The sequence below is a fragment of the Streptomyces sp. Root1304 genome, from assembly GCF_001426405.1.
Lineage (GTDB): Bacteria > Actinomycetota > Actinomycetes > Streptomycetales > Streptomycetaceae > Streptomyces.
The window spans coordinates 110,104-167,774 of sequence record NZ_LMEP01000006.1; the positions used below are offsets into that span (position 1 = coordinate 110,104).

General features: G+C 71.4%; 48 protein-coding genes (2 of these 48 only partly in view). 23 read left to right on the top strand and 25 right to left on the bottom strand.

The genetic code is table 11. The features are described 5' to 3' along the window. The 4 genes from msrB to ASD33_RS10945 form a co-directional block, all read right to left on the bottom strand. Window positions 1-125, bottom strand: partial view of a peptide-methionine (R)-S-oxide reductase MsrB gene (gene msrB, locus ASD33_RS10930; RefSeq protein WP_056557329.1) — the start only. 283 nt of this gene lie to the left of the window's left edge; 125 of the gene's 408 nt are visible here — the first part of the coding sequence; it begins with the start codon at window positions 123-125; its stop codon lies beyond the left edge, outside the window. A gap of 15 nt (window positions 126-140) precedes the next feature. Beyond that, a complete protein-coding gene (murC, locus tag ASD33_RS10935; RefSeq protein ID WP_056557332.1) occupies window positions 141-1,532 on the bottom strand; it encodes a UDP-N-acetylmuramate--L-alanine ligase in 1,392 nt (463 codons plus the stop codon). Window positions 1,533-1,688: 156 nt separating this feature from the next. Beyond that, entirely contained in the window at window positions 1,689-2,159 is a 471-nt protein-coding gene (locus ASD33_RS10940; RefSeq protein WP_056557333.1) for a hypothetical protein, read from the bottom strand. Window positions 2,160-2,264: 105 nt separating this feature from the next. Continuing rightward, a complete protein-coding gene (locus tag ASD33_RS10945) occupies window positions 2,265-3,047 on the bottom strand; it encodes a pyrimidine reductase family protein (RefSeq protein WP_056557335.1) in 783 nt (260 codons plus the stop codon). A 36-nt stretch (window positions 3,048-3,083) separates the two neighbouring features. Here ASD33_RS10945 and zapE point away from each other — a divergent pair, with 36 nt between their 5' ends. The 5 genes from zapE (at window position 3,084) to ASD33_RS10970 (ending at window position 8,019) form a co-directional block, all read left to right on the top strand. Beyond that, the gene (gene zapE / locus ASD33_RS10950) at window positions 3,084-4,169 is read left to right on the top strand and encodes a cell division protein ZapE (RefSeq protein WP_056557337.1); all 1,086 of its coding nucleotides are present in this window, start codon (window positions 3,084-3,086) and stop codon (window positions 4,167-4,169) included. A gap of 34 nt (window positions 4,170-4,203) precedes the next feature. Then, window positions 4,204-4,629: an OsmC family protein gene (locus ASD33_RS10955; RefSeq protein WP_056557339.1), complete on the top strand. Its 426-nt coding sequence runs from the start codon at window positions 4,204-4,206 to the stop codon at window positions 4,627-4,629. Window positions 4,630-4,768: 139 nt separating this feature from the next. Beyond that, a complete protein-coding gene (locus tag ASD33_RS10960; RefSeq protein ID WP_056557341.1) occupies window positions 4,769-6,145 on the top strand; it encodes an alkaline phosphatase PhoX in 1,377 nt (458 codons plus the stop codon). Continuing rightward, window positions 6,136-6,990: a PPK2 family polyphosphate kinase gene (locus ASD33_RS10965; protein WP_242426899.1), complete on the top strand. Its 855-nt coding sequence runs from the start codon at window positions 6,136-6,138 to the stop codon at window positions 6,988-6,990. Before ASD33_RS10960 ends, ASD33_RS10965 begins: the two co-directional genes overlap by 10 nt. A gap of 132 nt (window positions 6,991-7,122) precedes the next feature. Continuing rightward, a complete protein-coding gene (locus ASD33_RS10970; RefSeq protein ID WP_242426900.1) occupies window positions 7,123-8,019 on the top strand; it encodes a polysaccharide deacetylase family protein in 897 nt (298 codons plus the stop codon). A 10-nt stretch (window positions 8,020-8,029) separates the two neighbouring features. Here the strand turns inward: ASD33_RS10970 and ASD33_RS10975 are convergent, their stop codons facing one another. From ASD33_RS10975 to ASD33_RS10985, 3 genes are read right to left on the bottom strand one after another with little or no spacing between them, the layout of a single operon-like run. Then, window positions 8,030-8,680 carry a hypothetical protein gene (locus ASD33_RS10975; protein ID WP_056557344.1) on the bottom strand — a complete coding sequence of 217 codons (651 nt, stop codon included), beginning with the start codon at window positions 8,678-8,680 and terminating at the stop codon, window positions 8,030-8,032. Next, window positions 8,677-9,570 (bottom strand): ATP-binding cassette domain-containing protein, encoded by an 894-nt coding sequence (locus tag ASD33_RS10980; protein WP_056557346.1) that lies wholly within the window; start codon window positions 9,568-9,570, stop codon window positions 8,677-8,679. The genes ASD33_RS10975 and ASD33_RS10980 overlap by 4 nt, the downstream gene beginning before the upstream one ends. After that, the gene (locus ASD33_RS10985; RefSeq protein WP_056557348.1) at window positions 9,567-10,244 is read right to left on the bottom strand and encodes an AIM24 family protein; all 678 of its coding nucleotides are present in this window, start codon (window positions 10,242-10,244) and stop codon (window positions 9,567-9,569) included. The genes ASD33_RS10980 and ASD33_RS10985 overlap by 4 nt, the downstream gene beginning before the upstream one ends. Before the next feature lie 70 nt (window positions 10,245-10,314). Between ASD33_RS10985 and ASD33_RS10990 the strand changes: the two genes are divergently transcribed. Continuing rightward, complete coding sequence (locus ASD33_RS10990) at window positions 10,315-11,019, top strand: peptidyl-tRNA hydrolase (RefSeq protein WP_056557350.1); 705 nt, start codon at window positions 10,315-10,317, stop codon at window positions 11,017-11,019. Between the two features lie 39 nt (window positions 11,020-11,058). Here the strand turns inward: ASD33_RS10990 and ASD33_RS10995 are convergent, their stop codons facing one another. Both ASD33_RS10995 and ASD33_RS11000 read right to left on the bottom strand, forming a co-directional pair. Continuing rightward, window positions 11,059-12,252: a HAMP domain-containing sensor histidine kinase gene (locus ASD33_RS10995; RefSeq protein ID WP_056557353.1), complete on the bottom strand. Its 1,194-nt coding sequence runs from the start codon at window positions 12,250-12,252 to the stop codon at window positions 11,059-11,061. Beyond that, window positions 12,249-12,905: a response regulator transcription factor gene (locus ASD33_RS11000; RefSeq protein WP_056557355.1), complete on the bottom strand. Its 657-nt coding sequence runs from the start codon at window positions 12,903-12,905 to the stop codon at window positions 12,249-12,251. The genes ASD33_RS10995 and ASD33_RS11000 overlap by 4 nt, the downstream gene beginning before the upstream one ends. Before the next feature lie 165 nt (window positions 12,906-13,070). Between ASD33_RS11000 and ASD33_RS11005 the strand changes: the two genes are divergently transcribed. The 7 genes from ASD33_RS11005 to ASD33_RS11035 all read left to right on the top strand — a co-directional run bounded on the left by ASD33_RS11005 (window position 13,071) and on the right by ASD33_RS11035 (window position 20,064). Continuing rightward, the gene (locus ASD33_RS11005) at window positions 13,071-13,598 is read left to right on the top strand and encodes a hypothetical protein (protein WP_056557357.1); all 528 of its coding nucleotides are present in this window, start codon (window positions 13,071-13,073) and stop codon (window positions 13,596-13,598) included. 2 nt (window positions 13,599-13,600) lie between these two features. Next, entirely contained in the window at window positions 13,601-14,719 is a 1,119-nt protein-coding gene (locus ASD33_RS11010; protein ID WP_056557358.1) for a peptidoglycan-binding protein, read from the top strand. Then, complete coding sequence (locus tag ASD33_RS11015; RefSeq protein WP_056557360.1) at window positions 14,716-15,444, top strand: ABC transporter ATP-binding protein; 729 nt, start codon at window positions 14,716-14,718, stop codon at window positions 15,442-15,444. The genes ASD33_RS11010 and ASD33_RS11015 overlap by 4 nt, the downstream gene beginning before the upstream one ends. After that, window positions 15,441-16,634: an ABC transporter permease gene (locus ASD33_RS11020; RefSeq protein ID WP_056557362.1), complete on the top strand. Its 1,194-nt coding sequence runs from the start codon at window positions 15,441-15,443 to the stop codon at window positions 16,632-16,634. Before ASD33_RS11015 ends, ASD33_RS11020 begins: the two co-directional genes overlap by 4 nt. 156 nt (window positions 16,635-16,790) lie before the next feature. Next, on the top strand, window positions 16,791-18,200 hold the full coding sequence (locus ASD33_RS11025; protein ID WP_056557363.1) for a DUF692 domain-containing protein: 1,410 nt from the start codon (window positions 16,791-16,793) through the stop codon (window positions 18,198-18,200). 2 nt (window positions 18,201-18,202) lie between these two features. After that, window positions 18,203-19,243, top strand: coding sequence for a TIGR04222 domain-containing membrane protein (locus ASD33_RS11030; protein ID WP_056557364.1), 1,041 nt, complete (start codon window positions 18,203-18,205; stop codon window positions 19,241-19,243). Window positions 19,244-19,305: 62 nt separating this feature from the next. Beyond that, window positions 19,306-20,064, top strand: a complete 759-nt coding sequence (locus ASD33_RS11035; RefSeq protein ID WP_056557365.1) for a TIGR04222 domain-containing membrane protein — start codon at window positions 19,306-19,308, stop codon at window positions 20,062-20,064. A 157-nt stretch (window positions 20,065-20,221) separates the two neighbouring features. On the opposite strand, the gene hemQ is transcribed toward ASD33_RS11035, so the two are convergent. Next, complete coding sequence (gene hemQ / locus ASD33_RS11040; protein WP_056557366.1) at window positions 20,222-20,935, bottom strand: hydrogen peroxide-dependent heme synthase; 714 nt, start codon at window positions 20,933-20,935, stop codon at window positions 20,222-20,224. A gap of 17 nt (window positions 20,936-20,952) precedes the next feature. Continuing rightward, window positions 20,953-22,440: a protoporphyrinogen oxidase gene (gene hemG / locus ASD33_RS11045; protein ID WP_056557367.1), complete on the bottom strand. Its 1,488-nt coding sequence runs from the start codon at window positions 22,438-22,440 to the stop codon at window positions 20,953-20,955. A gap of 165 nt (window positions 22,441-22,605) precedes the next feature. Here hemG and ASD33_RS11050 point away from each other — a divergent pair, with 165 nt between their 5' ends. Both ASD33_RS11050 and ASD33_RS11055 read left to right on the top strand, forming a co-directional pair. Next, window positions 22,606-23,613 (top strand): DUF4349 domain-containing protein, encoded by a 1,008-nt coding sequence (locus ASD33_RS11050; RefSeq protein ID WP_056557371.1) that lies wholly within the window; start codon window positions 22,606-22,608, stop codon window positions 23,611-23,613. A gap of 129 nt (window positions 23,614-23,742) precedes the next feature. After that, entirely contained in the window at window positions 23,743-25,116 is a 1,374-nt protein-coding gene (locus ASD33_RS11055) for an FAD-dependent oxidoreductase (protein WP_056557373.1), read from the top strand. Between the two features lie 74 nt (window positions 25,117-25,190). On the opposite strand, the gene hemE is transcribed toward ASD33_RS11055, so the two are convergent. Then, on the bottom strand, window positions 25,191-26,258 hold the full coding sequence (gene hemE / locus ASD33_RS11060) for a uroporphyrinogen decarboxylase (RefSeq protein WP_242426902.1): 1,068 nt from the start codon (window positions 26,256-26,258) through the stop codon (window positions 25,191-25,193). 100 nt (window positions 26,259-26,358) lie between these two features. On the opposite strand from hemE, the gene ASD33_RS11065 reads away from it, so the two are divergent. The 5 genes from ASD33_RS11065 to ASD33_RS11085 all read left to right on the top strand — a co-directional run bounded on the left by ASD33_RS11065 (window position 26,359) and on the right by ASD33_RS11085 (window position 32,895). Beyond that, window positions 26,359-27,054, top strand: coding sequence for a DUF3000 domain-containing protein (locus ASD33_RS11065; protein WP_056557376.1), 696 nt, complete (start codon window positions 26,359-26,361; stop codon window positions 27,052-27,054). A 262-nt stretch (window positions 27,055-27,316) separates the two neighbouring features. Continuing rightward, the gene (locus ASD33_RS11070) at window positions 27,317-27,982 is read left to right on the top strand and encodes a response regulator transcription factor (RefSeq protein ID WP_015037008.1); all 666 of its coding nucleotides are present in this window, start codon (window positions 27,317-27,319) and stop codon (window positions 27,980-27,982) included. Window positions 27,983-28,062: 80 nt separating this feature from the next. After that, window positions 28,063-29,346, top strand: coding sequence for a ribonuclease D (locus ASD33_RS11075; RefSeq protein ID WP_056557377.1), 1,284 nt, complete (start codon window positions 28,063-28,065; stop codon window positions 29,344-29,346). A gap of 199 nt (window positions 29,347-29,545) precedes the next feature. Then, entirely contained in the window at window positions 29,546-30,760 is a 1,215-nt protein-coding gene (locus ASD33_RS11080) for an acetyl-CoA C-acyltransferase (protein WP_056557383.1), read from the top strand. Beyond that, on the top strand, window positions 30,757-32,895 hold the full coding sequence (locus tag ASD33_RS11085) for a 3-hydroxyacyl-CoA dehydrogenase NAD-binding domain-containing protein (protein ID WP_056557385.1): 2,139 nt from the start codon (window positions 30,757-30,759) through the stop codon (window positions 32,893-32,895). Before ASD33_RS11080 ends, ASD33_RS11085 begins: the two co-directional genes overlap by 4 nt. Window positions 32,896-33,025: 130 nt before the next feature. On the opposite strand, the gene ASD33_RS11090 is transcribed toward ASD33_RS11085, so the two are convergent. From ASD33_RS11090 to ngcE, 10 genes are all read right to left on the bottom strand, one after another. Beyond that, window positions 33,026-34,105, bottom strand: coding sequence for a hypothetical protein (locus ASD33_RS11090; RefSeq protein WP_056557386.1), 1,080 nt, complete (start codon window positions 34,103-34,105; stop codon window positions 33,026-33,028). A 99-nt stretch (window positions 34,106-34,204) separates the two neighbouring features. Continuing rightward, complete coding sequence (locus ASD33_RS11095) at window positions 34,205-35,683, bottom strand: amino acid permease (protein ID WP_056557388.1); 1,479 nt, start codon at window positions 35,681-35,683, stop codon at window positions 34,205-34,207. Between the two features lie 155 nt (window positions 35,684-35,838). Continuing rightward, window positions 35,839-37,758: a 1-deoxy-D-xylulose-5-phosphate synthase gene (dxs, locus tag ASD33_RS11100; RefSeq protein ID WP_056557390.1), complete on the bottom strand. Its 1,920-nt coding sequence runs from the start codon at window positions 37,756-37,758 to the stop codon at window positions 35,839-35,841. 233 nt (window positions 37,759-37,991) lie between these two features. Further along, on the bottom strand, window positions 37,992-39,293 hold the full coding sequence (locus ASD33_RS11105; RefSeq protein WP_056557391.1) for an ABC transporter permease: 1,302 nt from the start codon (window positions 39,291-39,293) through the stop codon (window positions 37,992-37,994). Continuing rightward, window positions 39,290-40,078: an ATP-binding cassette domain-containing protein gene (locus ASD33_RS11110; RefSeq protein ID WP_015037000.1), complete on the bottom strand. Its 789-nt coding sequence runs from the start codon at window positions 40,076-40,078 to the stop codon at window positions 39,290-39,292. Before ASD33_RS11110 ends, ASD33_RS11105 begins: the two co-directional genes overlap by 4 nt. Window positions 40,079-40,354: 276 nt before the next feature. Beyond that, window positions 40,355-41,419 (bottom strand): substrate-binding domain-containing protein, encoded by a 1,065-nt coding sequence (locus ASD33_RS11115; RefSeq protein WP_056557392.1) that lies wholly within the window; start codon window positions 41,417-41,419, stop codon window positions 40,355-40,357. A gap of 122 nt (window positions 41,420-41,541) precedes the next feature. Beyond that, complete coding sequence (locus ASD33_RS11120) at window positions 41,542-42,753, bottom strand: ROK family transcriptional regulator (protein ID WP_056557393.1); 1,212 nt, start codon at window positions 42,751-42,753, stop codon at window positions 41,542-41,544. Between the two features lie 192 nt (window positions 42,754-42,945). Further along, a complete protein-coding gene (locus ASD33_RS11125; RefSeq protein ID WP_056557394.1) occupies window positions 42,946-43,884 on the bottom strand; it encodes a carbohydrate ABC transporter permease in 939 nt (312 codons plus the stop codon). Then, window positions 43,884-44,813 (bottom strand): sugar ABC transporter permease, encoded by a 930-nt coding sequence (locus tag ASD33_RS11130; RefSeq protein WP_056557396.1) that lies wholly within the window; start codon window positions 44,811-44,813, stop codon window positions 43,884-43,886. Before ASD33_RS11130 ends, ASD33_RS11125 begins: the two co-directional genes overlap by 1 nt. Window positions 44,814-44,919: 106 nt before the next feature. Then, window positions 44,920-46,362, bottom strand: coding sequence for an N-acetylglucosamine/diacetylchitobiose ABC transporter substrate-binding protein (gene ngcE / locus ASD33_RS11135; protein WP_056557400.1), 1,443 nt, complete (start codon window positions 46,360-46,362; stop codon window positions 44,920-44,922). A 525-nt stretch (window positions 46,363-46,887) separates the two neighbouring features. Here ngcE and ASD33_RS11140 point away from each other — a divergent pair. After that, window positions 46,888-47,808, top strand: a complete 921-nt coding sequence (locus tag ASD33_RS11140) for a VCBS repeat-containing protein (protein WP_056557402.1) — start codon at window positions 46,888-46,890, stop codon at window positions 47,806-47,808. 95 nt (window positions 47,809-47,903) lie between these two features. On the opposite strand, the gene acnA is transcribed toward ASD33_RS11140, so the two are convergent. Together acnA and ASD33_RS11150 are read right to left on the bottom strand one after the other, a co-directional pair. Then, window positions 47,904-50,621, bottom strand: coding sequence for an aconitate hydratase AcnA (gene acnA / locus ASD33_RS11145; RefSeq protein ID WP_056557404.1), 2,718 nt, complete (start codon window positions 50,619-50,621; stop codon window positions 47,904-47,906). A gap of 268 nt (window positions 50,622-50,889) precedes the next feature. Beyond that, on the bottom strand, window positions 50,890-51,780 hold the full coding sequence (locus tag ASD33_RS11150; RefSeq protein ID WP_056557406.1) for an aminoglycoside phosphotransferase family protein: 891 nt from the start codon (window positions 51,778-51,780) through the stop codon (window positions 50,890-50,892). A 247-nt stretch (window positions 51,781-52,027) separates the two neighbouring features. Between ASD33_RS11150 and ASD33_RS11155 the strand changes: the two genes are divergently transcribed. Then, the gene (locus ASD33_RS11155; protein WP_056557408.1) at window positions 52,028-52,384 is read left to right on the top strand and encodes a VOC family protein; all 357 of its coding nucleotides are present in this window, start codon (window positions 52,028-52,030) and stop codon (window positions 52,382-52,384) included. A gap of 51 nt (window positions 52,385-52,435) precedes the next feature. Next, window positions 52,436-53,965, top strand: coding sequence for a UDP-N-acetylglucosamine 1-carboxyvinyltransferase (locus ASD33_RS11160; RefSeq protein ID WP_056557411.1), 1,530 nt, complete (start codon window positions 52,436-52,438; stop codon window positions 53,963-53,965). Window positions 53,966-54,686: 721 nt separating this feature from the next. Here the strand turns inward: ASD33_RS11160 and ASD33_RS36240 are convergent. Further along, on the bottom strand, window positions 54,687-57,671 hold the 3' portion of the coding sequence (locus ASD33_RS36240) for a hypothetical protein (protein ID WP_056557413.1). The gene runs 2,709 nt beyond the window's last position; 2,985 of the gene's 5,694 nt are visible here — the last part of the coding sequence; the start codon falls outside the window, past its right edge — the gene reads right to left on this strand; it ends in the stop codon at window positions 54,687-54,689.

A 57,671-nucleotide genomic window follows, 5' to 3' on the forward strand; every position in this document is an offset into this window, starting at 1 on the left:
GTGGTCGTGTCCGTGTACTCACCGCGGAAGGCGGGCTCGGTGCCCGCCTGGCGCAGCACCTGGTACTCCGCCGGGCTCAGCTCCGCACGCCACTGCTCGTCCGGCTTCTCGACGTCGTAGGCCATCGTTCGTCCACTCCCTCAGTTCGACAGGCGGGCGAGGATCCGCGGACCGAGATCCGTGACGTCGCCCGCACCCATGGTGAGAACGAGGTCGCCGGGCCCGGCCATTCCCGCGACGACGTCCGGGACCGTCTCCTTGTCGTGGACGGCCGTCACGTCGGCGCCGGCCTCGCGGGCGGCGGCGATGATCAGCTCGCTGGTGATGCCGGGGATCGGGTCCTCGCGGGCCGGGTAGATGTCGAGGACGACGGACGCGTCCGCGAGGGCCAGCGCGTCGCCCATCTCCTTGCCCAGCTCCTGGGTGCGGGAGAACAGGTGGGGCTGGAAGACGACCAGCAGGCGGGAGGCCCCGGCGGCGCCGCGCATGGCCTCCAGGTCGGCGGTCATCTCGGTCGGGTGGTGCGCGTACGAGTCGATGACCTGGACGCCCTTGGCCTCGCCCTTGAGCTGGAGGCGGCGGCCGACGCCGGTGTACGCGGTGAGGGCCTGGGCCAGCTCCGCCGGGTCGATGCCGACGCGGGCGCCGGCGGCGAGGGCCGCGGCGGCGTTGTGGGCGTAGTGGCGGCCGGGGACGGAGACGGTGAAGGTGTGCTCGACTCCGTCGAGGGAGACCGTCACCTCGCTCTTCATCCCGTTCGGGACGATCTTCAGGATGCGGGCGTCGGAGTCCTCGGACTCGCCGACCGTGACGATGTCCAGCCCCTCGCGGTCCGCGACCCGGCGGGCCAGCTCACGGGCGCCCGCGTGCTCGCCGACGACCAGGGTGCCGCCGGGGCGGATCTTGGCCGTGAAGGCCTCGAAGGACTCGTAGATCTCTTCGAGGGAGGCGTAGTTCGCGTGGTGGTCCAGCTCGACGTTGAGGACGATCGCGACCTGGGGGTCGTACTTCTGGAAGCTGCGGTCGCTTTCGTCGGCCTCGGCGACGAAGACGTCCCCTGTGCCGTGCAGCGCGTTGGTGCCGGGGCCCGCGAGGTCGCCGCCGATCGCGTACGAGGGGTCGAGGCCCAGCTCGGTGAGGGCGACGGCCAGCATGGAGGTGGTCGTCGTCTTGCCGTGCGTGCCGGCGACGGCGATGGCGCTCAGGCCGTCCATGAGGGAGGCGAGGGCGTCGGAGCGGTGGACCACGGGGATGCCGAGTTCGGCGGCGCGGGCCAGCTCCGGGTTGTCGGCGCGGATGGCGCTGGAGACGACGACGGCGGAGGCGTCGTCGGCCAGGTGCTCGGCGGCGTGGCCGATGTGCACGGTGGCGCCCAGGGCGCGCAGGGACTCGGCGGTCGCCGACTCCTTGGCGTCGCTGCCCGCGACCTTCGCGCCGCGCTGGGCGAGGATCTTCGCGATGCCCGACATTCCGGCACCGCCGATGCCGATGAAGTGCGGCCGTTCCATGGCGGCGGGAATGGCGGGTGCCATGCGGATCTCTCCCCGGGGGTGCGTCTGGTAGCTACCTGTTGCGCGTGCAACAGGTAGCTACCACCCTAATGGCTTGCGCCACGCCTACCCGGCGGCCGCCGGTCCGTGTCCGCACCCCCTGCACGGGGCGCGGACACGGACCGGCCGTCCTCTCCCCTACTCGCTGTGGGCGAAGAGCTTGAGCACCGGCACCCCCACCTTGTGGCGGGCCCGGGACGCCCAGTCGCGGTGGAAGAACTCCTCCACGTAGTGCGGGGCGGTGAGCACGATCACCTCGTCCGCCTCCGACTCGTCGACGACCGCCTTCATCTTGGTGAGCGGGTGGTCCTCGACGACCTGGCCGACCGCCTCGCAGCCGGCGTCTCTCAGGGCCTGGAGCGAGTGCTCCAGGGCCAGCTCGGCGGGACCCCTGGCCGCCTTCCCCTCCGGTTCCTCCCCCTCGCGGGTCGCCTCCTTCAGCTCGCCCATGGCGACGTCGTCGATGGCACGCAGCAGTACATCGGCCTGGTCACCACGCGGCTGCATCAGAACGATGAAGGACACGCCCTCGTCGCCGTGCAGGGTGGTGACGAATTCCACGTCGACGGACGTGAGGGGCTTCTCGATCATCAGAACGCTTGTGAACACCTCAGGAGCCCTTCTGCGGAAACCATCCTTCCCCGTGCCCGCACGGGGTCTGCGCAGTAAGTGTGCCCAGCGGACGGTAAGCGGAACGACAAATTCCGCCGATTGTCAGATCCGACGGTAGCGGGTGAAGAGGAAGCCGTCCTGCTCCAGCACGGAAGCCACCTGGAAGCGTGTCGGCACGGCCATCGCGGGGCCCCCTGCGATCCGCTGCGCGCCGCCCGCCGTCATGGTCGGCGAGATCGTCAGACACAGCTCGTCGAGGGCCTCCGCCGCGACGAACTGGCCCAGCAGCCGGGGACCGCCCTCGGTCAGCTGCCGCCGCAGCCCGCGCTCCGCGAGGGCCGCCACCGCGCGGGCCGGGTCCACCCCGGCGCCGTCGCCCGCCACCAGCACCACGACCCCCGCGTCCCGGGCGGCCCGCACCCGCTCGACCGGCGCCGCCGCCCCGGTGAGCAGCAGGGTCGGCACCAGCGGCTCGGTGAACAGGGGCAGCGAGAAGTCCAGGTCCAGGGAGGCGCTGACCACGGCCACGGCGGGGGCCGGACTCTGCCCGGCGGCGGTGCGGCGGGCGGCGAAGGCCTCGCGCGCGCGTGCGGGGCGGTACCCCTCCAGGCGTACCGTCTCCGCACCCACGACGACCACGTCGGCGAGACCCCGGAGGGTACCGAAGATCCGCATGTCCGCGTCGGAGGAGAGCGGCTGGGAACGCCCGTCGTGCTGGCCGGCCCCGTCGAGCGAGGAGACCATGTTGGCCCGCAGCCAGGCGTCCTTCCCGGCGGGAAGCTCCGGATAGGCGTAGGCGTCGGCCAGCTCGTCGAGGGACCACTCACGGCTTCCGGACGCGGTCTCGTCGGCTGTCATGTCCGTCACAGGGAGGAGTCGTCGCATCCTCGCAGTCTGACATGGCGCTTACAGTGGGGAACTGTGTCGACCCGTGCCCTCACCGAAGCCGCTTCCGCCTCAGCGGCCCCGCTCTCGCTGTGCTCCCGAGAGCCCCACGTCCCCGCCGACCGGCTCGTCGCGGAGATGGTGCCGCCGCCGCGCTTCGACTCCGTACGGTTCGACACGTACCTCCCCGACCCGAACCAGCCCAGCCAGACGGACGCCGTCAAGGCGCTGAGCACCTTCGCCGAGGGCCTGGGCGGGGCGCACGCCACCGGTGCCGGGAAGCGCCGCTGGTTCGCCAGGAAGCCCGCCGCCCCCACCGGCCCGCGCGGGATCTACCTGGACGGCGGATACGGCGTCGGCAAGACCCACCTGCTGGCCTCGCTCTGGCACGCCACCCCCGCCGAGCCCGCCCTGAAGGCCTTCGGCACCTTCGTCGAGCTGACCAATCTGGTCGGCGCGCTGGGCTTCCAGCAGACCGTGAAGACCCTCGGCGAGCACCGTCTCCTCTGCATCGACGAGTTCGAGCTCGACGACCCGGGCGACACCGTCCTCGTCTCCAGCCTGCTCGGCAAGCTGGTCGAGTCGGGTGTGGCGCTCGCCGCCACCTCCAACACGCTGCCCGGCAAGCTCGGCGAGGGCCGCTTCGCCGCCGCCGACTTCCTCCGCGAGATCCAGGGCCTCTCCGCGCACTTCATGCCGCTGCGGATCGATGGCGAGGACTACCGCCACCGCGGGCTGCCCGAAGCCCCCGCCCCGTACACCGACCAGGTCGTCACGGAGACCGCGTACGCGACGCCGGGCGCCTCCCTGGACGACTTCCCGCACCTGCTCGAACACCTGGCCAGGGTTCACCCGAGCCGGTACGGCGCGCTCACCGACGACCTCACGGCCGTCTGCCTCACCGACGTCCAGCCCGTGCCCGACCAGTCGACGGCGCTCCGGCTCGTCGTCCTCGCGGACCGGCTCTACGACCGCGAGATACCCGTACTCGCCTCCGGACTCCCCTTCGACCGGCTGTTCAGCGACGAGATGCTGAACGGCGGCTACCGCAAGAAGTACTTCCGGGCGATCTCCCGGCTCACCGCGCTCGCCCGCGACGCCAAGGGGCTGGTCGCGCAGTAGCTTGGTGGGCGTACCCCAGCGAAAGGGATCCACCATGGCCACCGTGCGTCACGCACACACCGTCTGGCAGGGCGACCTCCTCAAGGGCTCCGGCGTCGTCTCCCTCGACTCGTCCGGCCTCGGCTCGTACGACGTCTCCTGGCCCGCCCGTTCGGAGGAGCCGAACGGAAAGACGAGCCCCGAGGAGCTCATCGCCGCCGCGCACTCCGCCTGCTTCTCGATGGCCTTCTCCAACGGCCTGGCCAAGGCCGGCAACGCCCCGACGCGCCTGGAGACCAAGGCGGACGTCACCTTCCAGCCGGGCGAGGGCATCACCGGCATCCACCTCACCGTGCGCGGCGAGGTCCCGGGGCTGAGCGCGGAGGAGTTCGCGTCGCTCGCCGAGGACGCCAAGAAGAACTGCCCGGTCAGCCAGGCGCTGACGGGCACGACGATCACGCTCACGGCCGAACTGGCCTGACGCCGGGTCACCCCACGCGCCACATGAGGCCGTTGTGGCCCGCATGGTTCACGCTGCACCACAGTGCGTGATACACACATGCGGGTCACACGTCACACACCACCTGTCTGTCCGCCAACAGGAAGTGGGTTGTTGCCTCATGTCCGCAACACGACGTCAGATCCTGTCCCGCACCGGCGCCTCCGCCGCCGGAATCGCCTTCACCGGCGCACTCTCCGAACTCTTCACGGGCAGCGCGAGCGCCGCCCCTGGCGCCGGTCACACGGGCCGGGGAGGCTACGGCCCCCTCGTCCCCGACCCCGACGGCCTGCTCGACCTCCCCGCCGGGTTCCGCTACCGGGTGCTCTCCCGGCAGGGCGAGCCGCTCCGCTCCGGCGAGGGCCCGGTGCCCAGCAACCCCGACGGCATGGGCGCCTTCGCCGGCCGCCGCGGCCGCGTCCACCTGGTCCGCAACCACGAGAACCGGGTCACGGGGAAGATCGCCGTCCCCACCGTCCCCGGCCTCACCTACGACCCCGCGGGCAAGGGCGGCTGTACGGCCCTGGAGCTCGACGGCCGGAACAACGTCCTCGGCGAACGCGTCGCCATCGCCGGCACGGCCGTCAACTGCGCGGGCGGGCCCACCCCCTGGCGCACCTGGCTGACCTGCGAGGAGACCGAGGACCGGGCCGGGACCAACGGGTACACCAAGGACCACGGCTTCATCTTCGAGGTCGACGGCGCCGACCCGCACCGCACCGGAGCCGTCCCGCTCACCGCGATGGGCCGCTTCCAGCACGAGGCCGTCGCGATCGACCCGGCGAGCGGCATCGTCTACGAGACGGAGGACGCCTTCGAGCACCCCTTCGGCCTCTTCTACCGCTTCCTCCCCGAGAAGCCGCTCGGCGGCACGGGCTCGCTCCGCGCGGGCGGCGCCCTGGAGGCCATGCGGGTGCCCGGCGTCGCCGACCTCTCGGTGGTCCAGGAGACCGGCACCCGCTTCGAGGGCGTCGAGTGGGTCCCCGTACCCGATCCCCTGGCGGCCGGGACGCCGATCAGGCACCAGGACTTCGGCCCCCGGGGCATCACGCACGCCCAGAAGCTGGAGGGCTGCTACTGGGGCGGGCGGGCCGTCTACTTCGTGTCCTCCTTCGCGCGCGAGAAGGACGGCTCCGGCGCCACCCACTTCGGGCAGGTGTGGAAGTACGAGCCGCACCGCCGCCGTCTGACCCTCGTCGTCGTCTTCGGCCCGAGCACGGACGTCCGGCTCCCCGGCGAGTCCCCGGACAACATCTGTCTGGCGCCGAGCGGGGGCCTGATGGTCTGCGAGGACGGCGACGGGGCGCAGCACGTCTTCGGGGTGAGCGAGCGGGGCGAGGTGTACGCGCTCGCGCGGGGCGCCCAGAACATCGGGACCCCGGACGCCCCGGAGTGGGGCGAGTTCGCGGGCGTCACCTTCTCGCCGGACCGGAGCACGATGTACGTGAACTGCTACACGCCGGGCACGACGTTCGCGGTGACGGGCCCGTGGTGCTGAGCGGGCCCGTGCCGCTGCGGGACCTGCTGCGCGTCCCCGGGGGCGAGCGGATCGACCTCACCGCGTACGACGCCTCCGCCACCCCGGGCGGCCCCTCCGGCAAGGCGGCCGGCCAGGCCGCCACCGCCGCCCTCGCGCCCCGCCTCGCCGGGCTCCAGGAACGTCTGTTCGCGTCGAGCACGGCGGGCGACCGCCGCCGCGTCCTGCTGGTGCTCCAGGGCATGGACACCAGCGGGAAGGGCGGCACGGTCAAGCATGTGATCGGCATGTTCAACCCGTCGGGCTGCCGCATCCGCGCCTTCAAGGCCCCGACGCCGAAGGAGCGGAACCAGCCCTTTCTCCGGCGGATCGAGCGGGCGCTGCCCGAGCCGGGCGAGATCGGCATCTTCGACCGCTCGCACTACGAGGACGTGCTCGTCGCCCGGGTACGGGAGCTGGTGCCGCCCCGCGTGCTCGGCCGCCGCTACGGCCTGATCAACCGCTTCGAGGAGTCCCTCGCCGAGGACGGCGTGACGGTGGTCAAGGTCTTCCTCCACCTGTCGTACGAGGAGCAGCGCGCCCGCCTCCTGAAGCGTCTGGACGATCCCGAGAAGCACTGGAAGTTCAGCGTGGGCGACATCGAGGACCGGGCGCTGTGGCCGGCGTACCGGGAGGCGTACGAGATCGCCCTCGAACGCTGCGCGACGGACGCGGCCCCCTGGTACCTGGTCCCGGCGGACCGCAAGTGGTACCGGAACTGGGCGATCAGCAAGCTCCTCCTGGAACACCTGGAGGCCCTGGACCCGAAGTACCCGCCGGGCGACTTCGACGTGGCGGAGTGCCGGGCCCGGCTGCTGGCCGGCTGAGCGGCGCCGGCGGGTGGACCGCGGGTTCCCGTGGGCACCCGTCGGCGCACCCGGGTGTACGGGGAGTGCACGTGGGGGTCCCGGCCGCCGAGCCGTCGGCAGATCATCACATTGATCGGTTAACTTCCGGTCGTGAACACTTCTGTACGAAAGTTGGCGGCTCTCGGTCTTCTGGGCGCCGCCCTCGTCGGCTGTGGCCGTGGCGCGGCCGAACCCCCGGCTCCGAAGGCGGCGGCCACGGCGACGGCGAAGGCGACCGTAGCCGGGACCCCCTCGCCCCGGGCCAGCGCCGCCGCCCCCGGCCCGAAGCCCGCCCGCGTCCCCGCCGCCCCGCCCACCATGGCCCCCGGTCCCGGCGGCCTCACCCCCGTCTTCACGCGCCGCGCGAAGGGCACCGAGAAGGTCGTCGCGCTCACCTTCGACGCCGACATGACGGCCGATCAGGGGCCCCGTGCCGCCGCGGGCGAGCACTTCGACAACCCCGAGCTGATCGCGACGCTGCGCCGCCTCAAGGTGGACGCGACCGTGTTCATGACGGGCCGCTGGGCGGAGGAGTACCCCGACCAGGCGAAGTCCATCGGCGGCGACCCGCGCTTCGAGATCGCCAACCACTCCTACAGCCACTACGCCTTCGCGACCCCCTGCTACGGCCTCCCGACCGTCTCCGGGCCCGACATGGCGGCCGACGTGCAGCGCGCCTTCGACGCCTTCCGCGACGCCGGGGCCGTCAACGTCGTCCCCTACTTCCGCTTCCCCGGCGGCTGCCACGACGACGCGGCCCTGCGCGCCCTCGCCCCCACCGGGGTGACCGCCGTCCAGTGGGACGTGGTCAGCGGGGACGCCTTCGCCAAGGACGCCGACGCGGTCGCCGAGCAGGTCCTCGACGGCGTGAAGCCCGGCTCCCTGGTCGTCATGCACTGCACCCGCAGCGCCGCCCCCGTCACCGAGCGGGCGATCCGCCGGATCGTCCCCGAACTCCGGGCGCGCGGCTACCGCTTCGTGAAGGTCTCGGAGCTGATGAGCCGCTGACCCCGCGCCCTCACTCCAGGCGCGCCGTGGCCCGGCACGCGAGGGCCGCGACCGCCGCCGCCAGCAGCAGCGCGCCGCCGCAGGCGAGCCAGGGCGGATCGGCGGTCGTCGTGCGGGCCCCCTCGACGAGGGCGGTCATGGCGCGCTTCGCCGGAGAGCCGGTGGTCACCAGCGCGAGCAGCGAGCCGAGCACGAGGGCGGCGAGCGACCAGCCGGTGGCCCGGAGGAAGGGGCGGGAGGCCAGCGCGCCGACGGCGGCGCCCGTCAGCGCGCAGGCCAGGGCCGCGAGCAGCCCGGCGGAGGCCGCGGCGGACGCGGTGACCCCGCGCCGGTTGCCGGTCGCCGTCACCACGAGCACGGCGACCGTGCCGACGAGCACCGGCCAGGCCGCCCCGGTGACCAGCGCCGCGAGGTGCGCGCGGCCCCGGCCGGCCGCCGCCGCGACCACGGTCCTGGCGGCGGGCGGCTCCTGGGTCAGGCAGATCCGCACGGACCAGGCGGACACCGGGAGCAGCGCGGCGGCGGTGAAGCCGAGCGCGCCGAGCACCGGTTCGCCGGCCTGGACGCCGACGCCGATGAACACCGCGTACAGGAGCAGCGGCGCCAGCCAGCGCTGGGAGCGGAACAGCAGACCCGACTGGTAGCGCAGGAGCGCCGTCATACCCGTACGCCTTCGGTGCCGAGGTGGTGGACGTGCCAGGACGCGGCGAGCAGCGCGCCCAGGAGGGCGTCGGAGTGGGCCGCGTCCACGGTGAGGACGGTGGCGCCGTCGGGGCCGGGGGCGGCGGCCGGGTCGCCGGGCAGACGCCCGGGGAGCGGGCGGCCACCGGAGACGGTGATCAGGACGGGCGGGCGGTCGGGAGCGGCATGCGGGACGACGGGGGCGTGCCCCGCCTCCCGTACGCCTCCGGTCGCGCCCGCGCCGACGGCCTCTGCGCCCCCGGCCTCCCGTACCCGGCCCTCCCCCACCGCGTACACCGCGTCCGCCTCCCCCGTCAGCCGTCGCGGGTCGTGGTCGACGAAGACGACCGTCGCGCCCGCCGCCAGGCGTTCGCGGACGGCCGTGTCGAGTGCGGCGCGGGCGCCCGTGTCCAGGCCGGTCCAGGCCTCGTCGAGGACCAGGAGCGAGGGCGCGGCCAGCAGGGCCTGGGCGACGGCGACCTTCTGGCTGGTGCCCTTGGAGAGTTCCGCCATGGCCGTACGGGCGTGGCCGGCCGCCCCGAAGCGCTCCAGCCACTCCCCCGCCCCGGCCCGCGCCGCCGCCCGGCCGAGGCCCTGGACCCTGCCGAGGTGCACCAGATAGTCGACGGCCGTGAACGGCAGGGCGACCGGGAAGCGTTCGGGGACGTACGCGGTCCGGGCCGGCCGGCCGGTGACCCGGCCCTCGGTGGGCGCGTCGACCCCGGCGACCAGCCGCAGCAGCGTGGACTTGCCGCCGCCGTTGCCGCCGACGACCCGGACGAGGGCCCCGGCGGGCAGATCGAGGCCCACGTCGCGGAGCACCCACGGTCCCCGGAGGCCGTGGCGGCGCCCGACCCGGTCCAGCCTCAACCGGCCGAGTTCTTCTGCGGGGTCGCCTCGCTGGGCCGGACGACCACGAAGCCCTGCCCGTCCAGCTTCAGCTGCACCGCCTCGCCCGAGCCGCCGCGCATCATCGAGCCGAGCGACTGGGAGCGGTTCAGCGAGGTGTTCAGGTTCTCGCTCCAGCCGACGACGGCGTCGGTGTCGACGTAGACCGGGGCCTGCGGGGTGACGGGGATGACGATCGGGCTGCCCTCGCAGATCAGGGCCACCTTCCCGTAGCCGGAGAAGACGGAGTTGAAGAGGCCGCCGCCGGTGATGCCGGCGCCCTTCACCGTCCTGATCTCGTAGTGGAGGGTGGAGTCGAAGCAGAGCACGTTCCGGCCGTTGACGGAGAACGCGTCGCCCTGCTCGATCTCGACGATGAAGCAGTTCTGCGCCTCGTGCGCGAACCAGGCCTCGCCGCGGCCGCGCACGGCCATCAGCGCCAGGCCCTCGCCGGTGACGGCCCGCTTGAGCAGGCCGCCGATGCCCTGGCCCTTGCGCTCGAACTGGAGATCGCCGCGGAAGGCGATCATCGATCCCTGGCGCGCGTGCATCTCACCGTTGACGGTGTACTTGACCGACTTGGCGTTCTGGAGGGTCATCCCCGGGAAGTCGGAGACCTCGGCGAGGTTCTCGCCGGCGAAAAGATCGCTCTTCATGGGGGCATCCTGGCCCGGAAGGTCCGATTCCCACAAGAATCGCTCGTCACGGCAGTGGCAGACTTGCCGGGTGAGCAGCAACGAACCCGATCTCCGCGATGAGAAGCCCCAGTTCGTCCTTCCGCTGGTGGTGCGGATCGAGCGGGACGCGCCGCCGTCCCGGACCGACGCCCTGGAGACGGCGGCGCGCGCCGTCCTGGAGATCCTGACCGACGACCGTTCCCTCGGCGAGGGCGAGTGGGCCCAGGTGATGACCGACTGGCAGGACGCCCGGATCCGCAAGGTGGTGCGCCGGGCGCGCGGCGGCGAGTGGCGGCGCGCGGACGCGCTCCCCGGCATCACGGTCACGGGGAAGGAGGCGGAGGTACGCGTCTTCCCGCCTGTCCCGCTCGACGGCTGGCCCAAGGACCTGGCCAAGCTCCAGGTGTCGGGCACCGACCTCGACGACCCGGCCGCGCCCGGTCCCGTACCGGCCGGGGCGGTGGTGCTCTGGCTGAACCCCGGGCTCGACATGTCGGCGGGCAAGACGATGGCGCAGACCGGGCACGGCGCGCAGCTGCTCTGGTGGGCGATGGGGGACGCGGACCGGGCGGCATGGCAGGAAGCGGGCTTCCCGCTCGCCGTGCGCACCGCGACGCCCGAGCGCTGGGCCGCCCTCGCGGCGAGCGCCCTCCCGGTGGTCCGCGACGCGGGCTTCACCGAGATCGCCCCGGGCAAGACGGTCGCGGCCGAGGGAAGCGACCGCTTCGCACCGCACCTGCGGCTGCCGGAGTAGGCGCGCGGGGGTCTCATCAGCCCCCGGGTCACTGCCTGCTCAGCCCCCGGTCGCGGCCGGCAGCTCGACCCGGACGACCAGGCCGCCGCCCGGCCGGGGCACGGCGGTGAGTTCGCCGTGGTGGCTCCGGGTGATCGCCCGGACCACGGCGAGCCCGAGACCCGAGCCGTCGCTCCGGCGCTCCCGGCCCCGCTGGAACGGCTCGAAGAGCGCGGGGACCTCGTCCGGGCCCACGACCGGGCCGGTGTTGCCGACCTCGACGAAGGCGAGGCCGGCGGCCGTGCCCGTGGTCACCGTCGCCGTACCGCCGCGGTGGTTGTGCCGCACGGCGTTGGCCAGCAGGTTCAGTGCGATCTGCCGCAGCAGCTCGGGGTCCCCCACCACGGGGGCGGGACCCGGCTCGACGGTGACCCGGACGTCCGACGTCCGGGCCTCGTCCGCCAGGTCCTCCCTGGCCTCGCCGGCGATGTCTCCGAGGTCGGCCGGATGCGGCGTCAGCCGGCCGCTCTCGCCGTGCGCCAGGGTCAGCAGGGCCGCGATCAGCCGCTCGCCGCGGGCGTTGGCGTCCAGCGCACGCCGCAGGGCGGGCCGCAGGCCGGCCGGGACCCGGCCCTGGGCCAGCGGGATCTCCAGAGCGGTGCGCTGGAGGGTGAGCGGGGTGCGCAGTTCGTGCGAGACGTGCGAGGTGAAGCGGCGCTGGGCGGTGAAACTGCGGTCCAGGCGGTCGAGCATCACGTCGAAGGCCTCGCCGAGTTCGCGGACCTCGTCGTGCGGGCCCGTCAGGCCGAGCCGCTCGTCCAGGGTGCTGCCGGTGCTGATCCGCCGGGCCGCCTGGGTGACCCGGCCGAGCCGGTGCAGCGAACGGCTGCTGCCCCACCAGGAGAGCAGCCCGGCCAGAGCCGTGAAGACGGCGAGCAGCAGCAGGGACCGCAGCAGCAGGTCGTCGAGGACGCTGTGCAGGAAGTCCTCGAAGCCCTCCGCGGGAGTGGTGACCGCGGCGGGCATCGACAGGCCGTCCGGCGGGGTGAGGAGGCCGGGCTCGGCGGCGGTCGTCCCGCTCGCGGAGACGACGCGGTAGCGGTTCTCCCGCAGCAGCTGCCGGGTGCTGAGCCAGTTCAGCAGGAGCAGTCCGCAGCCCAGGACCGCGAAGACGCCCGTGGTCATCAGGGTCAGCCGGCCGCGCAGGGGGAGCCCGTACGACAGGAACCGGCGGCCGGTGGGTACGCGGTTCACAGCCGGTACCCGTAGCCGGGGTCGTGGGTGATCAGGGGTGGCTCGCCGAGCTTGCGGCGCAGCGCGTGCACGGTGACCCGGACCGCGGTGGTGGCCGGGTCGAGGGCCGCGTCCCACAGGGTGTCCCGCAGTTCCTCGGTGGGGACCGGGGCGCCGTCCGCGGTCAGCAGCATTTCCAGCACCCCCAGTTCCCTGGGCGTCAGCTTCAGCGGCCGGCCCTCGCGTTCGGCGATCCGGCGCACGGTGTCCAGGCTGACGCCGTTCCTGCTCAGGACGGTGGCCCCGCGGCCGGCCGGGGAACGGCGGCCCAGCGCGCGCAGCCGGGCGACCAGCTCCAGGTACGAGAAGGGTTTCGCCAGGTAGTCGTCGGCGCCCTGGCCGAGTCCGTCGACCAGGTCGGCGAGGGAACCGGCGGCGGTGAGCATCAGGATCCTGGCCGGGTGGCCGGCCGCGTTCAGCGCCCGGCAGACGGCGTCGCCGCTCAGCCGGGGCAGGTTCCGGTCCAGGAGCAGGACGTCGTACTCGGCGGCGGCCGCCATCTCCAGCGCCCGGGCGCCGTCGTGGGCGAGGTCGCAGACCATGCCCTCGGCCCGCAGGCCCTCGGCGAGCATCGCCGCCAGCTCCGGCTCGTCCTCGACTATCAGTACGCGCATTCTCTTCCGCTCCGCTCACCGTGCTCCGGCTCCGCGCCGTCCTGCCCGGCCAACGATGCCCCGGGGGACGTTAGCCGGTGGTTAGGCACGCACTCACCGGTGCGTAACCCGCCGCTCCGTAGAACTGCCGGGGTCGATGCCGACCACCAGCAGGGAGAACACGACATGCGTACCAAGGCCGTACGGACCGTACTCGCGGCGACCGCCGTGACCGCGGCACTGATGACGACCGGCTGTTCCTCCGGGAGCGAGGCGCCCGCCGTGGCCGGAGGCGACGGCACGGGCAGGAGCAGGCCGCAGGACGACAACGCGGTCCGGCGGGCCTGGGTGGACTGCATGCACAAGAAGGGGCAGACCAGCGTGGAGCAGGACACGGACGGCAACATCTCCTTCCCCGCGGCGGGTGTCGACGCCCCCGGTTCGGCCACCGACCTCGAGACGGCGAGCAAGGCCTGCGACGCCGAGGTCCCCGGCATCCACCAGGTCCTGGAGAAGAACAACGAGAAGTTCGTCGAGCAGGGGCGCGCCTTCGTCGCCTGCGCGCGCAAGAACGGTTACGCGGACATCCCCGACCCCGAACCCGCGACCGGTGTCCTCGTCTTCCCGGCGAAGTCCTTCGACACGGCGGCGTGGGACGCCATCCAGCCGGCCTGCGCCAAGCTCCCCATGCCCGGCTACCGGATCGGCGAGTGACCATGAACCGTACCCCCGAGACCCCCGTCCCGCACCGCCCCGCGCGGAAGAAGCGCCGCGGGACCGTCGTCGCGGTCGTGCTGGTCGCCGCGCTCGGCGGCTCGGGCGCGCTCGCCGCGATACGCCCCTGGGAGCGGGCGGGCGACGCCGCGCCGCCGCCCGTCGAGCACGGCACCGTCGCGGTGTCGAAGGGCTCCCTGTCCACCGGCATCCAGGTGGGCGGCGCGCTCGCCCACGACGCCCCGACACCCGTCGTCGCCTCCGGCCGCGGCACCCTCACCGCCCTGCCCGCCGTCGGCGCCGTCGTCAAGGCGGGGGCGAAGCTGTACGAGGTCGACGGGCGGCCCGTGGTGCTGTTCACCGGCGACCGGCCGATGTGGCGCGACCTCGGCCCCGGCGTCACCGACGGCGCCGACGTCGAACAGCTCAAGCGCAACCTGATCGCCCTCGGTCACGCCGACGGACTGGGTCTGGCGGCCGACCGGAAGTTCACCCGTGGCACGGCGACCGCCGTCAAGCGCTGGCAGAAGGCCCTCGGCGAGAAGCAGACGGGGCAGGTCGCCCTCGGCAGCGTCGTCATGCTGCCCCGTACCGCCGTGCGCGTGCAGCAGCTCGGCACACAGCTCGGCTCGGCCCTCGGGGCCACCTCCGTGATGACCGTGACCGGCACCGACCTGGTCGCCGTGGTCCGGCCCGCCGACAACCAGCTCTCCTCGTTCCGGCCCGACGGCCGGGTGACGGTGAAGCTGGGCGACGGCAGCACCGTCGGAGGACGGGTCCGGTCCCTGCTCCGCGGCGGTTCCGGCGACGGGGATTCCGGCGACGGCGGGGACGGCGGCGCCGACAAGACCACCGTCACCATCACGCTCGACGACCAGCGGAAGGCCGCCGGAGCCGGGCCCTCCGCCGTGACCGTGACCGTCGTCGGCCGGGCCGTCAGCGACGCCCTCGTCGTCCCCGTCACCGCCCTCCTCGCCCTCGACGGCGGCGGCTACGGAGTCCAGGTCGTGACCGGCACCGGCACCCGGCTCGTCCGGGTCCAGCTGGGCCTGGTCGCCGACGCCAAGGCGCAGATCACCGGCGACGTCCGGGCCGGCGCCCAGGTGGTGGTCCCGAAGTGACAGCCCCTCAGCCGCCCGGCCCGGTCCCCGTACTGGAACTCGCGGGCATCACCAAGGAGTACCCGGGGTCGCCGCCGCTGCGCGTCCTGCACGACGTCGACCTCACCGTCGACGCCGGGGAGCTCGTCGCCGTCGTCGGCCCCTCCGGCTCCGGCAAGTCCACCCTCCTCGCGCTCCTCGGCTCCCTCGACCGGCCCACCGCCGGGACGCTGTCCTTCGAGGGGCGGGACCTGTCCACGGTCTCCGACCTCGAACTGGCCGCACTGCGCGCCCACCGGATCGGCTTCGTCTTCCAGCAGTTCTTCCTGCTGTCCGGGCTCACCACGGTCGAGAACGTCGCCACCGGCCTCCTCTACAGCGGCGTCCCCGCCGCCCGCCGGCGCGCCGAAGCCGTCACGGCCCTGCGCGAGGTGGGCCTCGGCCACCGTCTCGACCACCACCCCGACCGGCTCTCCGGTGGCGAGAAGCAGCGCGTCGCCATCGCCCGCGCCCTCGTCGGCCGCCCCGCGCTGCTCCTCGCCGACGAACCGACCGGCGCCCTGGACAGCGTCTCCGGAGCCGCAGTGGTCGAGCTGCTGCGCGCCCTGAACGCCGACGGCACCACGGTCGTCGTCATCACCCACGACCGTGAACTGGCCGCGTCCTTCCCCCGGCGCATCACCCTCCACGACGGCCGCGTCGAGTCCGACGAGCGCGGCCCGCACCCCGCCGGAGCCGTCCGATGACCCCCCTCCCGCGCCGCACCCGGCTGCGGCCCACGGACATGCTGCGGCTCGGCATGATCGGCCCGCGCACGCGCAGGACGCGCTCCGCCCTGTCGGCGCTCGGCATCTCCCTGGGCATCGCCGCGGTCATCGCCGTGACCGGCATCTCGGCCTCCAGCCAGGCACACCTGCTGGAACGCCTCGACCGGCTCGGCTCCAACCTGATCACCGTCGCCCCCGGCACCGGCCCCGACCGCAAGCCGGTGCCGCTGCCGCCCACGGCCGAGAAGATGCTCGCCAACATCGCCCCGGTCCAGCAGGTCACCGCGACCGGGGCCACCACCGCCCAGGTCTACCGCAACGACCTGGTCCCCGAGCAGCGGACCGGCAGCCTCACCGTGCTCGCCGCGCGGCTCAACCTGCTCGACGTCCTGCACGCCACCCTGCGCAGCGGGCAGTGGCTGACCCGGGCGAGCGAGAACCTGCCGGTGACCGTGCTCGGCGACGGCGCCGCCTCGCGGCTCGGCGTCACCGCGCCGGGTGAGCGGGTCTGGCTGGGCGGCCAGTGGTTCGTCGTCTCCGGCATCCTCGCCCCCAACGAACTCGCCCCCGAGCTGGGCAACGCCGCCCTGGTCGGCTGGCCGGAGGCCACCGCCCACCTGGGCGCGGACGGCACCGCGGCCATGGTCTACGTCCGGGTCCACCCCGAACGCGTGCCCGACGTGCAGGCCGTCGCCGGAGCCACCGCCGACCCCGCCAACCCGAGCACGGTCGCCGTCAGCCGCCCCTCCGACCTGTACACGGCACGGGCCGAGACGCAGGACTCCCTCACCGGGCTCGTCCTCGCCCTCGCCGCCGTCGCCCTGCTCGTGGGCGGCGTCGGCATCGCCAACACCATGGTCGTGGGGGTGATGGAGCGCCGGGGCGAGGTCGGGCTGCGCCGCGCGCTGGGCGCCCGCGGCGGCCAGATCGCCGTCCAGTTCCTCATCGAGGCCGTGCTGATGGGCCTGATCGGAGGGCTCGGCGGACTGGCCGTGGGCGGTCTCGCGGTCTACGGCTACGCCCTCGCGCAGGGCTTGCCCGCCGCCGTCCCGCTCTACACGGTCGTGGCGGCCCCGGTGGTGTCCGTCCTGGTGGCGGCGGTGGCCGGGATCTACCCCGCGCTCCGGGCGGCGCGGGTGTCCCCGACGGACGCCCTGCGCTCGGCCTGAGCACCGCGCTCGGAAGCGGAACCCCCCGTCCGGCGGGCGAACCCGGCACGAAGCGGCGGGGGAACCTCAAATGAAGCTCTGAACGTCCCCCTCCTGGGGTTCGAACGTTCCCGCCCGGGTCATCAGGTGGGTGACTGAGGACCGAAGGAGGGGGACATGACGGAACTCGGCATCGGCATCGGCTGGCGTCCCGAGATCGCGGAAGCGGTGGAGGGGCTGTCCGGCGTCGACTGGGTGGAGGTCGTCGCGGAGAACATCTGCGCCGGCCATCTGCCCGACTCACTGACCCGGCTGCGGGAGCGCGGCGTCACGGTCGTCCCGCACGGCGTCTCGCTCGGGCTCGGCGGCGCCGACCGACCCGACCCGGCGCGCCTCGCGGCGCTCGGCGAGAAGGCGCTGGCGCTCGGGGCGCCGCTGGTCACGGAGCACATCGCGTTCGTCCGGGCCGGGGGCCCGCTCACCGCGACCCCGCTGCTCGAAGCCGGCCATCTGCTGCCGGTGCCCCGGACCAGGGACGCGCTCGACGTGCTCTGCGAGAACGTGCGCATCGCGCAGGACGCGCTGCCCGTGCCGCTCGCGCTGGAGAACATCGCGGCACTGATCGCCTGGCCGGGCGAGGAGATGACGGAGGGGCAGTTCCTGGCGGAGCTGGTGGAGCGTACGGGGGTACGGCTCCTCATCGACGTCGCCAATCTGCACACCAACCACGTCAACCGGGGCGAGGACCCGGCGCGGGCGCTCGCCGAACTGCCGGTGGAGGCCATCGCGTACGTCCACGTGGCGGGCGGCGTGGAACGGGACGGCGTCTGGCACGACACCCACGCGCACCCGGTGCCGAAGGCCGTGCTCGACGTACTGGCGGACCTCGCCGGCCGGGTGTCCCCGCCGGGGGTCCTGCTGGAACGCGACGACGACTTCCCGCCGGCGGAGGAGCTGGCGGGCGAGCTGGAGACGATCAGAAGCACTGTGGTGCCGCGTTCCGCGAGGGCCGAACACAGGGGCACAGCCCACGCGCACGGCACCCGTTCGCCGGAACTCGCACCCGTCGGAACCGTCGACGCCCCGCTCCTGATCGGCGCGGGCGCCCGTGCCTCGGGCGGCCCGATGCCGAGCGCCGCCCCCCTCCCGGAGGACGTACCGCAGCCCGCACCGCGAGAAGGCGCACGCCAGCGCCTCGCCGTCGCCCAGGCCGCCCTCCTGTCCGCGCTCGTCGCCGGAACCCCCGTACCCGAGGGCTTCGACACCCGGCGGATCGGTGTCCAGAGCCGCGCCCTCGCCGCCAAGCGGGCCGGGGTCGTCGCGAAGGTCGCGCCGGAGCTGCCGGAGATCCTCGGCAAGGGCTTCCGGCCCGCGTTCCTCGCGTACGCCAGGACCCGGCCCATGTCCGGCGGCTACCGCCGTGACGCGCTCGACTTCGCCGAGCACCTGCTGCTCGCCGAACGGCCGGAGGACCCGGTGGCGCGGCGGGAGCTCACCGAGTGGTGGCAGGACCGTTCCGGCAGCCGCCCGCCCGGCCGCGCGACCCGGCTCGTACGGGCCGCCCGTCACGCCCTCGTACGGAGATGACCATGGACCTCCTGATCGTGCTCGTGTATCTCGCGGGGGCCGCCGGCATCGCCCTCGTCATCACCCGGGTCGTCCGTACCCGCGGCGGTCCCGGCGGGCCGGTCCACGACCGGTACGAGGCCGCGTTCCTCAACGGCGGTCCGGCCAGGGTCGTCGACAGCGCCCTCGCGGCCCTCCATGCGGACGGCAGGCTCGCGATCGGCGGCCCCGGCATCGTCGCGATCGTCAGGGCCACCGCGCACGACCCGGTGGAGCGCGCCGTGCTCCAGGAGCACGCCGCCGCCCCGCACGGGGCCCTCCACCACCTGCGGCTGGGGGTGATGCGGCACCCGGCGGTCCAGGAGATCGGCGGCGGTCTCGCGGCGCGCGGACTCGTGGTCGAACCGGCGACGCGGCGGGTCACGGGCCGCTGGTGCGGCATCCTCGCCCTGGCGGGCTTCGCGCTCTTCCCGCTCTCGATCCTCCTCACGATGGTCGACTTCGCCGCCGATCCGGAGTTCCGGCTCCCGTTCGTCTTCAAGGTGGCACCGGTGCTGTTCGCCGCCGTGATCACCGGCGCCGTCTGCGGGGCGGTCTCGGGCAAGCAGGTCACGCCGGCCGGCCGCCGCGCGGTCCTCGCGTACGGGCGGGCCTACGCCCACCCCGGGGACCCCGGCCACCTCGTGGCGCTGCACGGGCTGCGGGCCCTGCCGGACCCGGTGCTCCGGGAGCAGCTCGTCGCCGCCGCCCGGTTCTACGCGCCGCCGCGACGCAACCAGCGTGGCGGGCGGCGTTCGCCGAGCCACTTCTCGTCCGCGGACGCGGCCGTCCTCGGGGTGGCGACCGAGTGGTGCGCGACCAACAGCTCGTGCGGGGGCGGCGGGGGCGGGAGCTCCTGCTCGGGCGGCGGCTCGTCCTGCTCGGCCGGGTCCTGCTCGTCCGGCTCCTGTTCGGGCGGCGGTTCGAGCTGCGGCGGTTCCGGGGGCGGGTCGAGCTGCGGAAGCTCCAGTTCGTGCTCGAGTTCCAGCTCCAGTTCGTGTTCCAGCTCCAGCAGCAGCAGCTGAGCGGCGCCGGCGAAGCGGCCGTTCGGGTGGCGGGCCGGCCCGTCCTCCCGTAGAACCGGGACATGGTCTGGGTTCCGCTCCTGCTGGTGGCGTTCGTGGTGGCCGGTGTCGGCTGCGCGCGGATCTGCCGTGCCTCGCTGGCCGTCGCCCGGCCGCACGAGGTTTCCGGGGCCACGGGTGAACTCACCGTCGGCGAGGCGGCCTACCTCGCGGGCGGGCCGCTGCGGGTCACCGATCTGACCCTGGTGTCGCTGCACCGGGAGCGGCGGCTGCTGCTCGCCCGTACCGGCTGGGCGACGGTCGTGGACGCCGGCCGCGCGGGCGAGGGGGACGCGCTGGAGCGGGCCGTGTTCGGGGCCATCGGGCCCGCCGGTCAGTCACCGATCCCCGCCGTGCGTCCGGTGGTGGCGGCCGCGGACTCCGTGCGTTCCCTCGCGGCCGGGCTCGTCGACCGGGGGCTCGCCGTGTCCGACGCGGGCCGCCGGGAGGTCGCCGCCGCGCTGCGGGCGGTGCGGGCCGGATTCCTGCTGAGCCTGGTGCTCGGGGCGGTGTCGGCGCTGCTCGTGCCGGCCGGCGAACGGGGCCCGGTGCTCGCGGGGTTCGCGCTGCCGCTGCTCGGTTCGGGGCTCTGTCTGCTGATCGGCCTGACCGAGGTGTACCCGCACACCCGCTGGGCCTCCCCCGCCGGGCAGCGGCTGCTCGCGGGCCTGTCGGGCGCCGATCCGCTGACGGCCCTCGCGACGCGCGGACCCGCCGTCCTGGAGCCGGAGCTGCGGGCGGCCCTGCGGGACCGGGAGCCGTGGCGAAGGCCCCGGAAATGACGCCGGTGCGGCGCGCGAGAACGCGCGCCGCACCCGGTGCCGGACCCGGTGTCGCTGGAGCGGCGGGCGGGGGTTTCCCGCCTGCCGTCTGATCTTCCGGGTCGAGGGGTGGCGCACCCGGCCGGGAGCCGGGCCGCCACCAGGTTTCGTACGGCCGTCAGGCCAGGCCCGCCACCAGCTCGGCGACGCTCTTGCGGCGGCCGGTGTAGAACGGGACCTCTTCGCGGACGTGCATCCGGGCCTCGGAGGCGCGCAGGTGGCGCATCAGGTCGACGATGCGGTGCAGCTCGTCGGCCTCGAAGGCGAGGATCCACTCGTAGTCGCCGAGCGAGAAGGAGGCGACCGTGTTGGCGCGGACGTCCGGGTAGCCGCGGGCCATCTTGCCGTGGTCGGCGAGCATCCGGCGACGGTCCTCGTCCGGCAGCAGGTACCAGTCGTAGGAGCGCACGAAGGGGTAGACCGAGACGTAGTCGCGCGCGTGCTCGTCGGCCAGGAAGGCCGGGATGTGCGACTTGTTGAACTCGGCGGGGCGGTGCAGCGCCATGTTCGACCAGACCGGCTCCAGGGCGCGGCCCAGCCTGGTGCGGCGGAAGAGGTTGTACGCCTCCTGGAGCTCGTCGCTCGTCTCGGCGTGCCACCAGATCATCACATCGGCGTCGGCGCGCAGACCGGACAGGTCGTACGTGCCGCGGATGGTGATGTCCTTGGCCGCGAGCTGGTCGAACAGCTCCTGGACCTCGTCGGCGTAGCCGCCGCGGTCCTCGGGGAGAACGTCGCGCAGCTTGAAGACGGACCACAGGGTGTAGCGGATGACCTCGTTGAGGTCCTTCGCCTTCTTACCGGCGTTCGGGATCTTTTCGGGCGCACTCATACGCCTATTCTCGCCCGTCACAGGGAGTGCCCCGCACCGGGGTCGGTCCTTTTCGACGTGGCGATGATCTCGTCCCCCGCCCGCGCCCCCAGCTCCCGGACGATCTCGTCGGCGGCGCGGTGGGCCGAGGCGATGCAGGCCGGGATCCCGACGCCGTCGTACGCGGCTCCCGCGACCCGCAGTCCGGGCAGCGCGGCGACCGCCTCGCGGACCCGGGCGACCCGGGCGAGGTGGCCGACCGGGTACTGCGGCAGGCCGTCGATCCAGCGGGTGACCGTGGTGGCGACGGGCCGGGCGGCGAGTCCGGTGGCGGCGGCGAGGTCCTTCAGGGAGGCGGCGACCAGGTCGGCGTCCTCGCGGTGGACCTGTGCCTCCTCGCCGTGGCGGCCCACGGAGGTGCGGAGCACGAACAGGTCGGGGGCGCCGTCGGTGACCCAGCGCCACTTCCGCGAGGAGAAGGTGGAGGCCTTGATCGTGTGGCCGTCGACGGGCGGCACGAGGAAGCCCGAGCCGGGCAGGTCCGGCATGTCGGAGCGGCGGAACGCGAGGGTGACCAGGGCCATGGACGCGTACGCGACGGCGTCGAGTTCGGCGGAGGCGGCGGGCGCGTGCTCGGCGAGCAGCGCTGCGGCGGGCCCGGCTGGGGTGGCGAGGACGACGCCGTCGGCGGTGAGGACGCGGTCGCCGCTGACGACCTGCCAGGCACCGTCGGGGGTGCGGCGCAGCGCGGTCACGGGGGCGTCGGTGAGGATCTCGCCGCCGCCCGCCCGGATCGCGTCCGCGACGGCGCCGGGCAGGGTGCCGATGCCGCCGTCGATGCCGAGGAAGACGGAGCCGCCAAGGCCGGTGGCGGCGCCCGCCGCGTCGGCGGGGACGGTCGCGCCGGCCTGCTGCACGGCGCGGACGGCTGCGGTGAGCGTGGGGTGGGAGCGGGCGGCCTCGAAGAGGGCGGGGACGGCGGCGCGCATGGAGATGCGGTAGGCGTCACCGGCGTACACCCCGCCGAGGAGCGGTTCGACGAGCCGGTCGACGACCTCGTGGCCCATGCGGGCGGCGACGTACGCGCCGATGGCGATGTCCTCGCCGATCTCGGTCGGCGGCAGCTCGTGGTCCTCCCCGATGCGGCGCAGGCCCTCCTCGGAGAGCAGGCCCTCGACGGCGCGGGCGTCGCCGGGGACGCCCATGACGTGCCCCTTGGGCATGGGGACGAGCGCGCCGCGGGACCAGACGGCCGCGGTGGTGGTGGCCGGGGGCTGGAGACGGTCGCCGAGGCCGACGGTCCGGGCGAGTTCCACGGCCTCGGGGCGGCGGGCGAGCAGCGACTCGGCGCCGAGGTCGACGGGGGCGCCCGCGATCTCCCCGGCGAGCAGTTTGCCGCCGAGCCGGCCGCCCGCTTCGAGGAGGGTCACCCGGTGGCCGGCGAGGGCCAGCCGGTGGGCGGCGGCGAGGCCGGCGATTCCGCCACCGGCGACGACGACATGGGGTCCCGTGGTGTCCGCGTTCATGGGACCACTCTCTCAAATCGCCCATGGCCGCCCGCCCGGAGGTCGCCGCGCGTGCCCGCGCCCGTTCCGAGGCCGGACCGTGACCGCATCGCTACCGCCGGAGGGCAACCCGTCGGGTGTGCTCGTACGTCGAACCGGCGACACCTACCACCCCGGGGGGACTCGATGCGGAACGCACGTACGAAGGCAAGTACACGGGCGGCGGCCGGCGCGGCCCTGCTGACGGCCGCGCTGGTCCTCACCGGCTGCGGCGCGAGCGGCACCGACGCGAAGTCGGACGGCGCGCGGGACCTGAGCGCGGCGCGGCCCGCCGACGGGTCCGGGGCCGGGGCGGCGGAGAGCAGGACCGGCGGCTCCGCGGGGGCGGACGCGGCGAAGGCCCCGGAGAAGGCGGCCGCGCAGCAGCACGTCATCCGTACCGCCTCGCTGTCCGTGGAGGTCGGCGACGTGACGAAGGCGCTGGCGGCGGCCCGTACGGCGACGGCGGGCGCGGGCGGGCACGTCGAGAACGAGGCGACGCAGCGGGGCGGCGAGGGGTACGTCACCTCGCGCGTCGTGCTGCGCGTGCCGCAGGAGCGGTACGACGCCGTCCTCGGTGAACTCGCGGGTACGGGGAAGCTGCTGGCCCGCACGGCGGACGCGAAGGACGTGACCGGGGAGGTCGTGGACGTCACGAGCCGGATCGCGACCCAGCGGGCGAGCGTCGCGCGGGTGCGGGCGCTGATGGACCGGGCGGAGCGGCTGTCCGACGTGGTGACCCTGGAGGGTGAGCTGAGCCGCCGCCAGGCGGACCTGGAGGCGCTGCTCGCCCAGCAGGCCTCGCTGAAGGACCGGACCTCGCTGGCGACGATCACCCTGGAGCTGACGGAGAAGCGGAAGGAACCGCAGGCGGCCGCGCCCGAGGACGACCGCCCCGGCTTCCTCGACGCGCTCGGCGGCGGCTGGGACGCACTGGTGGGCGCGGTGAGCTGGGTCGTGATCGTGCTCGCGGCGCTGGCCCCGTGGCTCGCGGTCGCCGTGATCGCCTTCGTCCTGTGGCGCCGGGTGATCCGCCCCCGCCTTCCCCGCAGGGCCGCCGTCCCGCCCGCGCCGCTGCCGGTACAGCGCCCCGGCCGGCCGGCGCCGGAACGGAACGCCGCGGGCGCGGTGACGTCCCCGGGTACCGGCGAGTGAGCCGGAGGGGCGCGCCGGTGGAACGGCCCCGAGCGCGCGGAGCCTCCTGAGGCACGAAGRAGGCGAGCACGGTCGGGGCCGATCCACCGGCTTTGGYGCCCCGGAGGCGAACGAGCCCAAAATAAGGGGATGAGCGAACGACTGGTGGTCATCGGTGGGGACGCGGCGGGGATGTCCGCCGCGTCACAGGCACGCAGGCTCAAGGGGCCCGGGGAGCTGGAGATCGTCGCCTTCGAGCGCGGCCATTTCTCCTCGTACTCGGCCTGCGGCATCCCGTACTGGGTCGGCGGCGACGTCGCGACGCGCGGCGAGTTGATCGCCCGCTCCCCCGAGGAGCACCGGGCGCGTGACATCGACCTGCGGATGCGTACGGAGGTCACGGCCGTCGACGTGTCGGGCCGGAGGGTCCTCGCGCGGGATCTGGAGGCGGGGACGGAGTCGTGGACGGGCTTCGACAAGCTGGTGATCGCCACCGGGGCCCGGCCCCGGCGCCCGGCGCTGCCGGGGATCGACGCGCCCGGGGTGCACGGGGTGCAGACCCTCGACGACGGGCAGGCGCTGCTCGATTCCCTGGCGGGTACGCCGGGGCGGCGGGCGGTGGTGGTCGGCGCGGGGTACATCGGTGTGGAGATGGCCGAGGCGCTGCTCGCCCGGGGCTACGAGGTGACGGTGCTGACCCGGGGCGAGCAGCCGATGGCGACCCTCGACCCGGACATGGGCCGGCTGGTGCACCGGGCGATGGACGGGCTCGGGATCACCACGGTCGCGTCGGCGGAGGTGACGAAGATCCTGACCGGTGACGGGGGCCGGGTGCGGGCGGTGGCGACGGACGCGGCCGAGTATCCGGCGGACGTGGTCGTCCTCGGCATGGGCGTGGTGCCGGAGACCTCGCTCGCGCGGGCGGCGGGTCTGCCGCTCGGGGCGTCGGGCGGGCTGCTCACGGATCTCGCGATGCGGGTGCGGGGCCATGACGGCATCTGGGCGGGTGGTGACTGCGTGGAGGTCCTCGATCTGGTCTCGAACCGGGACCGGTACGTGCCGCTGGGGACGCATGCGAACAAGCACGGCCAGGTCATCGGGGCGAACGTCGGCGGTGACTACGCGACCTTCCCCGGGGTGGTGGGGACGGCGGTGTCGAAGGTGTGCGATCTGGAGATCGCGCGGACCGGTCTGCGGGAGAAGGACGCCCGGGAGGTGGGGCTGCGGTTCGTGACGGTGACGGTGGAGTCGACGAGCCGGGCGGGCTACTACCCGGGGGCGGCGCCGATGACGGTGAAGATGCTGGCCGAGCGGCGTACGGGACGGCTGCTCGGGGTGCAGATCGTGGGCCGGGAGGGCGCGGCGAAGCGGGTGGACATCGCGGCGGTGGCGCTGACCGCCGGGATGACGGTGGAGGCGATGACGGCCCTGGACCTGGGGTACGCGCCGCCGTTCTCGCCGGTGTGGGACCCGGTGCTGATCGCGGCGCGCAAGGCGACGGCGGCGGTCCGGGCGGCGGGCTGACGCCTCCGCGTGGGGGCTGACGCGACGACGCCTCCGCCCGGTGGGGCGGAGGCGTCGGCCGGATCGGGTGACCGTCAGACGGCCGTGCGGGTGTGCACGTACTCGACGAGGCGGGACAGGGCGTCCGGGTCCATCGAGGGCATGACGCCGTGGCCCAGGTTGAAGACGTGGCCCTCCAGGTCCTTCGCGGCGGCCAGCACCTCGTCCGTCTTGGCCTCGACGACCTCGGTCGGGGCGAACAGCACGGCCGGGTCCAGGTTGCCCTGGAGTGCCTTGCCGGGGCCGACGCGGCGGGCGGCCTCGTCGAGCGGGACGCGCCAGTCGACGCCGACGACGTCCGCGCCGGCCTCGCCCATGAGGCCGAGCAGCTCGCCCGTACCGACACCGAAGTGGATGCGCGGGACGCCGTAGCCGGCGACGGCGTCGAAGACCTTCGTGGAGGCCGGCATGACGGAGCGGCGGTAGTCGGCGGGGGCGAGGGCGCCGACCCAGGAGTCGAAGAGCTGGACGGCGGAGGCGCCGGCCTCGATCTGGACCTTGAGGAAGGCCGAGGTGATCTCCGCGAGGCGGTCGAGCAGGTCGGCCCAGAGCTGCGGGTCGCCGTACATCATGGCCTTGGTGCGCTCGTGGCTGCGCGACGGGCCGCCCTCGACGAGGTAGCTCGCGAGGGTGAAGGGTGCGCCGGCGAAGCCGATGAGCGGGGTGTCGCCGAGCTCCTCGGTGAGCATCCCGATGGCCTCGGTGACGTAGTGGACGTCCTCGGGGGTCAGGTCGCGCAGCCGGTCGAGGTCGGCGCGGGTGCGGATCGGGTCGGCGACGACCGGGCCGACGCCGGGCTTGATGTCGAGGTCGAGGCCGATGGCCTTGAGGGGGACGACGATGTCGCTGAAGTAGATGGCGGCGTCGACCTTGTGGCGGCGGACGGGCTGGAGCGTGATCTCGGTGACCAGCTCGGGCCGCATGCACGATTCGAGCATGGGGATGCCCTCGCGCACCTTGAGGTACTCGGGGAGGGATCGCCCGGCCTGTCGCATGAACCAGACGGGGGTGTGGGGCACGGGCTCACGCCGGCACGCCTTGAGGAACGCGGAGTCGTACGTCCGCGACTGCTGCTTCGTCTGCTGGCCCTGCGGGCTGTCCATGGCACTCACGCCTCGAATCTTCGCATGTGGCGGGAAGCCGCTCGTCCGGGCCGGGTGTCCCTCCCTGCGCGGAGGCCCCGTTCCGCCTACTCTTCCCCGCATGGCTGCGGCTCAGGGACATTTTTCCGATCATTCCGACGGCAATCGAGGGACGGACCAAACGGCGGACAGTACGGAGACGAACCCGGTGCCACCCGCGTTCCGGCGCGCGGTGGAGGCCTTGCGTTCGGCAAGGCTGCGGCCCGAGATGGAGATCGATCCGACGAGGCCGCCGCAGCGCCTCGCCCCCTACGCGTACGCGGTGGAGGCGGCCGTCGTGGACGGCGAGGAGGATCTGGCGGACGGCCGTCTGGTGCTGCTGCACGACCCGGACGGCCACGAGGCCTGGAAGGGAACGTTCCGGCTGGTGACCCTGGTCCGGGCGGAGCTGGAGCCGGAGATGGCGGCGGACCCGCTGCTGCCCGAGGTGTGCTGGTCCTGGCTGACCGGGGCGCTGGAGGCCCGGGGGCTGGCGTACGGGGAGGCGAGCGGGACCGTGACGATGGCGGGCTCGCACTATTTCGGCGGTCTGGCGGACCGCAGGCCGGCCACGCAGATCGAGATCCGGGCGTCCTGGACGCCGCGCGAGGGTCTGGGCGGGGTGCCGGACACGGGGGCGCATCTGGCGGCCTGGTGCGATCTGCTGTGTCAGATCGCGGGGCTGCCGCCGGCCCCGGCCGAACCGGGGGCGGCGGGGACGGTGTCGGGCGCGGGGGTCGTCTCGTTGCCCCAGCGACGGGGCCCGCAGCAGGCCTGAGGGGCGAGATCAGGCCACTCTTCGGAGTGTTCGAACGGCGGCCCCCGTACTCCCCCTCAGGGGTGACGGGTCGGGGGCCGCTCGTAGGATGATCGATCACGCGTCCGAATTGCCCTAATTGTTACTCACCAAATCGTGATCTTTCCCTAAAGGCGGGCGGCCCATCTGCCGAAGGAGTCAATGACCCCTTCACAGCACGGGTTCACCCCCGGCTTCCTCCCCGAGCCGGCTCCGTCCCGCACCCTTCCCCCCAGGAGGCCTGGTGTCCGTTCTCCTCGAGCAGCCCGCAAGCCTGGTCGCCTACCGCCCGAACAAGCCGACGGCCATGGTCGTCGTGGCCGACCCGCGCGTCCGCTCCACCGTGACCCGCCACCTGTGGGCCCTCGGAGTACGCGACGTGATCGAGGCTTCTTCCATCGCGGAGGCACGTCCCCGCGTCGGCAACCCGCGCGACATCTGCGTTGCCGACGTCCACCTGCCCGACGGCAGCGGTCTCACGCTGCTGTCCGAGACCCGCGCCGCGGGCTGGCCCAACGGCCTGGCCCTCTCGGCCGCGGACGACATCGGCGCCGTGCGCAACGCCCTCGCGGGCGGCGTGAAGGGCTATGTCGTCACCGGTACGCGCACCAACATCGGCCACCCCACCCGGCCCGGCGCCGCCCCCATCGGCGCCGCGGCCGCACGGCTCGGCCACCGCCGCCCCCCGGGTGCCCCGAGCCACCCGGGCGGCTACCGCGAGCTCTCCGGCCGTGAGGTCGAGGTGCTCCGGCTCGTCGCGGAGGGCCAGTCGAACAAGGCGATCGGCGTCTCCATGGGCCTCTCGGCCCTCACCGTGAAGAGCCACCTCGCCCGCATCGCCCGCAAGCTGGGCACCGGGGACCGCGCCGGCATGGTCGCGGTCGCCCTGCGGACCGGGATCATCCACTGACGGCAGCCGAAAGGAAGCCCGCGCCTGTCGACGGAACGTTCCGTCGACAGGCGCTTGCCGTTCACCGATACCCTTGACAGGTGACCGACGCCCAAGAGACCGCAGCAGACACAGCACTGCGCACCACCGGGGGCGGCCCCCCGGACGACGATGTCCCTGCGAATGGGCTTCCGATCCCGTTGCTGGAGCCCCGCGAGGGGATTCCGCCCGTCGTGGAGACCGACGAGGCCCTCGCCGAGGTGATCGCCGCCTTCGCCGCGGGCCGCGGGCCCGTCGCCGTGGACGCCGAGCGCGCCTCCGGCTACCGCTACGGACAGCGCGCCTACCTCGTACAGCTCCGCCGTGAAGGCGCGGGCACCGCGCTCATCGACCCGGTCGGCTGCCCCGACCTCTCCGGCCTCGGCGAGGCGCTCGCCGGGACCGAGTGGATCCTGCACGCCGCGACCCAGGACCTCCCGTGCCTGCGCGACATAGGCATGCTCCCGACCTCGCTGTTCGACACCGAGCTGGCCGGACGGCTCGCGGGCTTCCCGCGCGTCGGCCTCGGCGCGATGGTCGAGTCCGTCCTCGGCTACGCCCTGGAGAAGGGCCACTCCGCCGTGGACTGGTCCACCCGTCCGCTGCCCGAGCCCTGGCTGCGGTACGCGGCCCTCGACGTCGAACTCCTCGTCGACCTGCGCGACGCGCTGGAGAAGGAGCTCGACCGCCAGGGCAAGCTGGACTGGGCCCACCAGGAGTTCGACGCCATCGCCTCCGCCCCGCCGGCCCCGCCGCGCAAGGACCCGTGGCGGCGCACCTCCGGGATGCACAAGGTGCGGCGCCGTCGCCAGATGGCGGTCGTACGGGAGCTGTGGACGGCCCGCGACCGGGTCGCCCAGCGCCGTGACGTCTCCCCCGGCAAGGTGCTCAGCGACGCGGCGATCGTGGAAGCGGCGCTGGCCGTCCCGGTGAACCTGGCCGCGCTCACCGCACTGCCCGGTTTCGGGCACCGGATGGGCCGCCGTCAGCTGGAGCAGTGGCAGGCGGCGGTGGACCGCGCCAGGGCCCTGCCGGAGAGCGAGCTTCCGCAGCCGGGCACGCAGATGGCGGGCCCGCCCCCGCCGCGCGCCTGGGCGGACAAGGACCCGGTCGCGGCGGCCCGCCTCTCGGCGGCGCGCGCGGCGGTGTCGGCCCTCGCGGAGGAGCTGAACCTGCCGCAGGAGAACCTGATCACCCCGGACACCGTGCGCCGGGTCTGCTGGGAACCGCCGGCCCAGGGCGACGCGGACAGCGTGGCGGCGGCCCTCGCGGGCCACGGCGCGCGCCGCTGGCAGGTCGAACTGGTGACCCCGCTCCTGGTGAAGGCCCTGACGGCGACGGCGTAGCACCGCCCCCGGGCCCTCGACGAAAGGCCCCCGGCACTCCCGCCGGGGGCCTTCGCGCACCCCTTCGCGGATGTGACCTTCGCCGCTTGGCCCCCAGGGACTGGGCAGCTTGGTTACCCGCAAGTAGCATGGGGGGAGCAAGCGCGCGCTTAGGTGCGTGCCGCAGCAGTGCCATCCCGCACCCTGGAGGAGAGCCATCGTGCCTCGTACCGTCAGGGACGTCGTCTTCGTCGACGGCGTCCGCACCCCGTTCGGCAAGGCGGGCCCGAAGGGCATCTACCACGAGACCCGCGCCGACGACCTCGTCGTCAAGGCCATCAGGGAGCTGCTGCGCCGCAACCCGGGCCTCGACCCCGCGAAGATCGACGAGGTCGCCATCGCCGCGACCACGCAGATCGGTGACCAGGGTCTGACCCTCGGCCGCACGGCGGGCATCCTCGCCGGGCTGCCGCAGTCGGTGCCGGGCTACTCCATCGACCGCATGTGCGCCGGTGCGCTCACCGCCGTCACCTCGGTCGCCGGTTCGATCGCCTTCGGCGCGTACGACGCCGTGATCGCCGGTGGCGTCGAGCACATGGGCCGTCACCCCATGGGCGAGGGCGTCGACCCGAACCCGCGGTTCGTCAGCGAGAAGCTGGTCGACGAGTCCGCCCTCTTCATGGGCATGACCGCCGAGAACCTGCACGACCGCTACCCGAGCATCACCAAGCAGCGCGCCGACGAGTACGCCGTGCGCTCGCAGGAGAAGGCCGCCAAGGCGTACGCCGACGGCAAGATCCAGCAGGACCTGGTGCCGATCTCGGTCCGCCGCACCGACGCCTCCACCGGTGAGACCGGCTGGGGCCTGGTCACCGCCGACGAGCCGATGCGTCCGGGCACCACGCTGGAGTCGCTGGCCGGGCTGAAGACGCCGTTCCGCGTCCACGGCAACGTCACCGCGGGCAACGCGGCCGGTCTCAACGACGGCGCCACCGCCTCGATCATCGCCTCCGAGGACTTCGCCCGCGAGCACGACCTCCCGGTGAAGATGCGCCTGGTCTCGTACGCCTTCGCCGGCGTCGAGCCCGAGGTCATGGGCTACGGCCCGATCCCGGCGACCGAGAAGGCCCTCGCGAAGGCCGGTCTGTCCATCGAGGACATCGACCTCTTCGAGATCAACGAGGCCTTCGCGGTCCAGGTCCTCGCCTTCCTGGAGCACTACGGCATCGCCGACGACGACGCCCGCGTCAACCAGTACGGCGGCGCCATCGCCTACGGTCACCCGCTCGCCTCCTCCGGCGTCCGTCTGATGACGCAGCTGGCCCGCCAGTTCGAGGAGAACCCGCAGGTCCGCTACGGCCTCAACACGATGTGCGTCGGCTTCGGCATGGGCGCCACGGTCATCTGGGAAAACCCCCACTGGGAGGGCAAGTGAGCACCACCGCCGAGCTTCTGAAGGGCGCCGCGGAGCTCTTCCCGGACGAGGTCGTCACCTCGGCCCACGTACGGCACTTCGAACTGCCCGCGGGTGCGGGCCGGTTCGCGCTGATCACGCTGGACAACGGCTTCGACCACACCAAGCCGACCACCTTCGGCCCGCAGTCGCTCGCCAACCTGAACACGGCGATCGACCAGGTCGAGGCCGAGGCCGCCAACGGTGAGATCACCGGCGTCGGCATCACCGGCAAGCCGTTCATCTTCGCCGTCGGCGCCGACCTCAAGGGCGTCGAGCTGCTGCGCAAGCACGACGAGGCGCTCGCCATCGGCAAGGGCGGCCACGACGTCTTCAAGCGTCTCTCCGCGCTCGCCGTGCCGACCTTCGCGTACTACAACGGCGCGGCCATGGGCGGCGGTGTCGAGGTCGGTCTGCACTGCACCTACCGCACCGTCTCCAAGGCCCTCCCGGCGTTCTCGCTGCCCGAGGTCTTCCTCGGTCTGGTTCCCGGCTGGGGCGGCTGCGCCCTTCTGCCGAACCTGATCGGCGCCGAGAAGGCCGTCTCGGTCATCATCGAGAACTCGCTGAACCAGAACCGCCAGCTCAAGGGCAAGCAGGTCTTCGAGCTCGGCATCGCCGACGCGCTGTTCGAGGGCGCCGACTTCCTGGAGCAGTCGCTGATCTGGACGGCCTCCGTCCTGAACGGCTCCGTGACCGTCGAGCGCCCCGAGATCGACCGCGGCGAGGGCTGGGACCAGGCCGTCGCCAAGGGCCGTCTCGTCGCCGACTCCAAGGTGCACGGCGCCGCGCCGGCCGCCTACCGCGCCCTCGACATCATCGAGGCCGCCAAGGACGGCGACCTGCAGAAGGGCTTCGACGCCGAGGACCAGGCCCTCGCGGACCTGATCATGGGCGGCGAGCTGCGCTCCGGCATCTACGCCTTCAACCTGGTGCAGAAGCGCGGCAAGCGCCCCGCCGGTGCCCCGGACAAGTCGCTGGCCCGCCCGGTCACCAAGGTCGGTGTCGTCGGCGCCGGTCTGATGGCCTCCCAGCTGGCCCTGCTCTTCCTGCGCCGCCTGGAGGTGCCGGTCGTCCTGACCGACATCGACCAGGAGCGGATCGACAAGGGCGTGGGCTACGTCCACGGCGAGATCGAGAAGCTGCTCGGCAAGGGCCGCATCAACCAGGACAAGGCCAACCGCCTCAAGGGCCTGGTCTCCGGTGTCCTGGACAAGGCCGAGGGCTTCGCGGACGCGGACTTCATCATCGAGGCCGTGTTCGAGGAGATGGGCGTCAAGCAGCAGGTGTTCGCGGAGGTCGAGGCGGTCGCCCCGGCGCACGCGATCCTCGCCACCAACACCTCCTCGCTGTCCGTCTCGGAGATGGCCTCCAAGCTCCGGCACCCGGAGCGCGTGGTCGGCTTCCACTTCTTCAACCCGGTCGCGATCCTCCCGCTCCTGGAGATCGTCCGCGGCGAGAAGACGGACGACGCCTCGCTCGCCACCGCCTTCGGTGTCGCGAAGAAGCTGAAGAAGACTGCGGTCCTGACGAAGGACGCCCCGGCGTTCGTCGTGAACCGCATCCTGACCCGCTTCATGGGCGAGATCCAGAACGTCATCGACGAGGGCACCTCGGTCGAGACGGCCGAGAAGGCCATCGAGCCCCTCGGTCTGCCGATGTCGCCGCTGGTGCTCCTGGAGCTCGTCGGCCCGGCGATCGGTCTGCACGTCTCCGAGACCCTGAACCGCTCCTTCCCGGAGCGCTTCACCGTCTCGCCGAACCTCAAGCGCGTCGTCGAGGCCGGCAAGCGCGGCTTCTACGTCTACAACGCGGAGAACGGCTTCAAGCCGGAGCTCGACCCGGAGGTCGCCGCGCTTCTCGTCCAGGGCGACTCCGTCCTGACGGAGGAGCAGGTCCGCGAGCGCGTCCTGGACGCGGTGGCTCAGGAGATCGGCCTGATGCTGGAGGAGGGTGTCGTCGCCGAGGCGCAGGACATCGACCTCTGCCTGATCACGGGCGCGGGCTGGCCCTTCCACCTGGGCGGCATCACGCCGTACCTGGACCGCGAGGGCGTCTCCGAGCGCGTCAACGGCAAGCCCTTCCTCGCGCAGGGCGTGGCGAGCGTCCCGGCGTAACCACCCCTCAGGGCGCACGCGAACGGCCCCGGCACCTTCTCCAGGTGCCGGGGCCGTTCCCGTGTTCCGGGGAGGCACGGGGGGCGGGGGGCGACGGGGGCGGGGCGCCCCCGTCACGGGGTGCGGCGGGTCACCCTATGGAGCGCCAGCCCTCCAGGAGGAGTCCCTCCGCCGCCGCCTTCTGCCGGGTGGTGATCAGCTGGACGCCGCCGACCAGGGCCATCGCGACGAGCCGCCCGTCGAGGCCCCGGGTGAGGACGGTCGCGAGCTCGCCCTGCGCGTCCCCGGTCTCCGACCACGCGATGCCGTCGGTCTCCCGCTCGCTCGGGTAGGCCGCGAGGGCGAGCCGGCCGTCGGAGGACTGCTGGGCGAGGACCGTGCAGTCGAAGCCGTCGATGAGGCAGCGGGTGGCGGCGAGCCGGCCGGTGCCGACCGCGTCGCCGACGGCCGTCGGCTCCAGGGAGCGGCCCGGCGACCAGGCGCGGACCTTGCCCGCCTTGTCGACGTAGAACAGCGTCACGTGCCCGGAGGGGCCGGTCACGGCCGTCAGGGTGCCGAAGGTGACCTCGGCGGGCAGCACGTCCTGGCGGACCGGGCGGGCGCCCGGCTCCTCCTGGACGTAGCGCAGCAGGCCCTTGTCGGTGGCGGTGAGGAGCTCGACGCGCCCCTCGCCGTTGACGACGGCCACCGGGGAGGGGTCGGTGCCCCAGCCGTGCAGGTCCCACCAGGGGTGCCAGCCGCCGGCGTCCTTCTGGGCGCGGACGCTCAGTCCGCCGCCGCCGTTCCGCACGAAGGCGTACGCGCGGCCCTGGGCGTCCACCGCGACGGACGGGTTGCCCGTCCACGGCCCCTTGCCGTTGGAGTGGCCGATCGAGCGCCAGGCGGCCGCCGGGCGGCCCGTCTGGAACTGGACGCTGTGGACCAGCTCGACGTGTCCCTCTCCCCCGGTGGTGGGCCGCAGGCCGACGAGGTGGACGTACCGGTCGGCGCCCTGGCCGACCGCGAGGAAGGAGGTGAGTCCGTCGCCGCCGAGCGAGTCGGGCCCGCTCCAGCTGCCGTCCGGCTGCTCGGTCCAGCGCACCACCTCCCCGTCCCGGGGCAGGTACGCGCTGAACCTGCCCTCCTCTCCTCTGGTCAGCCAGGCGCCCTGGAGCTGGGGGGCGGTGGCGCCGTGGGAGCGGGCAGCGGGGACCTGGGATCGATTCGCCATGGGGGGATCCAGCACTCCGGTCGTCGGAAGGAGTTCGGGTACGAGCCGACTGTAGTCGCCCTCCCGAACCCTCCCTTCCGCGCCTTCGGCATCGGCCGCTCAGTACCGGGATTCGCCGCCCGCGCGCCCGAGCCGACTGTGACCGCGCCCGTACAGGAAGTACACGACGAAGCCGATCACCATCCATACGGCGAAGCGGAACCAGGTCTCGCCGGGCAGGTTGAGCATCAGCCAGACCGAGGCGGCGATGGAGAGGATCGGCAGGAAGGGCACCCAGGGGGTGCGGAAGGCCCGCGGCAGGTCGGGGCGGGTGCGGCGGAGCACCATGACGCCGACGGCGACCACGACGAAGGCGAAGAGCGTGCCGATGTTCACCAGGGTGGCGAGCTCGTTGATGCTGGTGAAGCCGGCGACGACGGCGATGATCGCGCCGAGCAGGATGGTGGGCCGGTACGGGGTCCTGAAGCGCGGGTGCGTCTTGGAGAAGAAGCGCGGCAGCAGGCCGTCGCGGCTCATCGCGAAGAACACCCGGGTCTGGCCGAGGAGCAGGATCAGACAGACCGTGGTGAGGCCGATGGCGGCGCCGAAGCTGATCACGCCCGCGTAGAAGGGGTGTCCGGCGGCTTTGAAGGCATCGGCGAGCGGGGCGCTCACGGACAGCTCGGTGTAGTGCTGCATTCCGGTGACGACCAGGGCGACGGCCACGTAGAGCACGGTGCAGATGAGGAGCGAGCCGAGGATGCCCCGGGGCATGTCCCGCTGCGGCAGCTTGGTCTCCTCGGCGGCGGTGGCGACGACGTCGAAGCCGATGAAGGCGAAGAAGACGACGGAGGCGGCGGTGAAGATGCCCATGACGCCGAAGTTCGTCGGTTCGTACCCGAACATCAGCTGGACCAGCGGTTCGTTCCAGCCGGAGCCGCCGCCGGGCGGGGTGACGGCCGGCGGGATGAAGGGCTTGTAGTTGTCGCCGACGATGAAGAACAGGCCCGCGACGATCACGATCATCACCACGGTCACCTTGATCGCGACGACGACGGCGGTGATCCGGGCGGAGAGCTTCATGCCCAGGACGAGGACCACGGTGAGCACGAGGACCAGCAGGAAGGCCAGGATGTCGAAGGTGCCGCCCGGGATGTCGGGCCCTTCGAGCGCGGCCGGCAGATGCCAGCCGATGTTGTCCATCAGGGATCTGACGTAGCCGGACCAGCCGACGGCGACCACCGCCGTACCGAGGGCGAACTCCAGGACGAGGTCCCAGCCGATGATCCAGGCGGGCAGCTCGCCGATGGAGGCGTACGCGAAGGTGTACGCCGATCCGGCCACCGGCACCGTCGAGGCGAACTCGGCGTAGCAGAGGGCGGCCAGGGCGCAGACGATGCCCGCGGCGACGAAGGCGAGGGCGGTGGCCGGCCCGGCGTTCTCCTTCGCGACCTTGCCGGTCAGGACGAAGATGCCGGTGCCGATGATGACGCCGACGCCGAACACCGTCAGGTCCCAGGCGGACAGGGACTTCCGGAGCGCGTGCTCCGGTTCCTCCGTGTCGCGGATCGACTGCTCGACGGACTTGGTCCGGAACATTCCCATGTTGGCGCGTGGCCGCTGGTCCGTGCTCACGTGGTACCTCCTGCCGGGGGACTGCCCGTCCTGTGGTCAGAATGCACGCGAAAGGGCCGGTCGGCACTCCGAAGAGTGAGCCGACCGGCCCAAAGGTGACGCGGGGTCACGAGGGTCCGTCAGTCGCGGGCGGGCTCCACGGCCTGCGCGCTGTTCTCGAACCTGCCGTCGAGCCGCGAGACCAGACCGGTGACCTGGCGGGCGACGTCGGGGGCGGTCAGGCCGATCTCGGCCAGGACCTCGCCGCGGGAGGCGTGGTCGAGGAAGCGCGGCGGGATGCCGAAGTCACGCAGCGGCACGTCCACGCCCGCGTCGCGGAGCGCCTGGGCGACGGCGGAGCCGACACCGCCGACGCGGCTGTTGTCCTCGACCGTGACGACGACCCGGTGGCGCTCGGCGAGCGGGGCGAGGGCCTCGTCGACCGGCTTGACCCAGCGGGGGTCGACGACGGTGGTGGAGATGCCCTGGCGGTCGAGCAGGTCGGCGATCTCCAGGCACATGGGCGCCAGGGCGCCCACGGAGACCAGGAGGACGTCCGGCCGGTCGGAGCCGGGCTCGCGGAGCACGTCCATGCCGCCGACGCGGCGCAGGGCGGGGACGGCGGGGCCGACGGCGCCCTTGGAGAAGCGGACCACGGTGGGGGCGTCGGTGACCTCGACGGCCTCGCGGAGCTGGGCGCGGACCTGGTCGGCGTCGCGCGGGGCGGCGAGCCGCAGGCCGGGGACGACCTGGAGGATCGACATGTCCCACATGCCGTTGTGGGAGGCGCCGTCGGTGCCGGTGACACCGGCCCGGTCCAGGACGAAGGTGACGCCGCACTTGTGCAGGGCCACGTCCATCAGGACCTGGTCGAAGGCGCGGTTGAGGAAGGTCGCGTACACCGCGAAGACCGGGTGCAGTCCGCCGGTGGCGAGGCCGGCGGCGGAGACCGCGGCGTGCTGCTCGGCGATGCCGACGTCGAAGACCCGCTCGGGGAAGGCCTTGGCGAACTTGTCGAGGCCGACGGGCTGGAGCATGGCCGCCGTGATGGCGACGATGTCCGCGCGCTCCTTGCCGAGCTCCACCATCTCCTGGCCGAAGACCGAGGTCCAGTCGGCGCCGGAGGAGGCGATGGGCAGGCCGGTGTCGGGGTGGATCTTGCCGACGGCGTGGAAGCGGTCGGCCTCGTCCTGGAGGGCGGGCTGGTAGCCGCGGCCCTTCTCGGTGAGGCAGTGGACGATCACGGGGCCGCCGAAGCGCTTGGCGCGCGTCAGGGCGGACTCCAGGGCCTCGATGTCGTGGCCGTCGATGGGGCCGACGTACTTGAGGCCGAGGTCCTCGAACATGCCCTGCGGGGCGATGAAGTCCTTGAGGCCCTTCTTGGCGCCGTGCAGGGTCTCGTAGAGCGGCTTCCCGACGACCGGGGTGCGCTCCAGGATGTCCTTGCCGCGGGCGAGGAAGCGCTCGTAGCCGTCGGTGGTGCGCAGGGTGGCCAGGTGGTTGGCGAGGCCGCCGATGGTGGGCGCGTAGGAGCGCTCGTTGTCGTTGACGACGATCACGAGCGGGCGGTCCTTGGCGGCGGCGATGTTGTTCAGCGCCTCCCAGGCCATGCCGCCGGTGAGGGCGCCGTCGCCGATGACCGCGACGACGTGGTCGTCCTTCTTCAGGACCTCGTTGGCCTTGGCGAGGCCGTCGGCCCAGCCGAGGACCGTCGAGGCGTGCGAGTTCTCGATGACGTCGTGCTCGGACTCGGCCTGCGAGGGGTAGCCGGAGAGGCCGCCCTTCATCTTGAGCTTCGAGAAGTCCTGTCGCCCGGTGAGGAGCTTGTGGACGTAGCTCTGGTGGCCGGTGTCCCAGAGGACCTTGTCCTTCGGGGAGTCGAACACGCGGTGCAGGGCGATGGTCAGCTCGACCACGCCGAGGTTGGGCCCGAGGTGCCCGCCGGTCTTGGAGACGGCGTCCACGAGGAACGTCCTGATCTCGTCGGCCAGCTGGTCCAGCTGTTCCGGGGAGAGCCGGTCCAGATCTCGCGGTCCCCTGATACGGGTCAGCAGAGCCACCCGTGCCTCCTTGCGTTTGAGCTGGTCGAGCTTGCCGATTTGTCGAGTCTAATGTTCCGTCTTGGATCGTGGGCATCGGGCCGGGGAGTGAGGCGTCACCCTCACGGCCTACAAGCCGCTGATCTGTACGGCTCTGTACGCGCGTGCGTACTGCTCCGTACGCGCCGGTGCACTCCCCCGGACGCGCCGGAGCCCGGCACCGGTTTCGCGGTGCCGGGCCGGTGTGACGGGTGTTACGCGCGTCCCGCCGTCTTCTGCGTCTTGCGCGAGACCGAGTCGATGATCACGGCGATGAGCAGGACCGCTCCGGTGATCATGTACTGGATCGCGTTCGAGGACAGGTTCATCTGGTTGAGGCCCTGGACGATCGACTGGATGACCAGGATGCCGAGGAGCGCCGACCAGACCTTGCCGCGTCCGCCGAACAGGGACGTACCGCCGATGACGGCCGCCGCGATGCACATCATCAGCTGGTTGCCGCCGCCGAGGGAGCGGTCGGCGCCGCCGGTCGCGGAGGCGAGGAACAGACCGCCGATGGCGCCCATGGTGCCGGAGATCATGAAGACCGAGATCCGGATCCAGGAGACGTTGATGCCGGCGCGGCGGGCGGCCTCGATGCCGCCGCCGACCGCGAAGACCTGGCGGCCGTACGTGGTGCGGCGGAGCACGAAGTCGGTGACGAGCAGGATCACCAGGAAGATCACCAGGGAGAGCGGCAGGCCCTGCTCCTGGTTGAAGCCGTACGCGGCGACGAGGACCAGGACCGCGAGGACGGCGGTGCGCAGGATGATCTCGCTCTGCGGGCGGTGCGGCAGCTCGGCGGCCCTGCGGCGGCGCGAGTCGCGCAGCTGGGCGAGGTAGAAGGCGGCGACGACGACCACGGCGAGGCCGTAGGCGGCGGCGACGTCGGAGAAGTAGTACTTCGTGAGGTCGCCGACGAAGCTGCCGATCGGGGTGGGGATGGTGGACTTGTCGCCCATCACCCAGGTCTGCAGTCCGGCCCAGCCGAGGAAGCCGGCCAGGGTGACGACGAAGGCGGGGACGCCGATCTTGGCGAAGACCAGGCCGTGGAAGGCGCCGAGCAGGGTGCCGGACAGGATGCCGAGGAGGATCGCGAGACCGTCCGGCATGTCCGTGCCGAGGACGCCCCAGACCGAGCCGGCCAGACCCGCGACGGATCCTACGGCGAGGTCGATCTCGCCGAGCAGCAGGACGAAGACGATGCCGACGGCCATGATGCCGGGGCCGACCGCGTACAGCGTGATCTGGTCGAGGTTGTACGAGGTGATGAAGTTGCCGGTGAGGGCCTGGAAGACGATGCCGATGACGATCAGACCGACCACGACGGGCAGCGAGCCGATCTCACCGGAGCGGATCTTGCGCTTGAACTCCTCGACGTAGCCCTTGAAGCCCTGCTCGCGGACGAGGAGGCGGGGGTCGACGGCGGGGATCGCGGCGGCGGCCGGGGCCTCCACGCTCGTCCGGGGGTCGGGCACGGCGGCCTGGTCGCTCGCGGCGGGAGGGGTCTTGCTCACTTCGCTACCTCCGCGTTGCGGGCCTGGCGGCGGGTCACGGCGTTGTCCGTGGCACCGGTGATCGCGGCGATGATCTCTTCGTGCGTGGTGGTGGCCACCGGGAAGGTGCCGTTGTTACGGCCCAGGCGCAGCACGGCCACGGTGTCGGCGACGGCCTTCACGTCGGCCATGTTGTGGCTGATGAGGATGACGCCGAGGCCCTGCTCGCGCAGCCGCTCGACCAGGTCGAGGACCTGGGCGGTCTGCTCGACGCCGAGGGCGGCGGTCGGCTCGTCGAGGATCACGATCTTGGGGTCGCCGACCAGGGCGCGCGCGATGGCGACGACCTGCCGCTGGCCGCCGGAGAGGGCGGCGACGGGGATGCGGACGCTGGGGATGCGGATGGAGAGGGTGGAGAGGAGGTCCTTGGCCCGCTTCTCCATGGCGACCTCGTCGAGGACGCCGCCCTTCTTGATCTCGCGGCCGAGGAACAGGTTGGCGACGACGTCGAGGTTGTCGCAGAGGGCGAGGTCCTGGTAGACGGTCGCGACGCCGAGGTTCTGGGAGTCGTGCGGCCGCTGGATCTCGACGCGCTCGCCCTCCCACTCGATGACGCCCTCGTCGATCGGGTGCACGCCGGCGATCGTCTTGACCAGCGTGGACTTTCCCGCTCCGTTGTCGCCGACGAGCGCGACGACCTCTCCTGCGTGGACTTCGAGATCGACACCGGAGAGGACCTGGACCGCTCCGAACCGCTTGAAGATCCCACGCAACGCCAGCACGGGCGTCTGGGACACGTGAACCAACTCCTTCGCCGCCCGCGGGCGGCGGCAATGGCGCGCCGCCGGTGCGGCGCCGAAGTTTCGAGGGGGGCTGGGCTCGTCCGGCCCCCGGACCGACAGCGGGGTCTGGGTCGGCCGGGGGCCGGACGGGCTTGGGGCGGATCCGGGCGTCGTGCGCGCGCCTTGTTACCGGGGGTCTTCACCCTCTGTACTCGGGGCGGCGGCGCCCTCTTCCGGGGCGCTCACGCGCGGATCCGTGGCGCCGGGCCCTCGCGGGGCCCGGCAGGGGGGTGACCCGGCCTACTTGATGCCCAGCGCGGTGCACTTGGCGGCGAGGTCCGAGGTGCAGAGGTCGGCGGCCTTGTAGATGCCGTCCTGGACGACCGTGGACTGGATGTTGGTCTTGTCGACCACCACCGGGGCGAAGAGCGTCGACGGCACGCCGTCGGTCGCGCCCTGGGCGCCCAGGTCCTTGCCCTGGAGCAGGTTCACCGCGAACTTGGCGGCCTCGGGGGCCAGCTGGAGCGGCGACTTGTAGATGGTGAAGGTCTGGGTGCCCGCGATGATCCGCTGGATGCCCGCGACCTCGGCGTCCTGGCCGCCCACCGGGATGTTCTTGATGCCGGCGTTCTCGAGGGAGGTGATGACACCGCCCGCCATACCGTCGTTGGCGGAGTAGACGGCGTTGATCTTGTCCTTGCCGACCGAGGAGATCGCGGCGGACATCTTCTCGCCGGCGATCTTCGGGTCCCACTCGCCGGAGGCCTCGTAGGCGATCTTGCCGACCTTGCCGTCGAGCGCGGTGTGGGCGCCCTTCTTGAACAGACCGGCGTTCGGGTCCTTCTCGTCGCCGTTGATCATCACGACGTTGGCGGTGGCGGCCTTGGTGCCGAGGGCGGCGAGGAGCGCCTGGCCCTGGAGCTCGCCGACCTTGTTGTTGTCGTGGCTGACGTAGGCGTCGGCGCCCTTGACGGCACGGTCGTACGCGACGATCTTGACGCCCTTGGCCTTGGCGTCCTTGATCCAGCCCTCGGCCTTGGTGGCGTCGACCGGGTCGAGGGCGATGACCTTGATGCCGTCGGCGATCAGCTGGTCGAACTGCTGCTTCTGCTTGACGACGTCGGAGACCGCGTTGTTGTACACGACCTCGCAGTCGCCGCACGCGGCCTTGACGGCCTTCTCGAACTGGGGCTTGTCCAGGGCCTCGTAGCGCGAGGTCTTGTTCTCCGGAAGGAGCAGGCCGATCTTGGTCGAGCTGCCCTTGTCCGCGCTGTCGTCGCCGCCGGCCTTGCCGCAGGCTGCGAGCGAGAGGGCCATCGAGACCGCGGCCGTTGCTATGACGGCACGACGCGTCACTGCGTTCATGTGGGTTTGCCTCCCTGACGAGGCCGCGACGTTGCGGCCGAGGTGGCACGAAGTCAACTCGGCCGCAACGTTGACGTCAAGAAGTAAATTCTTAACGAGATGACAACGGTGGTGTTCGTTATCTAAGTGAAGGCAAGACGCGAGGCCGGGCCCGCCGTCGGCAGCGCACTCTCCAAAAGGGTCGAATCGCCCATCTCGCTCAGCACGAGGGCCAGCGCGCCGAGCACCTCGGCGCGGCCGCCCAAGGCCCCCTGGACCAGCGACAGCTGCCGGGCGGCGCTGGGGATCGCGTACCGCGAGACGGAGTCCCTGATGGGCGTCAGGACCAGCTCCCCGGCCTCCGCGAGGTCGCCGCCGAGCACCACCCGGCTCGGGTTCAGGAGGTTGCACAGGTTGGCGATGCCGCTGCCGATGTGCCGCCCGACGTCGGCGATCACCCGGCGGCAGCCGGGGTCGCCCTCCCGGGCCAGCCGGACGACCTTCTCCATGGTCAGATCCGGGCCGTGGCCCGGCTGGAGGAGCGGCAGCACGTACCGGGCCGCGGTGAAGGTCTCCAGGCAGCCCCGGTTGCCGCAGCGGCAGACCGGGCCCGACTCGTCGAGCGTGATGTGCCCGATCTCGCCCGCGGTGCCGCCGGGCCCCCGGTAGACCCGCCCGTCGATGACGAGCCCGGCGCCGACGCCGCTGGCCACCTTGATGTACGCCAGGTCCTTGACGCCCCGCCCGCTCCCCCAGACCAGCTCGCCGAGCGCGCCGAGGTTGGCGTCGTTGTCGACGTGCACGGGGACGCCGAGCCGGCCGGACAGCTCCTCTGCGGGGTTGATGCCGCTCCAGCCCGGCAGGATCGAGGTCGACCCGAGGGTGCCGGAGGAGACGTCGATCGGTCCCGGTACGCCGAGCCCGACGCCGATCACCTTGTCCCGGCCGATGCCGGTGGTCTCGATCAGCCGGTTGACCAGCTGTTCCGCCCGGTCGAAGCCCTCGGCGGCGGAGGCGTCCACGTCCAGCGGCTCCGCCTCCTCGGCGAGCACCTGGTGGGCCAGGTTGCCGACCGCGACCCGGAGGTGCGTATGGCCGAAGTCCACGCCGATCACGATGCCCGCGTCGCCCGAGAGCGAGACGCTGCGCGCCCGCCGGCCGCCCGCCGAGGTGGGCGTGACGTCGACGGTGCCGCCGTCCTTCAGCTCCCGGACGATGTTGGAGACCGTGGCGGCGGACAGGCCCGTCGACCGGGCGATCTCCGCCTGGGTGAGCGATCCGGCCATGCGCACCGCCCGGACGACCCGTTCGAGATTGGCCCTGTGCAGCGACGTCTGCGACCCCGGAGTCTCCATCGACTCACTCACTCCCACCGTTTTCTCCAACATGTGAACTCTAAGGGGACGCTTTCGGCTTGCTCCCCGTCAAGACCTTGAGTGGCGGACGGTACGCGTCACACGGTGTGACGGAGCGCCGAAGGGCCCCCGGCGCGCGGTGCGCCGGGGGCCCTTCGGGCTCTGCGGGAGGGGCCTGCGGAGGCCCTGGGGTCACTTCACGGCGCCGGCGGTCAGACCGGCCACCACCTGCCGCTGGAAGATGATGTAGGCGGCGAGCACCGGGAGCATCGCCATCACGAGGCCGGCGAAGAGACCCGACCAGTCGCCCTTGTAACCCTGGCTGACGGCGAGCTGCACCAGGCCCTGCGAGAGCACCTTCTTCTCCGGCTCGGTGTTGAGCACGGTCGGCAGCAGGTACTGGTTCCACTGCCCGAGGAAGTTGAAGATGCCGACGCTGATGAGGCCCGGCTTGGCCATCGGCAGCATCACCTGGAAGAAGGTCCGGGTGTGCGAGGCGCCGTCCACGAAGGCCGCTTCCGCGACCGAGGTCGGCAGGGTGCGGAAGAAGGCCGTGAGGAAGAAGACGGTGAACGGCAGCGAGTACGCGATGTAGACCAGGATCAGGCCGTGCAGCGTGTTGAGCAGGGCCATGTTCTGCATGACGTAGAACAGCGGCACGAGCGCCAGGATGATCGGGAAGCTCATCCCGCCGATGAAGAGGAAGTAGATGAAGCGGCTGCCCGGGAAGTCGAAGCGGGCCAGCACGTAGGCCGCCATCGAGCCGAGGAGCAGGGTGCCGATGAGCGAGCCGCCGACCACCAGGATCGTGTTCAGGAAGTAGTCGCTCATGTGCGCTTCGGTCCAGGCGCGCGACCAGTTCTCGAAGTGCAGCTTGTCGGGCAGCGACCACGGCGAGGTGAAGATCGCCTTGTCGGTCTTGAAGGAGGTCATGACCGCCCAGAGCAGCGGTGTGACGACCATGATCGCCCAGATGATCAGGACGCCGTGCGAGAAGACGTTGAGGGTCGCGCCCTCGCTCTTGGACTCCTTGCGGGGCGCGGGCGCCGTGGTCTTGGTGACCGCGGGCCCGGGGCCGCCGGGCCCGCCGGGGGTCTCGACGCCGGTGGTGGCAGTGTCGGTCGTCTTCATCAGAACTCCAGCCGCTCGCGCCGGCCCAGCTTCGTCACGACGGCCGCGAAGGCCAGGGTGAGGACGAGGAGCGCGACACCGATGGTCGTTGCGTAGGCGGCCTGACCGTCCCGGAACGCCTTCTGGTAGACGTACAGCGGAAGGACGATGGTGGAGTAGTCGGGCCCGCCGCCGGAGGGGCCGACGGTCATGATCTGGACCACGGCGAAGGATTCCGCGCCGAGCGCGAGGATGCCCATGTAGATCCAGCCGGACTGCACGGTGTCCCAGAGCAGCGGCAGCGTGATCTTGAAGAACGTGGTGAACCGGCTGGCGCCGTCGAGCAGGGCCGCCTCGTAGAAGTCCCGCGGAATGGATGCCATGCCGGCCGAGAAGAGGACGACGAAGAATCCGACGGTGGACCAGACGAGAACCACCATCACGCAGATGAGGGCGAGGTCCGGATCGCCGAGCCAGTCGGGCTGGATGCTGCCGAGACCGACACCCTTCAAAACGGAATTGATGGCTCCGCTATTGGGGTTGTACGCGAACTGGAAGAGCAGCGCCACGATCGCGATCGACAGCACCTGCGGGAAGAAATAGACGATCTTGTAGAAAGACGATCCGCGCACACCCGCGATGGCGGCGCCCCTCCGGCGCCGACCGCCGACATTCAGCATGAAGGCGAAGAAGAGCGCGAGGCCGACGGTCACCAGCGGCAGCACCAGCGCGAGGATCAGACTGTGCTGGAACGACTTCCAGAAGATCTCGTCGTCCAGCATCCGGCTGTAGTTGTCGAATCCGACCATCCCGAATTCGGGACTCAGTCCGGTCCAGTCCGTGAACGAGTAGTAGATCGACTGGATGAACGGCCAGATGACGAAGAGCGCGTAGAGCGCGAGGGGGGCCGCCAGGAACCCCACGATGAAACGGTACTTGCCGTGTTGCATTCCTACCGACCCCGATCTTTCCCACGCCAGGCGCGCCGCTGCTGCCGCGCGCGAAGTGGCCGGGGCCCGCTCCCGGTCGGCGGGAAGGGGCCCCGGCACTGTTCCACTAGTGCTTGTAGTGCTTGATCGAGGAGTCCTTGGCCGCCTCGTCGGCGTACTTCTGGATCTTCTTGATCGTCTCGGCCGGGGTCGCACGGCCGGCCATCATCTCGCCGATGCCCGCGACGCCGATCTTCTCCTTCTGGAGGGCGACGTACCAGTCCTGCAGGCGCGGGTTGACGACGTTCTGGCCGGCCTTCGCCAGGGCCGCCACACCGGACTTGAGGCCCGGGGACAGCTCGATGCCGTCGGTGCCGCCGTTGAGGGCGGTCAGCGACTTCACGGACTGCGTGAAGTTCTTGGAGGAGGCCTCGCTGAGCATGATGCGCAGCTGCTCCATGCCGCCCTCGGCGTTGGCCGCCTTCGCGGGGACGATGAAGGGCTCGCCGCCGGCCGCCCAGATGGTGCCGAACGGCATCTTGTCCGAGGCGTCGATGCCGGTCGGGGCGTTGACCGACAGGCCGAAGTCGGCCGGCATGGTCTTCGCGGCCTCGTTCTCGACCCAGGAGCCGTTCGGGATGAACAGCGCCTTGCCCTCGGTCCAGGCGGTCTGCGACTGGATGTGGTCGAGGCCGGGCGTGCCCTTGAGGATGTAGCCCTTCTGGACGAGCTCGTAGTACGCCTCGAAGCAGGCCTTGACCGCCGGGTGCTCCCAGGCCTTCGGCTCCAGGTTGTCGATGGCGTCCAGGACCTCGCGCCCGCCGACCTTGCCGATCATCGGGTAGAGCGAGAAGGGGACGTAATACGGGTGCTTGCCCGCGTACGTCCAGCCGGCGATGCCCTTCTTCTTGGCCTTCTCGCAGACGGCCAGCATCTCGTCCCAGGTCTCCGGGTACTTCGCGTCGAGCGAGTCGAGGAGCTTCTGCGAGTACCAGACGCCGTAGACGGTGTAGGCGTAGTTGAGGATCCAGCACTGCTCGCCGTCGAACTGGCCCATCTCGACGATGCCGGGCCGCAGGGTGTCACGGACCTTCTTGGACGGGTCGTCGAGGGACGGCGCGTCGAGGAGCGGGGTGAGGTCCGCGAGCTGCTTCTGGCCGACGAGGACACCCATGTCCATCTGCTCGGCGCCCGAGTTGTCGATGAGGTCCGGCGGGTTGCCGCCGTTGAAGCGGGGCTGGAGCGTGGTGGTGATCTTCTGGGTCGGGGTGAACTTGACCTTCGCCTTGGGGTAATTGGTCTCGTAGACCTTGACCGCGTCCTTGGCGTACTGCTGTCCGAATCCGCCGTCGAAGAGGACGAAATCGAGCGGAGCCGACTCGTTCACCCCGAGCGGGTTCTTATCGGACTTCGTGCCCTTCTCGACCTTTCCGTTGCCACCGCTGTCACTGCTCGCACAGGCGGAGAGGAAGCCCATCGTCGGTACGGAGATCAGACCGATAGCGGCAGAACGCTTGATCAGATCGCGACGGCCAAGGCCCTCATTGGTGTGTGCGGAGGTGGATCCCATGCTCAAGTCCTCGCCTTCATTCAGGACTCAGGCGGTGTACCGGTCGCCCGTACTCTCGCCACAGGCGAAGGGCCCCGCCACCGCGGTCATTTGCAGCCGGGTCGTGCAGGCGTCGGGCCGTCGTGTGATGGAAACGACTGGCTGGACGCCGACAGGTATAGTCCACTTCCCTTCACCGGAGCAAGATCGTAAGCAGGTTTCGGCGGCCATCTTTCCCGAGTTGAGACCTCCGGGATAAGCAGGCGCGATCTGCGGCGTTTCGTCCAAGCATTGGCTTCGCAACACCCTTGACAGCACCTCGGAACTACCCGTACTGGAGGCGCGACACGGCACTTTCACCCGCACGAGAACACGAACGAGGCAAAGCGGGCATCCAGCCGGGATCGAAACAGTTGTGTCACAGACCCCCCGCCCGGTGAAGGTTGTGTAAGGACGATCCGGGATCATAGGGGTCCCACCGCTTCCCTCCCTCGTGACGGACGCGCGGTGGGACCTGCCTCATTCCACTCGGATCTGGAGTACTACGTGGCCAAGTCTTCTGGCCTGAAGCGCACGGGCATCCTGTCCCGCGTCACCGTCGCTGCGATAACCGCTGCCCTCGTGGGCACCACCACGGCCGCGGTGGCGGCCGACGCGCCGCAGCGTTCCGCACAGTCCGCCACCACCGAGTCGGCGCCGCGCGCCGGCGCGTTCGCCGCGACGACCGCAACGGTCGCGACGCCCGCCAACTCGCTGTACGGCGCCACCAACTACGGCAACCTGTACCGCTACGACCTCGACGGCAACGGCGGCTTCAAGGCCGCCGTGTCGAGCGGCTCCGGCTGGCAGTACAGCAAGTTCATCACCCAGGCGGACCAGAACTCGGACGGCCGCTCCGACGGCCTCTGGTACGTCGAGAACAACCGTCTCGCGTACATGAAGTTCAGCAGCACCCCGCGTGACATCGGCGGCGGCTGGGGCGTGTACAACCGCGTCTTCTCCGCCGGCAACAACGGCGGCGCGGCCGCGGACGACCTGATCGCCCGCGACAGCGCCGGCGTGCTGTACCTGTACCTGGGTTACGGCAACGGCAACCTGGCGCCCCGCACCCGCATCGGTGGCGGCTGGCAGATCTACAACCAGATGACCGGCAAGGGCGACATGACGGGGGACGGCAAGGCCGACCTCATCACGCGTGACAACGCGGGCAACCTGTACCTCTTCAAGGGCACGGGCAACTACAAGATCCCGTTCGGCGGCCGCGCCAAGATCGGCGCCGGCTTCCAGATCTACAACAGCCTGCTCTCCGTCGGTGACGTCAACTTCGACGGCAACGCGGACCTGCTGGCCCGTGACAGCGCCGGCGCGCTGTGGCTGTTCAAGGGCACGGGCAACGCCTCCTCGCCCTTCTTCGGCCGCGTGAAGGTCGGCTCGGGCGGCTGGAACGGCTTCCGCGCCATGTTCTAGTCGTGCCGCCCGGCCCTCCGGCCGGTGACACACGAGCGGGCCCCGCTCCTCTTCCGAGGAGCGGGGCCCGTTTCGTACGACCGGATCAGAGCGTGTCAGCCGCGGATCAGGTTGCGGAGCACGTACTGCATGATGCCGCCGTTGCGGTAGTAGTCCGCCTCACCGGGGGTGTCGATGCGGACGACCGCGTCGAACTCGACACCGGTGTCGGTGGTGACCTTGACCGTGCTCGGCGTGGTGCCCTCGTTCAGCTCCGTGACGCCCGCGATGGAGAAGGTCTCCTCGCCGGTCAGACCGAGCGAGTCGGCCGACTGGCCGGCCGGGAACTGGAGCGGCAGGACGCCCATGCCGATGAGGTTCGAGCGGTGGATGCGCTCGTACGACTCGGTGATGACGGCCTTGACGCCGAGGAGCGCGGTGCCCTTGGCGGCCCAGTCGCGGGACGAGCCGGAGCCGTACTCCTTGCCGCCCAGGATGACCAGCGGGGTGCCGGCGGCCTGGTAGTTCTGCGAGGCGTCGTAGATGAACGACACCGGCGCGTCCGCCTGGGTGAAGTCGCGGGTGAAGCCGCCCTCGGTGCCCGGCGCGATCTGGTTGCGCAGGCGGATGTTGGCGAAGGTGCCGCGGATCATGACCTCGTGGTTGCCTCGGCGCGAGCCGTAGGAGTTGAAGTCACGACGCTCCACACCGTGCTCGGTGAGGTACTTGCCAGCCGGGGTGTCGGCCTTGATGGCACCGGCCGGGGAGATGTGGTCGGTGGTGACCGAGTCGCCCAGCTTCGCCAGCACGCGGGCGCCGGTGATGTCGGAGACCGGGGTGGTCTCCATCGTCATGCCCTCGAAGTACGGGGGCTTCCGCACGTAGGTGGACTCGGCGTCCCACTCGAAGGTGTTGCCGGTCGGGATCGAGAGCGCCTGCCACTGGGCGTCGCCCGCGAAGACGTCCTGGTAGGACTTGTTGAACATGTCCTCGCCGATGGCGTTGGCGACGACGTCGTTGACCTCGGCCTCCGACGGCCAGATGTCGGCCAGGTAGACGGGCTTGCCGTCCTGGTCGACGCCGAGGGCGTCCTTGGTGATGTCCACCTTCATGGAGCCCGCGAGGGCGTACGCGACGACCAGCGGCGGGGAGGCCAGGTAGTTCATCTTGACGTCGGGGTTGATGCGACCCTCGAAGTTGCGGTTGCCCGAGAGCACCGAGGTCACGGCGAGGTCGTGCTCGTTGACGGCCTTGGAGACCTCCTCCGGCAGCGGGCCGGAGTTGCCGATGCAGGTGGTGCAGCCGTAACCGACGAGGTTGAAGCCGACCTTGTCGAGGTACGGGGTGAGACCCGCCTTGTCGAAGTAGTCGGTGACGACCTTCGAGCCCGGGGCGAGGGTGGTCTTGACCCACGGCTTGCGGGTCAGGCCCTTCTCGGTGGCCTTCTTCGCGACGAGCGCGGCGGCGACCATCACGTAGGGGTTCGAGGTGTTGGTGCAGGAGGTGATCGCGGCGACGGTGACGGCGCCGTGGTCGATCTCGTACGTCGAGCCGTCGGGGGCGGTCACCTGGACCGGCTTCGACGGGGCGCCGTTCGGGTGGTTCGCCGGGGCGTCGGAGGCCGGGAAGGACTCCTTGCCCGCCTCGTCGACCTCGTCGACGTAGTTGCGCACGTCCTGGGCGAACTGCGCGGCGGCGTTCGCGAGGACGATGCGGTCCTGCGGGCGCTTCGGGCCGGCGATGGAGGGAACGACCGTGGAGAGGTCGAGCTCCAGCTTCTCGGAGAAGTCGGGCTCGGCGGCCGGGTCGAGCCAGAGGCCCTGCTCCTTGGCGTACGCCTCGACGAGCGCGACCTGCTGCGCGGAGCGGCCGGTCAGCTTGAGGTAGTTCAGCGTCTCGCCGTCGATCGGGAAGACCGCGGCGGTGGAGCCGAACTCCGGCGACATGTTGCCGATGGTGGCGCGGTTCGCGAGCGAGGTGGCGGCGACGCCCTCACCGTAGAACTCGACGAACTTGCCGACGACGCCGTGCTTGCGCAGCATCTCGGTGATCGTGAGGACCAGGTCGGTGGCGGTGGTGCCGGCCGGGAGCTCGCCGGTCAGCTTGAAGCCGACGACGCGCGGGATCAGCATGGAGACCGGCTGGCCGAGCATCGCGGCCTCGGCCTCGATGCCACCGACGCCCCAGCCCAGCACGCCCAGGCCGTTGACCATGGTGGTGTGCGAGTCGGTGCCGACGAGGGTGTCGGGGTACGCCTGGCCGCCCCGGACCATGACCGTACGAGCCAGGTGCTCGATGTTCACCTGGTGGACGATGCCGGTGCCCGGCGGGACGACCTTGAAGTCGTCGAAGGCCGTCTGGCCCCAGCGCAGGAACTGGTAGCGCTCCTTGTTGCGGCCGTACTCCAGCTCGACGTTCTCCGCGAAGGCGGAGTTCGTGCCGAACTTGTCGGCGATGACGGAGTGGTCGATGACCATCTCGGCCGGGGAGAGCGGGTTGATCTTCGCCGGGTCGCCGCCGAGCGCCGCGACGGCCTCACGCATGGTGGCGAGGTCGACGACACAGGGGACGCCGGTGAAGTCCTGCATGATCACGCGGGCCGGCGTGAACTGGATCTCCTGGCTCGGCTGGGCCTGCGAGTCCCAGTTGCCGAGGGCCCGGATGTGGTCGGCGGTGATGTTCGCGCCGTCCTCGGTGCGGAGCAGGTTCTCCAGGAGGACCTTCAGGCTGTAAGGGAGGCGCGCGGAGCCCTCGACCTTGTCCAGCTTGAAGATCTCGTACGACTCGTCGCCCACGCGCAGCGTGCTGCGGGCGTCGAAGCTGTTCGCCGACACGACAGTCTCCTTCATCAATGTGCGCGTATTACCGCCATGCTGCCGCCACGACTCCTCGCCGATCCGCTAAGGTAAGACTTAGTTAGGCAAGCCTTACCGGGTGGGCGGCCATGGTGCGCCGTAAGCAGTTATCTCGATGTCGAGATAACTCTAGTGCATCCCCGCCGCCTGGTCATGCCCGGATCCCCCGAGCCGCGGGTGTGGCGGTGCCGGGTGGCCGTACCCGTTGGGGCGGTCGTCTCCGTCACGGCCTACGACCGGGGCGACGTCACTTCGTCGACTCCAGAATGCGGTCGAGCGTCCGGCGCCCCATTCGACTCATCGTCGGATTGCTCTCGGCGTAGTACCAGACGAGCCCCATCGCCTGTTCGAACGCCCATGCCTTGCCGCGCTCCCACTCCAGATCGTCACAGGCCAGTGTCCGCCGGAGCACTTCCCGGGGGCCCGCCTGCAACAGGTGCCAGGCGCTGACCAGATCCAGCGCGGGGTCAGCCGGGCCGAATCCGCCGGTGTCGAGGACGCCGCCGAGCCGGTCTCCCGCGACGAGCACATTGCCGGGAATCAGGTCGCCGTGGCTCATCACGTCGGGACTCGTGCGCGGCAGCTCCCGGAAGCGGCTCCACGATCGGCGCAGCCGGGGCACGTCGAGCAGCCCCTCACTCTCCTCGAAGCACTTCTCCATCCAGGCATCGTGGTGAGCGAGAACGCCGCCGCGATTGTCACCGCCGAAAAGCCGACCCCGCGTCTCGGCTCCCCGCAGGGCCGCGATGAAGGCCGCAAGGTCCTCGGCGAAAGCGTCCGACCCACTCGGGTCGGCATCAAAGGCGACCGTTCCCGGCAGCCACGTCTGGACCGACCACGGCATGGGGTAACCCGCTCCAGGCTTTCCCAGGGCGACGGGTTCCGGAACGGGGAACCGAGACACCTGTGCCAGCTCCGCGCTCGCCCGGGCTTCCCGTTCCAGAACCGCCAGCGCCTCCGCGGCATCGGTCAGACGCAGCGGGAATCGCGCGGAGAGGTCGTCCCCGATGCGGAAGACGGCGTGGACCGTCCCGGTCGACGACAGGAGTCGGATCGCCTTGCCGCTCCACTGAGGGAACTGTTCCTGGAGCAAGGTCGCAACGATGTCGGTGGTCACGTCCACTTGGTCATCGTGCATGGTCAATCTCGCAGGCCCTTCCACTGGTCCAGTTCGAAACGACGGAAGCAGTCCAGATCAACTGAGACGACAGCCAGTATTCAGACGCCGGGGTCCGGATCAACTGAGTTTCTTCGGCCACCCAGGTGTCTCGACCGTTCTGGTCGCCCCAGGTCACAGCCGCGGGGGAATCCGCCCGGCGCCGGCGAGGCACCCGTACGGCCGCCGACGCGTTGCCGGGGCCCCGGGGTCCGCCGACGATCGGAGCATGTTCAGTGGCGCGCATGTGATCCTCTACACCCGGGACGCGGAGGCCGACCGCGCGTTCCTCAGGGACGTCTTCGGATTCGAGCACGTGGACGCCGGGGGCGGCTGGCTCGTCTTCCGGCTGCCGCCCGCCGAGATCGCCGTCCATCCCACGACGGACGAACCCCGGCACGAGGTCTACCTCATGTGCGAGGACCTCACCCGGACCCTGACGGAGCTGGAGGACCGGGGCGCCGAGATCTCACGCGCCATCACCGAGCAGCGCTGGGGCCTGCTCGCGGCCGTACGGCTGCCGAGCGGCACCGAACTCCCCCTGTACGAACCGCATCACCCCACCGCGCACGACCTCTCACCCTGACGGCCCACCCCAACGGCGAGCCTCATCTCATATCTGAGATAACGTGACGCCATGGCAGACGACTACCTCGTACGCATCGGCAAGCTCATCCGTGACGCCCGTCAGCACCGGGGCTGGACACAGACGCAGCTCGCCGAGGCACTGGCCACGAGCCAGAGCGCCGTCAACCGGATCGAGCGCGGCAACCAGAACATCACCCTTGAGATGATCGCCCGGATCGGCGAGGCCCTCGACAGCGAGATCGTGTCGCTGGGCTACGCGGGCCCCATGCACCTCAGGGTCGTCGGCCGCCGCCGGCTCTCCGGCGCGATCGACGTCAAGACCAGCAAGAACGCCTGCGTCGCGCTGCTCTGTGCCTCCCTCCTCAACAAGGGCCGCACCGTCCTGCGCCGGGTCGCCCGCATCGAGGAGGTCTTCCGCCTCCTGGAGGTCCTGGGCTCCATCGGCGTCCGCACCCGCTGGATCAACGACGGCGTCGACCTGGAGATCGTGCCGCCCGCCGAGCTGGACATGGAGTCCATCGACGCCGAGGCCGCGATCCGCACCCGCTCGATCATCATGTTCCTCGGCCCGCTGCTGCACCGCATGGACCGCTTCAAGCTGCCGTACGCCGGAGGCTGCGACCTCGGTACGCGCACGATCGAGCCGCACATGATCGCGCTGCGCCGCTTCGGCCTGGAAGTCACCGCCACCGAGGGCATCTACCACGCCGAGGTCGAGCGCTCGGCCTCCCCCGACCGCCCGATCGTGCTGACCGAGCGCGGCGACACGGTCACCGAGAACGCCCTCCTGGCGGCCGCCCGCCACGACGGCGTGACCGTCATCCGCAACGCCTCCTCCAACTACATGGTCCAGGACCTGTGCTTCTTCCTGGAGGCGCTCGGCGTCCGGGTCGACGGCATCGGCACCACGACCCTGACCGTGCACGGCGTCCCCCAGATCGACGTGGACGTCGACTACTCCCCCTCCGAGGACCCGGTCGAGGCCATGAGCCTGGTCGCGGCCGCGGTGGTGACGGAGTCGGAACTGACGATCCGCCGGGTCCCGATCGAGTTCATGGAGATCGAGCTCGCGGTCCTGGAGGAGATGGGCCTCGACCACGACCGCTCGGCGGAGTACGCGGCGGACAACGGCCGCACCCGCCTGGTCGACCTGACGGTCCGCCCCTCCAAGCTGGAGGCGCCGATCGACAAGATCCACCCGATGCCGTTCCCCGGCCTGAACATCGACAACGTCCCCTTCTTCGCGGCCATCGCGGCCACGGCCCAGGGCAAGACCCTCATCCACGACTGGGTCTACGACAACCGCGCGATCTACCTCACCGACCTCAACCGCCTCGGCGGCCGCCTCCAGCTCCTGGACCCCCACCGCGTCCTGGTCGAGGGCCCCACCCGCTGGCGCGCCGCCGAGATGATGTGCCCCCCGGCCCTGCGCCCGGCGGTGGTCGTCCTCCTCGCGATGATGGCGGCGGAGGGCACGTCGGTCCTGCGGAACGTGTACGTCATCAACCGGGGCTACGAGGACCTGGCGGAGCGTCTGAACTCGATCGGGGCGCAGATCGAGATCTTCCGGGACATCTGACCGACGAGGTGTCGTGCCCCTTAGGAGCAAGGGGCACGACACCTCAACATGCGAGCTGACCTGCGAATATCTGCCTTCACAGTCCTCCACTGATCACTGTTGTTTTTCAGCACCTTGTGCAACGCACGTGCAAGATGATCTTGAATGGTTGACGGTACGTCAGAAACATCTGAGCATCCGTCAGTCTTCACGGAGAGTGGTCGCTGAAGTGACCTCGCAACGTCCGATGTCGGTCGTGTCACGCCGACCACGTCTGGTCGACGAGGTGAACCGGCATCTGCCCGACGTCTCCGACCTCGCAACGCAGCCTGGGGTTGGCGCTGCGCACAGAGCGGACCCTGCGCCCGCCCCTGAGACCGAGGGCGCCGGCAAGATACTGTCCGGCTACCGTAAACATCTGGCCCCCGCCAAGATCCGGGCCGCCCGCCCCCGTAGGGCCGGGCCCTCCACCCCAAATGCCTTGCGCGAGATACTCGCCACCCTCGGCCAGACCGACGCCGTGGAGACCAAAGCAGGGCGCCTGGTAACCCCCTGGCGGCGTGCGCTCAAGCGAAACGACAAAGTGGCCATGCTCTATATACCACCTCAGCCACCTGCCCTGTGCGGGCCATCCGCGCTGCTCGTCGCGCTGAACACCAGGGGCGCACTGATGAGCCGCTGATGACCCTGAAGTCCGCCGGTCACTCCTTCGAAGTCCGACTCTGGGCGACGTGCTGCCAGCTCACTGTCTGCCCGTCGCAGTCTTCGTCCCTCCGCCATGCTGGGTCACCCGAGGGCGGCATCGCATTCGGACGGCTCCGTGAGTGAACGCCGGGTCAGTGGACTTACTCGCCCACACGTACGCCTCGCCGGGCTGAAGCTGCGCCATCTGCTCAGAACGCAGGTTGGCGAAGGCGGTGTTTGCCTTCTGGAGGTGCTTCAACCAGGCCGGCGAGGTGAACTTGTGCAGGATGACATGGTCGGATAGTTCGATCAGGGAGATCGGTACGGAGGGCGGGTCCTGGCTGGCGACCAAGATACTCATTCCCTTGTGGCGCATCTCGCGGACAGTCTCGACTAGGCCAGCGACCAGGTCTGGGCTGTCGATGTACTTGTGCGCTTCGTCGAAGACGACCAGCTTGTTGAAGTGTTCGTCCCCGCTGCGCGCCTCGGCGAAGAGCTGCATCAGGACGACGAAAAGACCGAGTGCTTCGTCCTTCTCGATGTACTCGTCGCGGAGGTCAACAATGATCAGTCGGCCGGGTCGTATGAGGCTGGTGAGCCGGGCATTGTCGTCGATGTAGTCCTCGGCGAGGTTGAGCCGCTCCTGGGCCAGTTGCTTGACGTGGTCGGGCATACCGGAATCGGCCACGCCCTGCCGGATGACGCCGAGATTCAGGTCGTTGCGGTTCGACTTCATGATGCGAGTCAGCTGCCGGATGTACGTTGACTGGTTGCCAACCGCTCCCATGAGAAAGCGCCAGTGGGATGCCTGAAGTTCAGCGGAGGAGAAGGCGAGCGGCTGGACGTCGATGCCGGGGAATTCCCGTCGGCGGTCAGCGACCTGGTCGGCGGGGGCGAGTAGCAGCACGTCCGACAGCGCTTGGGGGGCGGCTCCGTAGCGCTCCTTCAGGACCTGGAGCTGCGCCTGGTCATCATTTGGGCGCGCCATCGAAGTGAACTCCGGTGCGTAGTCCATGGTGCGGCTGTAGTGGAACACCACGGTCGCGAGAGGGCGGGGAAGTTCGTTGACCGGCGGTGCGGGCAGCGAGGCCATCTCGATGATGCTGCCCAGGGTGTAGCTCTTGCCGCCTCCTTGTACGCCGAAGAGGCTGATGGTGTGGGTTTCGTCGAGATCAACCGCGACTTTCCGGCCGGCTACTTCGCCGAGTACACCGTGTTGCGGAGAGGGGCGGGTGACGCCGAGGAAGATTTCAGGGAGGCCACCTGGTGAATCCGATCCCGGTGTGACAGAGGTGGGCTGGGCATCGATGGTCGGCGACTCGTGGAAGCCCTGACTTTCAGGGACGGTGCCCGTCCGCAGCGGATTTCCGGTACCGCCCGGAGGAGGAGCAGCCGATGAGGTTCCTTCCGAAGAGGGAGACACCGGGACTGCCCCCGCCACGTCGGAAGCAGGCACGGTCAAAGTTGCCACGGACTGGGCCGGACCTGTCTCACGGCCCGCACGCTCAGGTGCGGTGAGTGGCGTGTTCTCGTTGCCGTTCGCGACCTCGTCCGTGTCGAGGATGGTCGCCGCCTTGCCCCCACCGGCCTGCCCGCGGTCTCCCTCCTGGGCATCTTTGGCATCCCGCTGGTCCTGTACGTCAGGTGCCCGGAACTCGGCGTCGGGGAGCCGTGGCACAGCCAACTGCGACAGTGCCAGGGTGGGAGCGGTGGCCGCTCCGTCCTCCTCCTGCTCCTCAACGGCTTGGTCAGTGGGCGCGGGTACACCCTGCCGAACAGTGGGAATCGCATTGATCAGCTCGGTGATCAGATCGCTGCCGATGCGGTGGAACTCCACCTCGTCGTCAAGTTCGCGGTCGGTTCCCTCGCGGGCGAGGTCGAAGATCAGGCCGCTGCGGGTGAAGTGGAGGGTGTAGCCGTCGTCGAGGCTGTCGAGCAGGGCGTGGGCCGCCGTCCTGGGGGCGTGCCCCATGGTCCCGTGGCGTGCCGCCCGCTCCAGGTAGAAGCGGAGCATAGAGCCGAGAGCCAGGTTCTTGACCGGTCGGTCCACCCGGTCTGGGGTGATGTGGGCCGGATCGAAGGAGTCGATGAGGACGGTCTGGCTCCGTCCGAGCTGCTGGATGACCTTGGTCTTGAGGCGCTGGTAGGCGCCGATGTCATCGAGCGCGGTGTAGCACTTGACCTCGACGAGGCGGCAGGTGATGGTCCGGGTCCGCGCGTCGAGATGGAACAGGGCGAGGTCGCTGCGCTGGAAGGAGAGGGCGTCGCCGAGTTCCCGGGCCTGACGGCGGACTTCGGCGTACAGCTCGGGGTGGGCGTCCAGGGGGACGACGATCTGATTGCGCAGTGCGTCCTGGTAGTCCAGGTAGAGACGGGCCAGGGCCAGGCCGAGCACTTCGGTGCGCTGGGTGGGGGCGGTGGAGGCCAGCTTGAAGGCGAGGTTGCCGGAGAGCAGGCGCAGTTGCTCGAAGAAGGTGTTGAGGTGGCGCTGTTCGACGTCGAGCCCGTGCTGCTGGGCGGTCGGTCCGAGCAGGGTGCGCAGTTCGTCGACCGAGTTCGAGCTGACCATGATCTGGTGGCCGAGGCCGCTGTCCAGCGAGGGCGCGTAGTCGATGACGTACTCGGGTCGGTCGTGTTGTCCGGCGTGGTCGAAGTACTCCAGGCCCAGGGTCCTGTCGATGGTGACGACCCAGTCGCTGACCTGGTGGGCCTGGTAGAGCAGGGCCCGGTCGGTGTTGTCGAGGGAAAGAACGGTGCACGGCACATGGCGTGGCGCCTGTCCCGCGGTGGCGACGTTGGCCGCGGCGCCGGCGAGGAGTCCGGGCAGTCGGCTCAGGAGCGTGGCAAGGTCCTCCGCGTCCTCGGCGGGCAGGGCGATGCCGTGGCGTGGCATGGTCCGCCACACGATCTGCTGCTCGTTGTCCTCGTAAGTGGAGGACGTCGGCTGTACCAGGCCGTGAACCGGGGCGTGCGCGATGTCGTGGCGTGCGACGGAACCGTGCTGTTCCCCGCCGAAGGCGTCGATGAGCACGGTCAGATGGGC

Bases quoted from the DNA above. Each gene is read 5' to 3' on its own strand.
- murC (WP_056557332.1), bottom strand. From the start codon at position 1,532: ATGGCACCCGCCATTCCCGCCGCCATGGAACGGCCGCACTTCATCGGC.
- ASD33_RS10945 (WP_056557335.1), bottom strand. From the start codon at position 3,047: ATGCGACGACTCCTCCCTGTGACGGACATGACAGCCGACGAGACCGCG.
- ASD33_RS10955 (WP_056557339.1), top strand. From the start codon at position 4,204: ATGGCCACCGTGCGTCACGCACACACCGTCTGGCAGGGCGACCTCCTC.
- ASD33_RS10960 (WP_056557341.1), top strand. From the start codon at position 4,769: ATGTCCGCAACACGACGTCAGATCCTGTCCCGCACCGGCGCCTCCGCC.
- ASD33_RS10975 (WP_056557344.1), bottom strand. From the start codon at position 8,680: ATGACGGCGCTCCTGCGCTACCAGTCGGGTCTGCTGTTCCGCTCCCAG.
- ASD33_RS10985 (WP_056557348.1), bottom strand. From the start codon at position 10,244: ATGAAGAGCGATCTTTTCGCCGGCGAGAACCTCGCCGAGGTCTCCGAC.
- ASD33_RS11000 (WP_056557355.1), bottom strand. From the start codon at position 12,905: ATGCGCGTACTGATAGTCGAGGACGAGCCGGAGCTGGCGGCGATGCTC.
- ASD33_RS11005 (WP_056557357.1), top strand. From the start codon at position 13,071: ATGCGTACCAAGGCCGTACGGACCGTACTCGCGGCGACCGCCGTGACC.
- ASD33_RS11010 (WP_056557358.1), top strand. From the start codon at position 13,601: ATGAACCGTACCCCCGAGACCCCCGTCCCGCACCGCCCCGCGCGGAAG.
- ASD33_RS11020 (WP_056557362.1), top strand. From the start codon at position 15,441: ATGACCCCCCTCCCGCGCCGCACCCGGCTGCGGCCCACGGACATGCTG.
- ASD33_RS11025 (WP_056557363.1), top strand. From the start codon at position 16,791: ATGACGGAACTCGGCATCGGCATCGGCTGGCGTCCCGAGATCGCGGAA.
- ASD33_RS11030 (WP_056557364.1), top strand. From the start codon at position 18,203: ATGGACCTCCTGATCGTGCTCGTGTATCTCGCGGGGGCCGCCGGCATC.
- ASD33_RS11035 (WP_056557365.1), top strand. From the start codon at position 19,306: ATGGTCTGGGTTCCGCTCCTGCTGGTGGCGTTCGTGGTGGCCGGTGTC.
- hemQ (WP_056557366.1), bottom strand. From the start codon at position 20,935: ATGAGTGCGCCCGAAAAGATCCCGAACGCCGGTAAGAAGGCGAAGGAC.
- hemG (WP_056557367.1), bottom strand. From the start codon at position 22,440: ATGAACGCGGACACCACGGGACCCCATGTCGTCGTCGCCGGTGGCGGA.
- ASD33_RS11050 (WP_056557371.1), top strand. From the start codon at position 22,606: ATGCGGAACGCACGTACGAAGGCAAGTACACGGGCGGCGGCCGGCGCG.
- ASD33_RS11055 (WP_056557373.1), top strand. From the start codon at position 23,743: ATGAGCGAACGACTGGTGGTCATCGGTGGGGACGCGGCGGGGATGTCC.
- hemE (WP_242426902.1), bottom strand. From the start codon at position 26,258: ATGGACAGCCCGCAGGGCCAGCAGACGAAGCAGCAGTCGCGGACGTAC.
- ASD33_RS11065 (WP_056557376.1), top strand. From the start codon at position 26,359: ATGGCTGCGGCTCAGGGACATTTTTCCGATCATTCCGACGGCAATCGA.
- ASD33_RS11090 (WP_056557386.1), bottom strand. From the start codon at position 34,105: ATGGCGAATCGATCCCAGGTCCCCGCTGCCCGCTCCCACGGCGCCACC.
- ASD33_RS11095 (WP_056557388.1), bottom strand. From the start codon at position 35,683: ATGTTCCGGACCAAGTCCGTCGAGCAGTCGATCCGCGACACGGAGGAA.
- ASD33_RS11115 (WP_056557392.1), bottom strand. From the start codon at position 41,419: ATGAACGCAGTGACGCGTCGTGCCGTCATAGCAACGGCCGCGGTCTCG.
- ASD33_RS11120 (WP_056557393.1), bottom strand. From the start codon at position 42,753: ATGGAGACTCCGGGGTCGCAGACGTCGCTGCACAGGGCCAATCTCGAA.
- ASD33_RS11125 (WP_056557394.1), bottom strand. From the start codon at position 43,884: ATGAAGACGACCGACACTGCCACCACCGGCGTCGAGACCCCCGGCGGG.
- ASD33_RS11130 (WP_056557396.1), bottom strand. From the start codon at position 44,813: ATGCAACACGGCAAGTACCGTTTCATCGTGGGGTTCCTGGCGGCCCCC.
- ngcE (WP_056557400.1), bottom strand. From the start codon at position 46,362: ATGGGATCCACCTCCGCACACACCAATGAGGGCCTTGGCCGTCGCGAT.
- ASD33_RS11150 (WP_056557406.1), bottom strand. From the start codon at position 51,780: ATGCACGATGACCAAGTGGACGTGACCACCGACATCGTTGCGACCTTG.
- ASD33_RS11155 (WP_056557408.1), top strand. From the start codon at position 52,028: ATGTTCAGTGGCGCGCATGTGATCCTCTACACCCGGGACGCGGAGGCC.
- ASD33_RS11160 (WP_056557411.1), top strand. From the start codon at position 52,436: ATGGCAGACGACTACCTCGTACGCATCGGCAAGCTCATCCGTGACGCC.